The following is a 53,500-nucleotide window of genomic DNA, read 5'->3' on the forward strand; positions in this document are numbered from 1 at the left end:
ACGAGCTGCTATGAATGATCTCTACATGGTTTCTGTGTTGGCTGCGGCTCTCCCAAACTTACACCCTCTGCCATAATCCCCATGTCAATAGAGTTTGAGACGCGCTAACCCTGACTCATAGAGGTAACTTTGTATTCATAAAAAGTACATTTTTGCTCATTAAACAAATTCATAGAACACAAGCTGAAGGAGCGCAAACATGACATCTTTGGATAGCAAAGCGGTTGAAGTCGATAACATCCGCTTTGAAACCTTAGTGCCGGAGCGGGAGTTGATTGTTCCGAAAAAAAGGCAGAGTGGAAACATACCTGTGCAAATTGGTATTCGCATTACTAACAACACCTTAACCCCCCTTCGCTTCAGCTTTTACGCCAGCTTGACCCCAGAAATTATAGGAGCAGATAGGAAGGTTTTGCACGTAGGCTACTACAGTGATTGGTCTACAGAACCATTAGAATCTGATTTTCCGTTAGTCCTGCCTGGAGAGTACGTAACCTTTTTTCCCTATGCCAAACTTCTGTGGCTACGTGACCAGTTTAGACTTCTCATGGGGGCTGGCGATGGGGGCTTTTGGTTTTTTGACGATCTCAAGCTAGGTACATACCAAATTCGGTTCAGGTATCAAGAAGATATTGAGTGGGGGCAGAGGACATTTGATGGAGAAGAACTAATTGAACAGAGGCTATTAGAAAGAGTTTGGTTAGGGCAGGTGGATACATCCTTTGTAGAGTTTTACCTAATTCAGCCATGAACTGACGTTGCAGTTAGTGGATGCAGACAATCAAGCTTCAGCAACAGATTTCACATTGGTCAGAAATGAAACTTTTTACCACTTACCAATTATCCACAAGTTATTGTTTACAAATGAATTAGGGTTGCTATAGATTACAGCTTCTCCCTATTCTAGCCAGTTCGAGGATAGCTATTAATCAACGCTCCATCGGGGGTATAAAGTTGTAGTGGAACCCTGGCATTATCGCTAATTGCTTCGAGGGCATCTCCCAGCGTTCGTAGGTGAGTCGCAATCCCTTGTTGGGCAGTAAAATCTCCCCGTTGTTTGGCTGTGTTTGTAGTTTGAACTACCATCTGCATATAAGCAGGTGTCAACTGAACTCTAATGCCCCTATCAGTTACAGTGTAATCGCAGACTTTGGGCGCTCCGGAGCAGGTTCGATTGAGATCGTTACGGGCTTTTTGTAGGAGGTTCGCGTAGCTTAGTTTAATCTCGGCTTGTCTGAGAGCCTCTTTATAGGAATTTAGTAGAGAATCTGCTTGATTGTATACAAAAGTTCCTCTGGGAATTTTTTGCAGGTTGACAATCGCATTGCGCCAGTTAAGCACCGTCAATGTCCATTGATTAAGCTGCTCAGTATTTTTGGCATTGCGTGCCAGGTTCTGAGCCATTTTGTAATTATTAATAGCCATTTGTTCTCTATTTTTGCGATCGCGTGCATTTGCCAACTTGGGCAAATAAGCTGCTATCATCTGCTGCGCCTCTGCACGCGCCGTTGTACCCACAGGAATCCCCTTGAGGCGATTCATCCCCATATCCCAGCTAGTTTCCACCAACCGCCAATCTGGTAGCGACTGAGCCACCCCTTGACGGGCTTCTGCCACCTTCAGGGCTTCTTTGGCAGCATCGAGGTCTTGGAGAGCCTTTCTTTCGGCATTTAGCCGCCAATTAATCGCCGCTAAATTAACTTGATACTCCTTAATTTTCTGCTGCGCTAGTTGGTAGACAGTGCTATTTCTGGGAACTGGTTCTAAAAGCGCGATCGCTTCTCTCCACATCTGCTGAATTTCTCCCCATTCTGCTACTGAATGCGGAGGATTTTGGCTTCTTTGCGCCGCCGTCGATCCCTTGCTCAAACCTGTTACCAACTGCTCCAACAATTGCGCTTGTTGAGAATCATCTTTCAACTGATTTTGAGCTTCTTGGTAAGAAAACGACCAAAATGGAATTGTCTCCAAAAGGCGGATAGCTTCTTGCTGTTTCTCTCTGGCCTCTAGTATTTCTTGCCCGGATTTGGGTTTCTGAAGGGAAACAGCTGCCTCTTGGGAAAGTTGCTTTGCGTCCGTGAGTGCGACACACGGGCCGACTACACAAGGACGGGTAAGGGCATAAAAAGGCAGAATAAAAGCCAACAAACCTACTCCAGCTCCCGCCACCAATATCGGTAATGGCAACTGCCGCAGTTTAGCTACCAGCGGCAATGCCTTGCCCTTAGAACTTTCTGGCGGCACCGCAGGGGATACAGGCGCATCCTCAGCACCTGATGATTCAGCGATCGCTGGTGGTTCCTCGACATTCGCATCAGTATCCCCCAAACTGCTTTGGGTTGAACTCACCTTTACCCCCGAAGGAACCCCGGCTGTATCAAAAACTACTCCCTCGTCAACGGAATCGGCACTTACAGTTGACAAAACAGGCGACTCTACGGTAAACGAGTGAAACGCATAAGGCTGCTTTTGCCCAGCTATTCTCAGGTAAAGCTGTACCTGGTTGGCAAATTCCGGGCGCAGAGTCTTGAGAGTTTGTTCTATTTCTCTAAAAGTTTGTTGCGCGTCAGGGGCAAAATCGGGTGGATGTTGAGTCAGAATAATCAGCGCTTCCTGTGGGGTGGCACAGCGAACCTGAAAGGGAATATGCTCGTGTTTAGCCGATTGCAGACGATTCTGCAAAATTCGCCCCAGTACCTGTAATTCGCTTTCGCGGGCTATTGTTGGCATACGGCAACCCCTTCCGTTAAACTTTATTCCATTTTGAAGCACCGCAGCTGAAAATCGGACTTAATTTTCTACTTTTCAGTAGAGCGATCGCATCAGTTGTAGCTGCAATAATAAAAAGTTGCTCAAAAAATCATTAATAATTGGTCACAGAAGAGTTGTCAAGTTGAAATGTTGTCAGGTTCTACAACTTTCCCACCTTCCAACCTTCCAAGGGACTATCGACTAGCTATGAAAACCTATACACCGCTATCTGAACAAGTTATCTTGATTACGGGAGCCTCCACGGGAATTGGTGCTGCTCTAGCGAACTATCTAGCCTCCCAGTTTTTGGGAATACGGTTAGTGCTGGCAGCTCGAAATCAGGAGAAACTGGAGGCTGTTGCTACCTACTGTCGCAAAGCTGGTGCAGATGTCCTGGTAGTTCCAACAGATATAGCTGTCTTTGAGCAGGGTAAAGCCTTAGCGAATAAAGCTGTTGAGCATTTTGGGCGAGTTGATGCTTTAGTTAATAATGCTGGTTACGGACAGATGGGGCCAGTAGAATTAATCCCTACTGAGGCGGTACAGCGGCAGTTTCAAGTAAACTTACTAGGCCCCTTGGCTTTGATTCAAGCTTTAGTTCCAGTGATGCGCGACCAAGGAGGAGGAAGAATTATTAATATTAGTTCTCTGGGAGGACGGCTGGCGTTTCCTTTTGGGGGTTTGTATAGCTCCTCGAAATTTGCCTTGGAAGGACTCAGCGACGCTCTCAGGATGGAATTAGATCCATTTAATATCAAAGTCAGCGTTATTGAGCCAGGGCCAGTTACTACAGACTTTTTCGCCGTCGCCGCCGAAAGAGTGGAGCAAGCTGTAAAAAATCCTCAAGATACGCCTTATCGTGCTGCCTTTAATCGATTAGAAGGACTGGAGGAACGAACCAGTTCTCGTGCTTGGACTTCCGAACGAGTGGCACAGGTAATTGTGCGATCGCTCACAGACCGCAACCCCCGTCCGCGCTATATTGCCGCTACAGGTGGGGATATCTTGCTGTTTTTAATGAACAAAGTTTTACCCACCAGAGCTGTTGATGCTTTCTGGAAGCGTTTCTACGGCATTAATGAAGTCGCAAAAGACTGGCAAAACAGGGGTTAGGGACTGGGGACTGGGGACTAGGGACTGGGGACTGGGGACTGGGGACTAGGGACTGGGTAAGATTCCTTCCAATTCCCAATTCCCAATTCCCAATTCCCAATCCCCAATCCCCAATCCCCAATCCCCAATCCCCAATCCCCAACTTATGGATTTATTAGAATACCAAGCTAAAGAATTATTTCGCGAAATGGGCATTCCAGTTTTGCCCTCGCAACGCATCGACCATACGAGAGATTTGAAGAGGTTACAGATTCCCTATCCGGTTGTCCTAAAATCTCAAGTGCGTGCTGGTGGACGGGGTAGAGTTGGAGGTGTGCGATTTGCAGAAAATACCATAGATGCGATCGCAGCTGCTCAAGCAATTTTTAATCTGCCAATTCTGGGCGAGTATCCCCAAGTGTTGCTAGCAGAAGCAAAATATGATGTCACCCGCGAATTCTATCTGGCAGTAACACTAGACTATAACGCTCGTCGCCCAGTGCTGCTGGGTTCCTCTCAGGGAGGAATGAATGTGGAAGCAGTGATGGAGCAAATGCAGCAAGTTATAGTTGAGGAGGAATTTTCCCCTTTTTATGCCCGCCGTCTCGCGGTGAAAATGGGACTCAAAGGTAATCTTATCGGCTCGGTCAGCTGCATTTTAGAAAAAATGTACCAGCTGTTTGTCCAAAAAGACTTGGATGGATTGGAAATCAATCCTCTGGGTGTTAGCGCTACAGGTGAAGTGATGGCGCTGGATGGCAAAATTACTGTTAATGATGCTGCTTTCAACCGTCACCCGGATCTGGCAATGCTGGCAGCAGAAATGCCAGAGTCAGAGATGACTAAAGAAACGCCACTAGAAACTTACAATAATACTTCTCAATCAAGTCTCAACTGGGTAAATCGAGACGGCAACATTGGGATTCTCTGCAATGGTAGCGATTTAGCGATCGCAATGGCCGATTTAGTAACTCGCGCTGGCGGTTCGCCTCGTTTATGCCTGAGTATCAGTGAGGAACCAAGTGGAGATTTAAGTGCAGCATCTCGCGGCGAAAAGCTTGAACAAGAGTTGGAGCGTTTTGTTCAAAATACGAATATCAAAGTTTTACTGGTTAATATTGTCGGTAGTGCCGCAGTTAATGAAGAAGTAGCTTCATCAATTGTCAACTACCTGCAACGAAAAGTTAACGATATTCCAGAAGTTCCCTCGCAGGCTACTCGGCGCTTTCGCCCCCGTGGAAGCGATCGCAGATACGAGCAAAAAAGTCTTCCCCAGTTTATCGTGCGCCTGCTTGGGAGCGAAATTGATTATTCAAGCGAGCATTTCGCCTCAATGCCTGTAAACTGGATCGATAACCTGGAGGATGCGATCGCTCAAGCCGTCTCTCTAGCAAAGTCCACTGCTAAAACATGAATGTAACGCCAGACAATAAAATCCTGGTACAGGGCATTTCGGAAGAACAAGGTTCAATCTACGCCGCTCGGATGAAATCCTATGGTACAAATATAGTCGCCGGAACGAGTGCCGGACACGGTGGGCAGCTGTTGCACGGCATACCAGTTTTTGACCTGGTAGAACAGGCAATCGTGGAAGTCGGTGCGATTGACACTACCATTATTTTTGTACCAGCTTATGAGGTGTTAGATGCAGCACTAGAAGCGATCGCTTCTGGTATCCGACAAATTATTGTCATCACCTCTGGTATCCCTCCCCTGGACATGGTAAAACTGCTGAGAAAGGCAGAAGCTACCCAAACCCTCGTCCTGGGGAGCAGTTCTTCAGGCATCATTGTTCCAGGGAAAATTTTACTAGGCACCCACGAAAGTAAATTTTATACCCCCGGTAACATCGGTATCATTGGTCGCACCGGAACTCTAACCTACGAAGTTGCTTGGGAATTGACACAAGCAAATCTTGGTCAGTCGCTTGCTGTTAGCATTGGCAGCGATCCAATTGTCGGGTCTTCGGTTGTGCAGTGGTTACAAATTTTGGCTGCGGATAAAAACACTAAGGCAATTGTTTTAGTCAATCATATCGGTGTACCCTGTGAAGAAACGGCTGCTAAATACATTGTTGAGGAACTTGACAAACCAGTAATTGCTTACCTTGCAGGCCGTAAATCTCAAAAGAAACTAATAGGTCACGCGAATGCTATTAGTCTTCGGCATCGGGAAATGATGTTCGCCTCTCAGCGAGATGGACTAGCATCTGAACTAACACCCGAAGAGCGCCAAATTGCCGCTTTTAAGCAAGCCAAAATCCCCATAGCAGACCGTCCTTCTCAAATTCCAGACTTGGTGAAAAAGGCACTTAAAAAGTAATGTCGTCAAAACGGCATATTTGCTCTTAAAGGTAGGGGGTTGTGCCAACAATTGCTGATGCTCAAAATGAAGTTCCCTGGCGCACAGATGTAGCCAACTTGCAACTGCACTCCCTCCTACCATTCACCTCTATCAATGCGATCGCGCTAACTGAACAGCATTAGCGTAAATCCAGCCAGTATTGGATCGCATTAGCTAACCAGCTACATTCATCCCTACTCATTCCTTCAGGTAAGAAATATTCTCTACGGTTGGTCTGGATCGTGACTACCCTTTTCTCTTTTCCATTCCGAACCGTTTTCATCGTGTGGAACACATCTTCAATGTCCGCCGTTGAACCGCGTATCCTCGTCCTAGTGAAGCCGAAACGACGTTGGTAGATGGAGAACTGTGACCGATTAAACTGTACAAAGGTTGGCAAGAATTCCCAAGAAACGCTTCCGCTAATGGTGATAACAATTAGGAGAAAAAAGAGAATATATCTAAATTCAATAGGGATTACCGCGGTAGTATATGTCACAATTGGGACAAAGGCAATCAGAGCGATCGCAATCGGAATTAACATTAAAAGATTCCAGAGGCTTGCGCCAGGAATCGTAATCAACAGTTCATCAGCAGTTTGATTCAATTCAATTCGGCTATTGTATGGAGGTGTTAGCGATCGCTCCTTAGATGGTTCAAGTTCGCTGTGTTGGGAAGTAGAAGGCGATCGCGCCGCTGACTTATCATCTGGGGAAATGCGGCTATCAGCACGCAATGCCTCTAACGCCTGTCGAGCAGTCTGAAACCGTTTTGCTACATCAGGTTCAGCAAGCTTGTCAATCCAGTGGACAAAGCGGGGAGTGAGACTCACCCGATCGGCAAACTGAATGCGGAGGTCTTTCTGAGGCAACTCAGATGGAGAAATCCCAGTTAGCAAGTGGATCAGCGTCGCACCCAAAGCATATAAGTCAGAAGCAGCCACCGCCCGTCCACTAAACTGTTCGATTGGCGCATAGCCGTAAGTACCAACGACTGTAAAAGTGGCTCCTTCCCTTGCTGCTCGGTCTTGTACCGCACCAAAATCAACCAGATAGATGCGATCGCCCTCGCCGCAGATCAAGTTACTGGGCTTAATATCGCGGTGCAGGACGGCCGGGCTGAGTTCATGTAGATAAGTCAGCACATGGAGGATATCAGCCGCAATCTGGCGTACTTGTTGTTCCGTATAGCGTTTGCCTTGAGCCAGCAATTGCTTGAGGGAGGAACCGGGAATGTAATCTTGCACTAGCCCAAACCAGAGCAGGCGATCGTCAACTGAGAACGAATCCCGGTATTTGGGAATTTGGGGATGAGCCAGTTGTCGGAGTACCTGCGCTTCCCGCTCAAATAATTTCACGTCGTCCCATTGCACCTCATCGCCAAACGCGAGTAACTTCACTACGACAGGTTCAGCATTTGGTACAGATATATCCTCTGCCAGCCAAGTTTGTCGCCCAGCAGTTTGTCCTAGTTTTTGCTTGAGTTGGTAACGATTATGAATTACTTGTTCTGGTTGAAGCATGAGGGTGTTCGCGCCAGCGTCTCTAAATCAGAATCTTGGGAATGAAAGCTTAATTACAGGGTTTTTCAGCAACATCTCACCCTACAGCCGATTGTATTGCTGGTGCGAGGAGTTTGCAAAGAGCAATCTATAAAGATTGCTATCTTATTCTGGGTGATTCCCCAAAAGGTTGATTGATAAAGCTTCCAAAAGTCTTGTTATGCGGCCAGTAACTATCAATCTGATGGGGCTTGGAGAAACGAACCAAGATCCCCTAGCCTGAATAAATATACAGATTTTATAGAAGGTGCCAGATGCGCGATCGCCAGAAAAATACTATTGACATTGATGAGGGAACCGTTGTTCTGATTGTGTTTGCCTTTATAGTCTTACCGCTTGTGTTAGCTGGTTTCTTCTTCCAATAATTAATTTTTTCACACGCAGCAAAGTCATGACTACCTATTTCCGCCCTAGTGTTGAGGCGATGACTGGCTATGTTCCCGGCGAACAGCCCAAGCCTGGGACAAATATCATCAAACTGAACACCAACGAGAATCCTTATCCGCCTTCACCGGATGCGATCGCAGTTCTGCGGAACTTGGATAGCGAATGGCTGCGACGTTACCCAGATCCTTACGCCAACGAGTTTCGCCTTGCGATCGCACAAGCGTTAGAGGTTCCCTTCGAGTGGATTATTGTTAGCAATGGCAGCGATGAATTGCTGAATGTTGTGGTGCGTGCTTGTGCGGAGTCGGGGCGCAAGGTAGTTTATCCGATGCCGACTTATGTACTGTATCGTACATTGACGGATATGCAGCCTGCGGAGCGTGCCGAAATTCCCTATGGAGAGGATTATAGTTTGCCAATTGAAGAATTGGTGGCGGTAAACGGTGCGGTGACGTTTATTGCAACGCCTAATAGTCCATCAGGACATATTGTTCGCATTGACGAGATTCGACAGTTGGCGGCGAGGTTGTCTGGCGTTTTAGTCGTTGATGAGGCTTACGTTGATTTTGCTTGCGAAACGGCGTTGCCTTTGGTGAAGGAATTTGAGAATGTTATTGTAATCCGCACCTTATCTAAAGGTTATTCTTTGGCAGGGTTGCGGCTGGGTTTTGGGATTGCAAATCCAAAGCTTTTGAGTGGCTTATTTAAGGTTAAAGACAGCTACAACATTGACGCGATCGCTTGTTTGGTTGGTGCGGCGGCGATGCGCGATCAAGCTTATAAAAACGAGTGTGCCGAAAAGGTGAAGCGATCGCGGACAACTTTAGGGGTGGCTCTCAAGCAATTGGGATTCCGGTTGTGGGACTCCCAAGCCAATTTCTTTTTGACACAACCCCCCAAAGGCAATGCAGAGCAAATTTATCTGGAACTAAAGGAACGGGGAATTTTGGTGCGCTACTTCAAGCAGCCTGGTTTAGAGGATAAGCTTCGCATTACTGTCGGTACTGATGAGCAAAATCAAATACTTGTTGAAGCGTTGATTCATTTGGTGTAACCGAGATACCCGACTTCTTCGAGTCGGATATCTTAATGTTAGCGGTTCAATCTTTCTGTGAGCTATGCTGTGCTAATAATTGGAAAATTGGTTGGCGTTGCAAGTGCGATCGCATCAATTTATCTTTCCCGCAGTTAAAATCAAAAACTAGCAAGATTTATTAGCCTTGTTATGTTCGATCAGCAAGAATTTTATGCTTTGGAAGAAGGCGAACCCCCACGCTTGGCAATTTCCTGGGGATTTTTTAGTCGAGAGATTGTAATTCGCTTAGATGGTGAGGAAATTGGCAGCATTCCCAGAGCTAAACTTAACAAAGCACATGAATTTGTTCTAAAGGACGGTTCGCGGTTAAAGATTAAGCAGATTCCAAGTTTCAAAATATTGGGAATGGGGTTTCAGCCATACCTACACCTGAGTTTGGATGGGCGAGATTTGCCGGGGTTGATACCTAACCCCCAACAACGTTTATCGACCGCTAATGGCTGGATTTTGGGGGTGGGGTCGGCAAAGTTGATTTTAGCGATATTTATGCCAGTGAAAGCGATCGCGCTCCCGCAAACGTTGCAATTTCGGGAGTTTGTAGAATGGCAGCAAGGCTTTACCGGGTCTATGATCACGGGCTTAATTTTGCTGGGGCTTTTTGTTGTACCTAAGCATTTCACAAAGCTGGTATTGACTGCTGCACTAATAATTATTCTGGGAAACCTTCTTTTAGAGTTTAGCTGCATATGGGTTTGCACCGCTCGTACTGGCAATATTGCAGCATTGGAAGGGCTTGCTGCTTTATCTATTTATCAAGCTTTAAGAACACAAAGTCGCTCTCATCGTTGAAGCCCACAATAGAATTCTGGTGCTGGTTGTTATCCTAGTTTTAATATTGAGCGCGATCGCTCCTTGCGCCCCACCCCTGATAAACTATAGAGCGGCTTACGCAAATGGACTTTGAATGATTCTCACTAATAAAAGTTAGAAAGAACTAAAAGAGTAAGCATAATTGCAAGTTATCTGTGAGCGATCGCATCCTCAAGCAAACAGAGCGAGCGCATCCGTGCTAAATTTTGGCTGCACGTGGGCATCAGTGCGATCGCTCATACTAAAATTCAGACATACGCATCTGTTGAAGTAGTCCCACGTCTGGAGCAAGAACTCAAGGAAGTTGTCTGTGAGCGATCGCTTATCTGACTGTTACATTCAAGGTCAAATCGCTCATACCCCAAACTTCAAAGAACTGACGAAATAACACTTCACTAGCTGATCCCATATCTCCATCCGGATCAATGATTCCACCCTCAAGCAACCTCCCTCCCTCGGTTTCCAAATTCAATCGCAATTCGCCATCATCAGTCTTGTGAAGAATCAGGCGACCCCTTGCCAAAACTTGCCCCGCACGACTACTAATTACACATCGCATTATTTTAAGTTCCCCCTGCTTTAAACAACAATAATTCATCATGATGCCAGGATATTCGCGGCGATATAGCAACGCCATGTTCCGTTGCTAAGGGAAATGATGTTCCGATCGCAATGATACGATGAAGGCGGCTGCCTACCGCACGTTAGGCGCATACGCTTTGCGGCACTCTACTGAATATGTATCGAACCTTCATCCCCGGCATCGCTCCACCTCCAGTACAATCTGAACCTGCGTGGTGGTTCGCATTTGTCGGCAATAAGCTGTTGGTTCGACTAGAAGGGACACTCAGCACAATTCCCAATCTTATCAGCTTAGGAGAGATTGGCTTGATACCCGTGCGATCGCAATTTCTCGGCACCCTAGACGATAAACCTTGTTACTCGGCGGAACTGCCGAAAGATGCGGTGATAGCCTTCTTTGCTGATTGAAGGGAAGTACCAGATGTAGCGCTTTATCCCAGGTCAGCATGACGATTTCCTCTTACCTTACATTCACCTTACGCTTGAATACCGTTCCACCTGACCTACCAGTTCCTGGGTATTTGTGGATTACTTCAACCTGATACTTGCCAGGGGTAAGCTTGTTAACAGTAGCTACATACCGAAAATTACCCTCTGTAGCGATACATCCACCCTCAAGTGGATGGATGGTAACGCGCACCGTCACTTTTTTGCCCTTCCGTTCCGCCGCACCGCTTAGTTTGTTGCAAGGATAGGGGGTAGATAACCCCTCTGCACGAATCGCCATACTACCCGCGCCACCGGTTGCACTCATCAAAGGACGTTCTAACTGTTGCCCAAGGGGGCCCGGTTGAGCTACGAAACGAAACCAGTCTGCTTGAGAGGATGTGTCAGCTGAGACCACGTTCAAGGGATTGGACGCCAAAACAGAAGCGAATACACTGGCAAGTAGCAAAGTGTTCATTGTCGGTTTCCGATGATAAAAGGAAAGAGATTGGAGCGTGATACTTTAGCTGTGTATGACACTCAGCATGACTTCTCAGTTCCCTTCAACTGCGATCGCTCTATCACGGTGCGATCGCTTTCATGCAACCATACCAAATAGATTTCGAGTAGTTGAGCCGCATGAAATACAACTGGATAAAAATTCTGCGCTGGTTTGCGATTGGAGTTCTGATTACTTTAGCAATCTGGCTGCTCAACAAATTTGGGATTGAGCAAGTTCGAGAACAGGTGGATCGGTTTGGTATTTGGGCACCCGCCATCGTGTTTGGGCTGCGCTTTACCAGTATCATCGTGCCAGTGCTTCCAGGTACGGCTTACGCGATTTTAGCCGGAGGTCTGTTTGGGTTCGCGCAAGGATTGCTAGTGGTTGCGTTGGCAGATTTAGCCTCTTGTACGTTCAATTTCTATATTGCTCGTCGCTATGGACGGAGTTTAGTAGAGCGATTTGTCGGTGAGCAATTTATGGAAAAAGTCGATCGCCTCGCTCAACAACATTTAGAAGGCAACTTTTTCCTAATGACGGGTCTTTTGATGACCGGACTATTTGATTTTGTCGCTTATGCCGCCGGAATGACTACAATGCGTTGGCAAAGCTATTTCTTAGCCCTCATCGTCAGCATTCTGATTGCCAAACCGCTTTGGGTCGCGGCTGGTGCTGGAATCTTTGAAGGTAGTCAGTTACTATTAGGCTTTGCAATCCTCGGAGCATTCGGCATCGGCATTGTGACTGCTGTTGTTCAACGCCAGCGGTCACAATGATCGGCTAGGTGCTGAATGGCGGTGATACGATCAAAGCGATCGCCTGCGGCACATTCTGCGATCGCGCTTGATTAAATATGCATCGAACCTTCATCCCTGGCATTGCTCCACCCGAAGTACAATCTCAACCCGCTTGGTGGTTTGCATTTGCGGGCAATAAGTTGCTAGTTCGCGTTGAAGGAACGGTGAGCTATATTCCTAATCTAATCAGCCTAACCGAGATTGGCTTGGTGCCCGTGCGATCGCAATTTCTTGGTACGTTGGACGATAAACCATGTTACTCGGCGGAACTACCCAAAGATGCGGTGATAGCCGATGGCATGACTTTGCAAGGACTGCGCGAATTGTACGGCACCTTAGACGAAGACTTGTATGCGCTCAGCAGTCGTGCGATTCAGATTATGCAATGGGATCGCACCCATCAGTATTGCGGACAATGTGCGACTCCAACAACCCAATTACCCAACGAACGTGCCAAGCGTTGCCCTAAGTGTGGATTAGTCAATTATCCTCGCCTGTCGCCTGCGGTGATTGTACTCATCTCCCGTCGTGAAGAGATATTGTTAGCTCGCGCTTCTCGGTTTCCCGCAGGAATGTACGGTTTGATTGCTGGATTTGTGGAACCGGGCGAATCACTTGAAGAAACAATCGTGCGCGAAGTCCGAGAGGAAGTTGGCATAGAAGTCAAGGATATTCGCTATTTTGGTTCGCAACCTTGGCCTTTTCCAAACTCGCTGATGATTGGATTTACAGCTATCTATGCGAGTGGCGATATCGTCATCGATCCGCAAGAATTGGAGGATGCTGCTTGGTTTAGTAAAGACAATCTACCGCTGATTCCTCCTAAACTAAGCATCGCTCGAAAACTTCTCGACTGGTTTGTTTCTACTGATTAAGCGATTCGGGTGATATTGCGATCGCAAGCCATACATCTGTAGGGACATGGCAATGCCATGTCCTTACCGAACGTTAGAACCGCAAGATATTCCACCCAACTGAGAACCGCTATAAAAGAAAGCGATCGCTTCTACTGTTCATCCTTCCACATCCAGAGCGTGCGATTTGTGTAGCAGCAGCGCTGGTGCTATTGGATTTGACAAACATCAAGATGTTGAAATAAGTTCAGCAATAATATCTTCCGACATAAATTGCTTGAAATCTAAAATCTCAATCAGCACTAACTTTTCATTATTTGAGTAGTGAAGAATTACTCGTCCTTCATCCTCTGCATAGGCGATCGCATCATCTGATAGCTCAATCAGAAGTGCATCAACATCTTTGCTGTATTTAACTGTTTTCATAACGGCTCCTTCTGCCTGGATAAAGTGTAATCACTAAAATGAATACCAGCAACAGAGCGATCGCTCTCACTGTTCATCCTCCACATCCAGAGTGTGCGATCGCTATTGGCAAACATCAATATGTTGAAATAAGTTCAGCAATAATATCTTCAGGGGCTTACTTCTACTGACTCAAACTCAATTTTGTCATATATATCTGCCAGCGATATTTGAAAAGAAAGGGAGTTTAGAGATACTATTTCATTCGCATCGTCATACTCAGTAAATGTCCAGCGTTTTTGCTCGGTTTTGAAGTATTGCTCAATGTGCATCGTGTATTGGTCAATTAAGATATATTCTTGAAAACTGGGAATGGTACGATAGGCGGTAAATTTTGCGTCTTTGTCATAGCTTCTAGTGGACGCTGACAACACTTCAGCAATCATCAAGGGGTTAGTAATGGTGTCTCGCCGTCCTTCTTGTAATTGCAACTCACCCTGAACTACCATGACATCAGGATATGTATAGATGCGGTTTCTAGGAATCCAGAGCCGTTGGTCGGTGACGAATGCTCGATAAGGTTGACGCTTGAGCGCAAAATTCAACGCCGCATAAAAGTTGCCAGTAATTTGATTATGATTTGGGGTTCCGCCAGTCATCAGGGCAATTTCACCATCGATATATTCATGCCGTTCTTCTGAGTTAACCTCAAACTCAAGATATTCTTCATCTGTGTAAACTTTTTTATCTTCAGCTTGCATAATCATTGTTTCTAAGTTTGAAAATTACACTATTGGGATAAGCCTTTTGGCTAAGTCGGTAAATAAATTATGACAAACTGAATGTTTGCTTATTGTCCCAGTTTCAATCTTGAGCGATCGCTCTAACCGTTTATTCTCCACATTGCTGATAACTTGAGCAATGGCTGTTTCATTCAATTACGTAAATACTTAGCCCTTTTTTGGCATCGCAGTCAAACTTTAAATTTACGTCTTTTTCAGTAGTTATCTCTACTTGTTCCTTAGTGATTTCGTCATCTCTAATACTCTCAATTGTAGCTAATAGACAGTACGAGGAAGAGTCTTTAACTAGAAAAATGGTTTTTCCAACAGACAAAGTTACTGCCTTAATTTTAGCCCTTGCAACTTTCTGGTCATCCAACCAGTGTCTAATTGTTCCTATCTCTCTAGCTTGCCCTATAACAGCCTGTTTGAAAATCACCTGATAGGTTACTAACTCTACTAAGGCTTGGCACAAATTCTCAACAAAGTCACCCATATCCAGCAACTCTTGAGTACCGAGAATTTGATCTACAGCTCCGTGGGCTGCTTCATTACGATAGGCAACCAGTTGATTGAGTTCTCCTTCCGCTGTGTTCTGATCTCCACGAATTTCCTCTAGAAAATTCTTAATACCTCTATGGTTTATTACCCATTTCCAAGCATTCTCAATTCCTGCATCTGCAAATAATTTATCTAGCACGTCTTTCCGCAGATTCTGCTCGTGCAAGAGAAACGCATCAGGTATTAGCTCATATGTTTCGTTACCTGCTACTCCATATAACAAACCTCGAACCACTTTTTCTACAGAAAGGTGCTTAAACCTACTCTTGTTCAAGTCAACCATTAGGCGTCCCACACCCTCTCGATGAGTGTTCTTAATCCTATCAGGCAAGTCTGAATAATCTGAAACCAGGTTGGGTATAAGCCCTAGCCAATCTGTAATTAAATCCTCAACAAATCGCTCATAGATAGCATACAACCGGGTTACTACAGCACAGTGATCATAAACTTGCCATTCGATCTCATTAGGAACTACTTCTCTTAATTCGGTAAATTTTTCGTTGTCATCCAATTCTTGTTTGATTGCACTGTCTTTTCCAAACACGATACCTTTGAGCTTATCGTTAGTCTCGATCATTCTACGAACAGTAGCAATATTTAGATTGACTCTCTTAAGAAGCTTATCAAACATCGCAAGTTACTTTCCAAGAACGTGCGAAAGCATTTTGTCAAATATGTTGATGCGTTCCTGAATTTCAGCCTTAGTTTTTCCGTCCCCTGTCAAAAGACGCGATTCCTCTTTTTCAAAAAGCCTCTTTGTCTCTTCAATTACTTTGGCTTTTTGAACAATCAATATTTCTGCTTCATGCAAATGTCTACTAAAGCCAACCATAACAGCATCGTAATAAGCTTTATAAGACTTCTTTTTCCAGATGCTAGACTTAGGATCAAATGGTTTAAATAAATGCTCTTCGTAAATTTCGTGAGCTAGATTTATAGTTTGCAAAAAAACGTCCTTAAAAAAACTTATATCTTTAGCAGAAAAACTTAAGCTTTTCATCATATAGAGGTCGAGGAATCCCTCCATACCTCTACGGAAATGGTCTACATTACGCAGAGCAAAAAAACGAAGAACTAACTCAACATCTTCCATTTTTTCATAAAGATTATTTTCCAATAGTTCTGGGCTGTTATCATCTGTAGGAATCCCCCAAGCTTCAGCAAATATCGGATAACGTGCTAATTGCAGTAATAGCGAATTAAATTCTCCCTGATACAAACAGTTCCGTACTTCTTGCTTACTTAAATCCACTCCGCCAGTATTGAGGCGCTGGAAGGTCTTCTGCTTTAGAAAAAGAGCCTCTTCAGGAGCGAAGGTTGATTCTCTGATAATTACTATCGATGATAAAGAACGACGGTCGAGACCTGCCCTAATCTTTACAGGAAGCTGTTCGTATTTAAGGTTATTTAGTTCTGGCCAAAGTTCAAGTCCAGTCAGCGCAAATTTATTTCCATAAAAATCCCGGATAGCGGTAATTCTTTGTTGACCATCCATCACTTCATAAGAGTTATATTCTGTTTCATAAAGAATAATAGGAGGAACAGGAATGTTGATAAGAAATGACTCAATCAGGCGTGACTGCATCTTGGGCTTCCAACGCGGCCTTCTTTGAAAAAAAGGCCGCAGCTCCATATAGCCAGGATTTTTTAAAGCTTCGACAAAACTCGGTAGCTTTTCACGGTTGATTTCGGTAAGAATTCTTTTCTCTTTTGAGTCGTACTTCTCGTTAATATCAACCTCAGACATTTTAGAGCGAGATTTTGAAGGAGATTTCTCCCACATCATTTCTTCAACTGGTGCAAGTGGCATTGTCTATATCCTCCATCAGCGTAGCTCTTGTGAATGATTGTAGCGTTCGCAGGCTAAGAACCAAAATATAGGGAGCTACTGGTTTAACAGAATTAAGGTAAATGAGGCTTATCGCTTGAGCATATCAGGTTGGTTTTAGCTGCACATAGACATCAGCGCGATCGCATCCTTGCTAAGTTTTCGCTGCACATAGAAGCGCGATCGCTACCTAGTCATACTTTGAGTTTACGCAGTTGCAGCAGTTTGTTCTTCAGGGAGAAATGCTAGAACAATTCGCTCTCTTGGAATGCCTGCGGCGATTAGGTCTTTGGTGATTCCCTGTTCCATTCCGTCATATTCCACCCAAACCTTACCCTCACTCAGAGTCACATAAATCAAATTTCCCCTAACTCGTCGTCCTCTATCCCAACCCACCTGCATCAGCGCATAACGGTTTTGCGTATCGTCAAATACCGTATCGAGTCGAATATCGCCGTGAGAAGGTTTGAACTGGGCGTATCGTTGAATTACTTGCTTTACAATGTCCCGTTCTTGAGTGGTGGTATCCATTGCTTCACCTCTTGCGCCACTACATCTACAATAAGCAATTTCATCGGTAACTCACGCCTCACCAACTCACCAATCGGTTCGCTGAAAATCCCGTCGAAGGTTGTGCCTGCAATAGCGAGATACAATTGACGATCTGGATCGACCTGTTCAAGTAGAAGTCGATAAAGAACGTATTGACCAATCGCTTGCTCCAAATCAGCAATTGCCGAATTGCCTCGAAATTCCTTGATTTCAACTGCAATTCGACTACTACCGCGTCTGGCACCAATAAATCGCCCTGCAATACCGCTGACGGCATCTAATCTTGCTGCTAAGTCGATAAACAGAAATCGCTCACCATAGGAGATAACGTAGGGATCATCCGTGATTTCCCAACCCTCTTTAATGAGAGCTTGCCTGATGATGTTATGGATCGCATCTCGTTGAGGCATGACTTAATAGGTCATAAGCCGCATGACTAGCCTATGGTACGCTATGCGAACTGACTTGTCAGCGCAACGCGATCACATCCTTGCTAAGTTTTCGCTGCACGTAGAAGCGCGAACTGACAAGTCAGCGCTTCGCTATCGCTCATACTAGAATACAGAATGTCAAGTGAGAGTAGCACACTATGTCATCAGCAGCGATCGCTACAGTAGTAAAGATGATGGAGTTTTTGCCTGTTGATGTACAGGAGCAAGTTGCAGAGCATCTTCGGGAGTATATTGACGACTTGCAAGATGAAATTCGATGGAATGAATCGTTCCAGAGAACACAACAAAACCTTATTGCTGCTGCAAAACGTGCCAAACAAGAGATTGCTGAGGGGCAAGCTACTGTGATGGACTACGACCAACTATAAATCAGCGCAACGCGATCGCATCTTTGCTAAGTTTTCGCTGCACCTAGAAGCGCGATCGCATATTAACCCTAAGATCGCTTGAGAAACGTACTCGCAACTTTCCCCTAGAGTAAACCTATTCAAATAGTAGTGGGGCAGCGATTATAAATAATCGCTGCCCCACACAGAGTATTCACTATTTCTTGCGTTACTTACGCAGGAAGCAATACTGTGTCAATGACGTGGATGACACCATTATCAGCAGCAACATCGGCTGTTGCAACTGTTGCATCATTCACCTTGACGCCACCATTGGAAGCATCAATCTTTACATCTGAACCCTGAACTGTAGTAGCTGACTTCAGCTTAACTACGTCAGCTGCCATCACTTTGCCGGAAACGACATGATAGGTCAGGATTTGCTTAAGCTTCGGAATATCTTGAAGCAAGGAATCTACTGTACCTGCGGGAAGTTTAGCGAAAGCTTCATCAGTAGGCGCAAACACAGTGAAGGGACCAGCGCCTTGTAGTGTATCAACCAAACCAGCAGCTTTGACGGCAGCAACTAGGGTGTTAAATGAACCAGCCTGAACGGCGGTATCAACGATATTAGCCAAGTTTTTTACCTAGTTTTTTGTCTCTTGTTAACAACTATAAAGGGTATTCTAATAAATTGTCTGTACCTTTAGGCATACACCCACTTTGTTGGGCGGGGAGCCGCAGAAATACTGGATATCCTTTATACTAATAAAGCTATAGGTTTAATTTAGGTTAAATAGAGTTTATATAAAAGTTATAGGATAAACTTCGACTTCCATTCAAGAAGATTACTTAGCAATTTTATAACAATGACTACTGGAATAGTCTGCATTACTGCAAATACAGCCGAGGCACCAGTTTCTCATATTTTTAATATAAATTCATGTAGTTTTATCCTAATCTTGTAGATTAACCTGCTTAGCTGAATTTTGCAAATGCGGAGCAGTGGAAACCTGAAGCAGCGATTCAGCGAAAGCAGATTTTCTGTTTTGTATTTTCTGTTCTGTAACGGTAAGTGCGATTGGGCAAAGCCCAGCGCCTGTCTGAAGAGATGCCAAAAGCTGCTCAAGCGATCGCATACTTCCCTCAAATGAAGCCTAGATCGTTGCTTGCACTAAAAGACTCTCAAAGATTTCCGTACACATAGAAAAGCACCGCAAGGTAACTCGCGGTGCTTTTCCTTCACTTGTCCTTATTTATCAGATGCAAGAAGCTCTGATACCGCTGCGTGTGCTAACACAACACCCGGTTCGCGCTGGAAAGCATTGTAGTATTTCCTGGCAAACCCATTCCCTACCTCTGAGGGAGTTAGCAGCGTGCGAGCATAACCAATCAAATTCTGGACATCCTCCAGCGATACGGGTTCATCAGCTTGGAGCATTTCATCAATCTGCACAACCAGCTCAGAAATGCGATGCAGCCAAGCAAATTGTTCATGCTCAATGACGAGTTGAAGCAGTTCCGTGTTCGAGACTCGTCCGCGCACCTGTTCGTAGGTGATGCGTTCTGTGTCAAGCAACATCCGGTGGAGGTGCAGCAATTTGTTCCGCAGATCGCGCAGATATTGATGTTGATGTATTCGTTGTAAAAGTGTGTTAGAAGTCAATGGAACCCATCCTCCCGTTACGATAATCTTCAATCGCTTGAACAATTTCTGCTTCGGTATTCATCACGAATGGCCCGTAGCGGACAACTGGCTCGTTTAGCGGTACGCCAGCAATGAGCAGCACATCCAATGGCGATCGCGCATTTGATGGATTGGCGAGTGCTACTTCCCCACCATCTTGTGCATATAACACCATCTGCCCATCTCCTGCACGTTCCTTGTCTGCACCAAACAAACCTTCTCCATCTAGCACGTATGTAAAGGCATTGTATTCTTTTGGCACCGGCTGAACCACCGTTGCGCCCGGTTGGAGGGTGAAGTGCAGGTACATTATCGGAGTCTGCGTTGCGATCGCGGACTTGACTCCCAGCGCTTCTCCAGCGATCGCTTTTACCGTTACTAAGCCATCATCAGTCTGAGCCGTGGGAATTTGCTCCGCCGAGATTTCCTGATAACGAGGCTTCATCATCTTGTCCCGCCGAGGCAGATTCACCCAAAGTTGCAGTCCGTGAAGCCGTCCGCCAGTCCGAGCAAATTCTCGCTCTGGCATTTCTGAATGCACAACACCCGCTCCTGCTGTCATCCACTGCACATCACCAGCACCCAACTGTCCTGCATGACCCTGTGAATCTTTGTGTTCCAAGCGCCCCTCAAGGACATAGGAAACCGTCTCAAAGCCCCGATGGGGATGATCCGGCGCTCCTTTTCCTTGACCCGGCTTAATATCAACTGGCCCTAATTCATCAAGGAGGAGGAAGGGGTCGAAGTGGGAGAAGGTGCTTTTGGGGAATGGGCGGCGCACAAGCATCCCTTCACCTTCCAGCGTTTCGACACTGTTAATGATGCCTGCAACCGTTCGCATCGTTCGTATTTGAGTCGTCATCAACTGTCTCCTTGATGCCTTAGTTTTCAGTTTAATCAGAACCCTGGCGAAGAATATGCAGATAACCAGCCCTTGCAGAGTATGAAAGTCTATCTAAATTGGGTCATAAACCCCGGACGCCAAGAAGCTGATGCCTTTAGGTTCTTTGTCGGAGCAAAGCTCATTCATTTCGTTTACTTTGATTGCTCCTATATGTGATTACTCATATATTAGCATAAGATCATAAGTGACCAATAGAGCTTCCACTACTTCATTCTTCGGAAAACCGTCTATGTCTCTGGCACACGCAATTCTGGGTTTACTTCAGCAAGAAGAGAGGACGGGTTATGACCTGAAAACAGGCTGCTTCGATGGATGTATTGCTCACTTGTGGCCCGCAGACCAAGCACAAATCTACAGAACCCTCGATAAACTGGTTGAGCAAGGTTGGATTACCTGTACTGTAGAAATTCAGAGCGATCGCCCTAACCGCAAAGTTTACAGTTTGACAGAGGCAGGACTAGCTGAATTAATCCGGTGGCTTCAATGTCCTCAGCCTTTAGCAACGGTAAGAGAACCGTTACTCATTCAAATGTATTTCGCCGCACAGTTATCAAATGATGCGATTATTCATCTGCTAGAACAGCAGCTAGCTGCACGTCGAGAAAAGCTGGCTGAGTGTGAGAATATTGATTTACCAATTCTGGGCGACGAAGCTGCTAGTCGCGAACAGATTATGCAACGCCTGGTACTGGAGTTGGTAATGCGAAGAGAACAAACTTATATTGATTCGCTCAAGAGTGCCATTGATGTCATTCGTCAGCAGTGAGCTTTTTAAAATACACATCTACTTTCTTTTGTCAAGTTAATTTAGATGCGTTTACCCTGGATTACTATATAGCGATCGCTCTTTGCAAATAAAGACGCGATCGCTATCAATCATTGTCAGCCAATAAACAACAGATTATTTAGCAAACAGCGCTTTTGATGCAGATACACCAGCCAGCCGCATCTGGCGCGTCAATTGTAAGCTTAACAATGTCATAGCGCTCCATTGCCCCAAAATTACCATAAAAACAGTAATCACGGAGGCTTCTTTTACAGCCATCAAAGGAAAAGCGGTTAGCAGCCAAACACCAGGATTTTTATAAAATGGCATCGACAGCAAGCCAAAAAAGACTGGAGGGAATGCAATCAAGGATGTTACAGTCATGCTAGCCCAGAGCGATCGCTTATCTGTTTTCATAAACAACAGACTCTGAACTATAACCGCGTAAATCAAAATCCAGTTTAGGCTTAGTATCAAACCTAAAATCGCTTGCATCTTCTCAGAATTTGCAGGCCAAGATAGAATCCAAGCCCCCCAAATTGCTGTTTTAATTCCCAAATTAATCGCCACGGCTACAACAGCAGGGCTTTTTTCACTCCAAATCAAATCTTGAACTAAATCACTCTTCCAGAAACCTCGCCGTGTAGAAACCCTTTCTCGGCGGTAACGCGCCCAAGTCTGTAACGATTGACGGTGAGGTGACAAAGCAGCAATTAACCCTACAAACCAAACCAAGTTTATTATTTCAAAAACCAATGTCAATAGTGACAAAAACCCGTAATCAGATATTTTTGCTGGGTTTAAATGATTGTTTTGCAGACAGAATCCTATAAGTAGAACTTCAAAACAACCCGTTATCCAGTAACTTTGTTTTTTACTGATTAAAGTAGCATTAGCATTAGAAAAACGTCGGTTTAATGCTTGCCAAATCCAGTAAGTCCACAAACCAAAATTCAGCATTATAAAACCTTCGGTCAACACTACACTACCAAGTGGTAAGTGGAACCATTGCAAACTGTAAATGTTGATACTGCTTGAATCGAAATCCTTACTCCTCACCAAATCCATAGCAAAATTTAGTATTTGTAGCAAAGGCCAAGCAAATACAAAAGTCAAAAAAGTGCCTGCCCAAGCTTGAAATCCTCCTAAAAAAGCATAGAGCAGAGCAGCAGTATAAAAGAAACAGCAACCTGCGCCTATAAGGAGATAAAAGCTCAGAATAAAAATAAAAGGAACACCTGCACTAATAGCAGTCCACAAATGCAACGGCACTGCAAAAGCTACACCCAAATAAACTATAATTGGAACTCCTAACATCTTGCCAATCAAAATACTTTGGCTAGATTGAGGACTCAACCGAATAAAATTTAGGGTGCCTCGACGTTCTTCTTTGCTGAGGTCAGTGATTAACATATAGACACCTGCCAGCAAAAGAATAAGCGGCAAAATCCAGTTGAGAGTTGGAAACAAGCTCTCCCAAAAAGAATAATGCGCCTGTTCGTAGAGATAGGTCAGTAGTAAAAACTGTGTTAGCACAGATATGCCAACTGCTATTAGTAAATTACGGTTTTTTAGGTTTCCTTTTAGTTCTCGCAACAGCTGCGGATTCCAGTCGCCTAACCGCTCTATCCAAGGTAGATTCATTGCCTTTTTCCTTTATTATTTAATCTCGTTCCCAGGCTGCGTCCTGGGAACGCATTCGGGAGGCAGAGCCTCCTAGAGCCTTTGATAGTCATTCCCAGGCTTAGCCTGGGAATGAGAAGGATTAGCTAGGTAAAGCAGAACGCCCGGACATCAGAGCTTTCGAGGCAGACTCACCAGCCAACCGCAGTTGTCGGGCTGTCTGAATACTCAATAAGCTGAACGCCAACCATTGTCCCAGCACTGATAAACCAACGGTGGTTATCGCAGCGTCTTTTGCCGCATACCAAGAAAAGGCGGAAAACAGCCACAAACCAGGAATTTCATTAGGTTCGATGGACAGCAAGCCGAAGGTGACAGGCGGCAATATAATCAATGCAGCTACTGTACTGGCAGCCCAAAGCGATCGCTTCGGTGTCTTCATAAACAGCATCAGCTGGGCTACGCCTGCGTAAATCAAGATTACATTCACGCTCAGCACTACAGTCATTAGTGCTGATAGCTTATAGTCGCTATCAGGCCAAACCAATATCCAGGGTACGACTATTAGTGAGGCAATCAGCAAATTCAGCGCCACTGCCACCAGTGAGGGGCTTTTCTCACCCCAAACCAAATCTTGAACGAGTTTCTTACCACGAGAAGATGTCCCCTCGCGACGGTAACGCGCCCAATCTTGCAAGACTTGGCGGTGCGGTGACAAAGCTGCCATTAGACACAAAAACAGCGGCAGATTCAACAGCAGTAAGGCACCAAAATTCTCGAATAGTCTTGCTGGTATAGCCTCTGGATTCTCGAACCATTTTGGTAGCTTCAGAGAAAATCCGATCAGCGCAACTTCACAGCAAGCTGCGATCAAGTAACTTTGACGCTTGCTCAGTAGAGTAGCACCGGAGTTGTGGAAGCAACGTTTCAGCCCTTGCCAAAACCAGAAGGTTCCTAGAGCATAGTTCAGTACGCTAAAGCTGGCCATGTTCCAAATATTGGCACCCAAGGGTAAGCCAAACCATTGCCACGCTTGTCGCTGATCCATTCCCAAGGAATATACTTTCCCTAGAGGACTGGCATCTATTAGATATGGCAGTACAACTGAAGGAGAAAATACGAACACCCAGTCTAGTGCATTATTGCCGTTTACTGAACCGCTGTGAAGGTTCATGGTAGTCATCATGCTCAGAAAAGCTAACACGATGCCGCCGCCAAACCAAGCTTGAAATCCACCTAGTCCACCGCTGACTAAGCCATAGAGTAGCGCCGCACTGTAGAAGCAAGCGGCACTAGCAACGACGACCCCGTAAAAGCCCAAAAGAAGGGCTAAAGGAATTTCTGCCGACAGTCCCGCGAATAAATGCAAAGGAATCGCCAAACCTACCAAAAGATACATGACAATCGGCACACCCAAAAGTTTGCCGCTGAAAAGGCTGGTAGTAGACTGGGGACTCAGACGAATGAAGTTAAGCGTACCCCGATTTTCTTCCCGCGCTAGGTCGCTGATCAGCATATAGGTGCCAACCACTAACACGGTTAAGAAACCAATAACACTCAGCGAGACGAATACATCTAGCCACCACAGTTGCCAGTTAATGTCAATATTGCCAAGGGCATCCCGCAAGCATTTGGTATCGCCAAGTTTTCCTTTGCAATATCTGTTGTAAATGTCGGTGTTACCAGTATCAAGAGGCAACATGGTGCTATAACTCATTAGCAGTAGCAGCTGCCCCAGCAGGGATATACCTACTGCAATCAGTACGTTACGGGGTTTTAAACGCCCTTTGAATTCTCGCAATAACTGGGGGTTTAAGTCTCCCAGCCGATCTGTCCAATTAACTTTCATGAGTAAAAAATTCTCCAGAATCAACGGAATTTTAGAGTTTAAATTTCCAATCAAATCCAAAATCCAAAATCCAAAATCTATGAGGCTTGCTGGTGTCCCAGTTTGAGAAAGATAGTTTCCAGGTCTTCTTGAGTGCAGTGGAATTCGGTCAACTCAATGCCGGATTCTACGAGCGATCGCAATAACTTAGCACACTCTTCCTGACTCCCGGTAAAATAAAGACGTACTCGCTCTTGTCCCGGCACCACCTCCCATTCTTCGACTAAAGGATGGTTTTTCAGTTGGGTAATAAGTGCTTCTAGCTTACCCAATGTTGACAGGAAAATCTGCTGTCGCGACAAACGGCGATAAAGTTCTTTTAGCGGCGCACTTTCCACTAAAAAACCTAGTTCCATGATGCCGACAGAGGTACAAAGTTCCGCTAAGTCGCTAAGGACATGGGAAGAAATCACAATTGTCATCCCAGCTTCCTGCAAGACTTTGATGATTTCCCGGAATTGCATCCTGGCAATTGGGTCTAAGCCGGAAACTGGTTCATCTAACAGTAGCAAAATCGGCTCGTGAATAATTGTCCGGGCAAGACTCAGGCGCTGTTTCATCCCCCGCGAGAGGGTGGAAATAATGCTATTGCGCTTATTGGTGAGTTGCACCAGTTCCAAAACTTCTCGCAGGCGCTGGCTGCGATGTGGCTCTCGCAAGCGATAAAGTCGTCCAAAATAGTCTAAGTAGTCCCAGACTGTCAAATCGTCATACAGGGGAAAGTCGTCGGGAAGATAGCCAAGTCGCCGCTTCAGGGTTGGGTTAGAGTGATCTCTTTGCAAGCGATCGCCATTAATATAAATTTCACCCGTTGTTGGTTCTTCAGCTGCCGCCAACATCCGCAACAGCGTAGTTTTTCCGGCACCATTCGGCCCAATTAGTCCGTAGACTTCCCCGGCTTTTACCTGTAAATCTATATCATTAACTGCAATATGCCGATCGAATTGCTTGGTGAGTCCACAAGTACGTATTGCCAGTTCTTTTGCCATAGCTGCTGGGGGTTGACTTTACAGACCGCTAGATTGACCATAGCGTAGCCTTTACCTACAGCATTTGCCATCAGCGTTTCCGAAATTTAAACAAGGTTTGTGGCGATGAGCGATCGCGTCTAGCACCTGCCACAATGCCACAATAATAGACAAAGCAGCATCAGGCGCACAGAAAAAGACGTGCCAACATCCTCGTTTTTACATTAAGTCATCGAAGATTTAGGCAACAAACATCTAAGTAGATTAAAAACTCCATCGGTACAGTTGCTGTGTATTATATTTACTCTGCAACCACTTTCAGCAGATTAAACATTTACCCATAACGAGCTATGGCACAGAACTACCGCATTACTCTTTTACCTGGCGATGGCATTGGCCCTGAAATTATGGCAGTGGCGGTAGATGTTTTAAAAGTCGTAGGGAAGCAACTCGATTTAAGCTTTGAATTTACAGAAGCACTCCTCGGCGGTGCAGCGATTGATGCTACCTCCTCACCACTACCCGACGAAACTCTCTCAACTTGCCGTAATAGCGATGCTGTTTTACTGGCGGCAATTGGCGGTTACAAGTGGGATAATTTACCTCGTCATCAACGCCCAGAAACCGGATTGTTGGGACTTCGGGCGGGATTGGGTTTATTTGCTAATTTGCGTCCCGCGAAAATATTACCTCAGCTAGTTGATGCCTCGTCGTTGAAGCGGGAAGTTGTCGAGGGTGTCGATATGATGGTGGTACGCGAACTTACTGGGGGAATTTATTTTGGGCAACCAAAAGGAATTTTTGAGACTGAAACTGGGGAAAAACGCGGTGTCAATACGATGGCTTACACTGAGGCGGAAATTGACAGAATTGGGCGAGTAGCTTTTGAAACAGCGCAAAAACGCGGCGGTAAGCTATGCTCTGTGGATAAGGCGAATGTGCTAGAGGTGTCGCAACTTTGGCGCGATCGCATTACTCTCCTCTCTAAAGAATATCCCGATGTGGATCTTTCTCACCTCTATGTCGATGCCGCCGCTATGGAACTTGTCCGCAGACCTAAACAATTCGACACAATTGTTACAGGCAACCTTTTTGGTGATATTCTTTCTGATGCTGCCGCTATGCTTACAGGCAGTATTGGTATGTTACCTTCTGCCAGTTTAGGTGCGTCTGGCCCCGGTCTCTTTGAACCCGTTCACGGTTCTGCCCCCGATATCGCTAGGCAAGATAAGGCAAATCCTCTAGCCCAGGTTCTCAGTGCCGCAATGATGCTACGCTACGGCTTAAATCAGCCTACTGCCGCAGATAAAATTGAGCAAGCGGTATTGCAAGTTCTCGATAAAGGCGATCGCACAGGCGATATCATGTCCGAAGGAATGAATCTTTTAGGGTGTCGCGCAATGGGTGATAGTTTGATTCAAGCACTGGAGGAGTCCTAATTAAACTCTTCCCAAAACTTAAAATTGCCATGCTTGATTGATGCCATTGCACGCTCTTGATTAACAGCTAACACGAAACAATAGGGGTTAAAAGTGGTTTACGCTTCACAGCAACGAACAGAAACTTGGACTGAAAGGATAGAGATTCCCGTGTTGCTAGATCCCAGTATCATCAGAGCAGCCAGACAAATCTATCGCACTTACTCAGAAGTTCATCCAGACCGCGTACAGCGTCCTTTGGGCGTGGCAATTGACCGATACACTTGTCGCGGAAAGTTGATTTTTTACAATAAACCAATTCTCCTGCCACAAGAATGTTTTGTACCTCTTAGTCAGATTGAATCTGAAATTTATTGATATTGCCACGAAAATTTGAAAAAGGCAAAAAAACTTTTTTTTGTATCCAGTTTTGGTCTACTGCTTGACCTATTGATGTATACTTAAATAATGGAAATCTGTGCAATTTTTAAATTTTAGGTTAGATTTCCATTGTAAAGGAAATCATTTAAAAGTAATCAACTATATTATAAGAATATCAGAAAAAATATCATTTTTTTGAAAATATTTAAACTAATTTCACGAAGAAGCTGATAATTGGGGATTAGGGATTAAGAAATTGCTTTCCTATCTTCCCCAATCCCCAATCCCCAGCCCCCAATCCCCAATTATGGATACCCTATTGGCGTTGCCTGCTGTTTTCATTGTCTTTGCCTTGGGTGCCGCAATAGGCAGCTTTCTGAATGTAGTTGTTTATCGGCTACCAGCGGGTTTGTCGATTCTTTGGCCTCCTTCCCGCTGTCCCCATTGCTTGCATCGGCTGGGTAAGCGCGAGAATGTACCAATTTTCGGGTGGCTGTTGTTGCAGGGGCGATGTCGCCACTGTAGAAGTAAGATTTCCCTGCGTTATCCAATGGTTGAGGCGGCAACTGGGGCGCTATTTTTGCTGGTATTCTTGGTTTTTGGAATGTCCTGGCAAACGCTAGGGTATTGGGCTTTTTTCAGCTGGCTTTTGGCACTATCTTTGATAGATTTAGACACAATGACGTTGCCAAATCCACTCACTCAGTCAGGATTAATTTTGGGATTAGTGTTTCAAGCGATCGCAGGTTTTCTCCCAGAGGCAAGTTGGGTAGGATTGGTAAATTATTTGTCATCGAGTATTTTTGGTGCGGTTGTCGGAATATGGTTATTTGACATCATTACCATTGTCGGAGCATTGGTTTTTGGGCAAGCGGCGATGGGTGGCGGAGATGCTAAACTGGCGGCAATGATGGGAGCCTGGTTGGGTTGGAAGTATTTGCTTCTGGCTGGGTTTTTAGCGTGTGTGGTGGGTGCATTTGGTGGCGGTGGGGCTTTAGCACTCGGTTTACTAAAGCGCCGTCAAGCGATACCTTTTGGCCCATTTCTGGCACTGGGAGCGGTTTTAACAGCTTTTTGGGGGAAAGAAATTTTATCCACTTACCTGCGACTATTTTTTCCCCTCAGCTGAAGTGCCATTGCGATGATAGATGACTTTCAAGAACCAAACGCTAAACTTGACACCGCCGCCACCAACTCTGCTGGTTCGACGGGCTTAGCTACGTGCATCTGGAACCCGGCAGAGATAGCCCGTTCTTGGTCTTCCTCTCTAGCGTAAGCTGTCAGTGCTACAGCTTTTATGCTTCCGCCACGTTCTAAAGAAAGCGATCGCACTTTGCGGATCAAACTATAGCCGTCTTCTTCTGGCATTCCGATGTCGCTTAATAACACATCTGGATGATACAATTCCAATGCTTTTAGCGCTTCTGCTGCTGATGCAGCTACCATCGTTTCGGCACCATATTCTTCCAGCGCAAAAGTCAAAAATTCGCGGGTGTCGGCTTCATCATCCACAACAAGTATCCGCACGCCCTGAAGAGGTAAAGATGAGGAATCAGGGATGGGGGATGAATTTAATTCATCCTTACTTATGCTTTCATCTTTAATAAGCGGTAATTGCACGACAAACGTTGCCCCAAGCCCAACTCCAAGACTTTCGGCGCTAACAGTTCCGCCATGTAATTCTATCAGCTGACGCACGATCGCCAATCCCAATCCCAAGCCACCAAACGATCTGGTAATTTTGCTATCAGCTTGGCGGAAGTAATCAAAGACATGAGGCAGAAAATCAGCATCTATTCCAGCACCTGTATCTTTGACTTGAATTTGCGCGTTTGAACCTATAGCCTCAAGTTTAATTTCTACAATTCCCCCAGAAGATGTAAACTTGATGGCATTGGAGAGCAGATTCCAGATAACTTGTTGTAATCGGTTGCGATCGCCTGCAATTAGAAATTTGCGATTTGGGTGGGATTTGGGATTTTTGTTTACCTGCAATTGTGAATCTAAAATCGAAAATTTAACATTAATCGACTTAGCTTCAGCAGCTAAACGCATAGTTTCAATTGCTGCCTCAATCGGTGATACTAGATCCACCTGTGAGACATTCAAACTCAGCTTACCCTGAATAATCCGGGAAATATCTAGCAAATCATCAATTAGTTGAGTTTGCAACTTGGCATTGCGCTCAATTGTATCCAAAGCCCGAAATGTAGTTTTCTGGTCAAAAGAGCGCGATCGCAACATTTGCGCCCAACCAAGTATGGCATTCAGAGGCGATCGCAATTCATGAGACAGCACAGCCAGAAATTCATCCTTAACTCGGTTGGCTGCTTCCGCCTGAGTACGTGCATTCTGTTGGGCTTCGTACAACCGCGCATTCTCAATCGCCACCGATGCCATCTGCGCCAGCTGCACAACAATCGCTTCGTCTTCTTCGGTAAACTCGCCCTCGTACTTATCCGACAACTGGAGCAAACCAATATTACGTCCATCCCGTCCCGTCAAGGGTGCCGCCAACCAACCCCGCATCGGTGGATGCTTGTCAGCCGCATCTCCAAACCCTCGCCATCGGGGATGAGCTTCCAGTTGAGCCTGAGTCATCCGCATCGGGCGATTCATGTGGCAGACACAGGCGTAAATCCCAGAACCATCAGTCTTTTCATCATAATCTCGCCATGCAGCATACTTATCTGAAAGCGAAACCGAATTAATCGCCTGAGTCCAGTTTTGATCAATCGTCACACTCGTGACTGACTGGTGTGCATCGATGACAGAACGTGCCTGCTCTGTAATTACTTGTAACACCTCTTCTATTGACAAAGCCGAGTTAATAGCTAACGTTGCTTCAGCCAGTTTTTGTAAGCGGGTTGTGTGTTGCTGCTCTTGGAAGAGCAAGTGTTCGCGCTGTTTCTCCCCAGCTTTGCGATCGCTAATGTCCCGAAAATAAATGCCGAGTCCGTCTTTGGTAGGATAAGCATCAATTTCCAACCACATATTCAACGGCTCGTACAACTCTTCAAAATGAACAGCTACCTGCTCGCTAACTGCTCGACGATATTCCTTCTCAAGGCGAGTCCCTACTGACCAGGGCCAAACCTCCCAGTAGATTTTGCCAATGAAGTCCTCCGGCTGTTTACCGTTAAGCTTCGCCGTCTGTTGGTTCACATAGGTAATCCGCCATTCCCTATCTAAGCCGATAAACGCCTCACTCACGCTTTCCAGAATGCTTGCTATCTGCTCCTGCGCTGTGTGCGCTTCGTCGTCACGCGCCTTTGCTAGTTCCTCATTGGCTGCTCTTAGCTGTCTGTTTACATCCTGTAACTCTTGCGCTCTCAAGAAAATCTCAGCTTCCATCTGCTGGGTTCGTGCTTGCAGTTCTTCGGTGAGCTTGTCCTGCTCAATTCCCAACTGCTTGAGGCGGACAAATTCTGTCACATCTTCGGCACGATGGATGATATAGGCAATCTCTTCGTTTTCCCCAAAGATTGGCGAATTAATCGGACTCCAATATTTCTCCTCAAATCCACCTCCCTCTGATTCCGGGCGGCGAATGTCGTACTTCTGCACCCCCATCGTATCCGCCATCCGATTTTGTAGTACGCTCTCCAAGGAAGCTTTCAGATTCCGAACCCCCGTAGCACTGGGATCGTCTGGATTGTCGGGGAAAACATCAAATATTCTGCGTCCCAGAATTTCCTCCCGTTTTGTCATCGTGGCACGCAAGTAAGCATCGCTAACCGCCACGATAGTAAAATCTGGCATCAATACCAGATACAAGCCTGGTACTGACTCAAACAAAGTCCGAAAGTCAGGCATTAGTAAAGGTATTGACGGGTTTGTCATAAATATGTACTTTATAAACCAGTTTTCCTGGCTATATACCTTCAGGGTTTGGCCTATATTGTATATTTTCTACGCCTGTGCATCCTCCCCAGTCCCTTCACTTACAGCTTTCTGGTGGGGGCGAAGTAGTTTCCACCAAAACTTCTTTGTAACCTGCTACATTCAAAAGCTGGGAAACAACTAGCTCTGCTCTGTCGTTTGCCTGCTTTAACAACCCCTGATTACAAGCAGCGGTGATAATTTTCAACAGCGTTTCTTGCTGGGCTAGGGTCTGCAACTGCGGTGCTACGTCTGGCCCCAAGCCTAAAAACCCCCGGTCGTAGTCATATACTTTAGAGCGATTTACGTCAATTTTGCTGTCGAGGATGCGGGGCGGCGGGAGGCGCAGCAGAATAGTATCGTTGACAATTTGCACGTTGTCAGCTTTTAGGTCGCTCAAGTCTACCCCAGCTTTCACCTCACCATAAGCAATGTAGAGCAGTCTGGTTGTGCCAATAACATATTCACCTAATTTTCTATCTTGGCTGGTGGGGACGACTGCTTCCATTGTAAAAACGGCGGTGGTTAGTTCGCTGGCATTCCTCACTTGACGGACAACTACTGAGCGTACATCAACCTGGGGTGTGGCAGGTGGAGGGTTAAACATAGAATTGAGTTCGCCTACAAAGCGAGTACCCGTGCGCCAAATACCAATCAGTACGAACAGCGTCGCCAGCAAAATGCCCCCTGTGGTCATCAGTAGGAGGTTTCTCTTTAGATGCTCGTAGTTTTTGCCACCCCGCCGATTAGATCGCTCATCATTCATGCCGTTGCTCCTTATAACAAACGCCCGAACAGTTGTAGTTTCAATTCTGCCAAGCGATCGCTTCCGCTCAGATTATGCTGAATATGTCCCTGTCTCCTCTCCATAAAAGTTACACAATCAGCCTTTATCTCCCGGAAGCGATCGCATAGCCTTTATTCCGCAAAACGCGAGTAAAATACCATAAATAGCCAACTCAATATCCCAGGAGTATTAATCTGTGCAGCTAGATTTGCAAGGTTTGGAAATTACTAAGGGAGAACTGAAACATTTGACTGGAGTTGATACAGATGAGGTCTTCAGACCCTCACTTTTCCAAAAACCTGAAAATCTGTTTAATTTTTTATTTAATGAGCTACTAATCGGACTAGCGCTTACTCCTATTATTTGTGGCTTTCTTTATACCTTTATTATTTTACCTACTCTTGGTTACTCAATTATTGCTGTAATTATTTTATTGATGGCGACGCCAATTTTAGTATCTATCTGTCGATGGATTTGGCTAAGAAAAAGAAGCCCGAAATTACTGATAAATCTGCTTGATGAAGTTGATAAATACAATTCTGTTATTAAAGCCATACATATTCACGATCAACTGGAAAATGCTGGCAGTATGTCAGAAAGTCTCAGCGAACGAGAAAACGTAATTGCCGGACTGCAACTGACAAGAGAAGATTTAGTTAAGGCTTTGAGAACCGAAAGGATTTTGCGAGAGAACAAAGACTTGATTGCTAAAAATCGCGAACTGTTTAACAATAATTTAGCAGCAGTGAGAGCGTTGCAAGTCAGCCAAGAGGCAAGTGAATATGGACAATTATTGAATGAAGCTTTGCAGATTGGTCTCAGCGTACAAGAAGAGATGAGAAAATTACAGGGGCAACGTTCAAACTGAAGATGACAACCAACCCAAAAATTATTGTCCTAGATGATGACCCCACTGGTTCTCAGACTGTCCACAGCTGCCTGCTGCTGACGCGCTGGGACGTGGAAACCTTGCGATTGGGGTTAGCTGATGCGTCGCCGATTTTCTTTGTGCTGACAAATACTAGGGCGCTGACACCACAAGAAGCAACGGCTGTTACTAGAGAAGTTTGCCATAACTTGAAAGAAGCGATCGCTTCGCTTCAGTCCGAGGACTCCGCCCTCTGTGACATCCAAGATTTTCTAATTGTCAGCCGTTCCGACTCCACCCTGCGCGGACATTACCCAGTCGAAACGGATATCATTGCTGAACAAATTGGCCCCTTTGATGCTCATTTTTTGGTTCCAGCTTTCTTCGAGGGGGGACGAATTACCCGCGATAGCGTACATTATCTGATTATCGACGGCGTACCCACACCAGTTCATGAAACAGAGTTTGCCCGCGATTCTGTCTTTGGCTACCATCACTCCTACCTGCCCGATTATGTCCAAGAAAAGACGAAAGGTAGGATTCCAGCTAACACCGTCGAAAGATTTTTATTATCAGATATTCGCGCCGGAAGTTGGGAACGATTGATGAACTTGACGGGTAATCAGTGTGGTGTTGTGGATGGGGAAACCCAAGACGATTTGAACAAGTTTGCCCAGGATATTCTCAAAGCAGCAAGTCAAGGGAAACGTTTCTTATTTCGCAGTGCTGCCAGTATTTTAACCGCCTTAGCTGCCTTACCTCCTCAAGCCGTCGCCGCCGAGGATATGGCGCAATACGTGCGGGGTGGCAAACCGGGCGCGGTAATAGTCGGTTCCCACGTCAAAAAGACGACACAACAGCTAGAAAAGCTATTGCAAGAACCGGGTATATTGGGCATTGAGGTTGAGGTGGCGCGTTTAGTTGATGATTCTACCAATCAGTCGGCAACACTGCTCAATGAAACTCTTACCAAAGTTGAAGCGGCGCATAATTCAGGTAAAACGCCAGTAGTTTACACTAGCCGCCAAGAACTTAGCTTCAAGGATGTAGAGACAAGGTTGCAGTTTGGGGCAGATGTTTCCGCCTTGTTGATGGATATTGTGCGCGGTTTACCGACAGATATCGGCTTTCTGATTAGCAAGGGTGGGATTACTTCCAATGATGTCTTGAGTACGGGTTTGGCGCTGACTTCAGCGCGGTTACTCGGTCAAATTTTGGCTGGATGTTCAATGGTGCGAACTCCAGAGAGTCATCCTCAGTTTCCTAATTTGCCAGTGGTGCTGTTTCCTGGCAATGTAGGAGATGCCGATGCGTTAGCCACGGTTTATCGACGTTTGACTAAAAATCTTTAGAAAATCGTCAGCCCAGATTGATGCTTCCGGCGTTTCTAGGATAAGCGACAGCAGTATTTCTACAGCAGAAGCCGCTTGCCTCTATTATGGATAATTAGTCAATTCCGCCCAGGTCAGACTTTTCGCCCATGACTTCTGATTCCTCCGTTCCTATAGCTGTTTCAGTTGTTCCCGATAATCCAAGGGAGGTGAACTGCCACGAGCAAGTTCGCATCAAAAATGAGGATGAGGGGATAATGTTAATTTTGCCCCCAGAAGCGGAGACACCTGCTACTAGCAGCTGGTCTGATCTTTGGCAACAGCTGAAGCAGCGCCTGAATGGAGGCGATCGCTTCTGGCAACCAAATACAGCGGTGCATTTGGTGGCGAAAGATCGTTTGTTGGATGCACGCCAGCTGCAAGCGATCGCTGATGCTCTTTCTGAAGACCAGCTAAAACTTAAGCGCGTTTATACTTCACGCCGTCAAACCGCTGTTGCTGCTGCTACTGCTGGCTACTCGGTGGAACAGTCCCCCCCTGTTTCTTCCCTGAATGAAAAGCCTTCGAGTCCAGCACCTTTATTAACAGAACCTTTGTATCTGCAAACTACCGTGCGTTCTGGCATGGAAATTCGTCATCCCGGCACCGTCGTTATCCTGGGAGAAGTAAATCCGGGCGGTAGCGTTATAGCGGCAGGGGATATTTTAGTATGGGGACGCTTGCGGGGAATTGCTCATGCTGGTGCTGAGGGAAATTCTCAATGTCTGATTATGGCGCTACAGATGGAACCTACTCAGCTGCGAATAGGCGATTATTTAGCGAGATCGCCGGAAACGCCACCTGCTCAATTTTACCCGGAGGTTGCTTATGTAACGCCGGAAGGAATTCGCATCGCTAAAGCTGCTGATTTTGCCAAAACCCAATTTTCATCACTGGGGGCTAGGGGATAAACAGGCAAAACTTAAAAGGCAAAAAAATAATGGCTAGTTCCCAGTCTCTGAGAGGGAACTAGCTACATTCTCTCCCTCTCCCGCTCTCCCACTCTCACCAATGTTTTGCGCTAGTTTTCGGTTAAGGAGTTATTATTTTTGAGTGATAACTATATATTCACAACTACAAAACTCAAAAGCTAAGCCATTAACATAATTTAAAAGGCAAAAACAAAGCCGCAATAAACCGCGCCTAGAACAAAATCAGAAGTCAAAAAACAAATCTTTCAACATGAGTCGCATTATTGTAATTTCCTCCGGCAAAGGAGGGGTAGGAAAAACCACTGTAACGGCAAATTTGGGCATGGCTCTAGCTCGATTGGGGCGGCAAGTTGCCTTGGTGGATGCGGATTTCGGTCTGAGAAATTTGGATCTGTTGCTGGGGTTGGAAAATCGCATTGTCTACACTGCTGTTGAAGTTCTGGCTGGTGAGTGTCGGCTGGATCAAGCTTTGGTGAAAGATAAGCGCCAACCGGGACTGGTGCTGCTACCAGCTGCCCAAAATCGAACTAAGGATTCAGTTACTCCAGACCAGATGAAGAAGTTGGTCAATGAGTTAGCTGCAAAGTACGATTATGTTTTGATTGACTCTCCGGCGGGTATTGAGATGGGCTTCCAGAATGCGATCGCAGCCGCCCAAGAAGCCTTGATCGTCACTACCCCGGAAATTGCCGCCGTGCGCGACGCTGACCGCGTTGTTGGCTTACTGGAAGCACACACTATCAAAAGCACCCGCCTGATTGTCAACCGCATTCGACCCGCGATGGTGCAAGCCAATGACATGATGTCAGTGGAAGACGTGCAAGAAATTCTCTCCATTCCCCTAATTGGCGTTGTTCCTGACGACGAGCGGGTAATTGTCTCCACCAACCGAGGCGAACCCTTGGTATTGGCTGAAAATCTCTCCCGACCGGGAATGGCGTTTTACAATATTGCACGCCGCCTAGAAGGTGAGCCAATCGAGTTTATTGATTTGGATGCTGCTAAGGAAAACGTCTTTTCTCGCATCCGAAAATTATTGTGGTCTAAGATTATCTAACCTTCACTTCTGCCAGTTCGATGATCAATGAACTTTTAGAACGACTTTTTCCTCGCATGGGTGCTGACAACAGCCGTGCGGAAGTCAAGCGCCGTCTGCAATTGGTGATCGCTCACGACCGCGCTGACTTAACGCCAGAGATGGTTGAGTCAATGCGGAAAGAAATTATGGAGGTTGTGTCTCGCTACGTTGAAATTGAGACAGACGGATTGGAATTTTCTTTAGAAAGTAATCAACGGGCGACGGCGTTAATTGCTAATTTACCCATCCGGCGCGTTAAGCCTGACACTGAGTAGCGATCATTCATCTGCCATTTTTAGGAAGTAGTGGCGTTGTTGCGATCGCGCGGTTTATTTTGTAGATACTCCTAAGGTATCCATACATCCCGCACCTCACGTCAGCCTTTACTGAAACTTCACATCATCTCAGTACAATCACTTAGGGGTAGGATGCTTACAAATCATGTAAGCTCAGCTATCTGGCTGATTTATTGTACGTTTTAATCTAAATTTTACCTAGCTAAATATATTTTTTCTATAAAGATTGCACAGAAATACTGGTTTTTTCCAGATAAGGTATGCAACACTTTTCTAAGTTGCGATCTCTATCGGAGAGCAAGATTAGAAATAAAAAAAGCTGCACTGTAGCAGCCCTATTTCATTTGTATGTAAGACAGGCAAAAGAGCCTTTTGCCGGGGAGACGCCTGCGCTACAAACAAAAGATAGGATAAGGTTGCAGCTTAGATAGAGACTGCATTTCTGGCGTTGAGTACATCGCTCACGCAAGTAAATAAAGTTGGAAGTCCGAAGATTTTCAACATTTATAAAAAGTAAGAAGTTAAAAGTAAAAAGGCAAACTTTTTTGCCTTTTCATTAAGCTTCTAAGCTCTAGCTTTTGCCTGCAAAAAGTTATATAAACCCTCAAATAAATATAACGAAATTTATAAATTTTCCGGAACTTCACTATTTATTATTACGTCTAGAAAAGTGTGTTTATTCTTTTCGAGGCTTTGGCTGGCTAAAAAATTTATTAGAATATTGCTAATAATAAGCCTTGGTTCAGCCTGTTGTATTAAGCTTTTTTAGAAAAAAAAGGAGGTAGATTTTAATTTATAAAATCAGACGCATCTTAACCATTTCAAAAATCTACCATTGAGGAGCAACCGGGTTTATGAATATCTCTTTCAGGAATCTAGCAACTGCTATTGTTGGCGCAAGTTTTATTGTCATAGGAACCACAGCCACACCCTCCCAGGCAACAACTCTCACTGGCTTTAAAACTACCGGAAATATGATGAGTGGGATGCAAGTTAAGGTTGGCTTCCTTGATGGAAGCTACGAAATTGCAAACTGGGGTGCCACAGGCTCTAATTCAGGAGGAGCGTTTGGTACTGGCTGGTCACTCACCCAACGTGGCGATACCTACGGTTATAGTTCCCAAAATAGCGCCTACGGCTGGACATTTTCTTACTCTGGTGGCAATTCGCTTAACTCTCTACTGATTGATGCTATTTCCGGAAATGCTGTTTTCGATCGGATCAGAAGTAGAGATAGCGAATATACGCCGAACTCAGCAGATGGTTGGAACTTCGAGGTAGTATCTGGAAAAAGGCCGGATAACCACGCCTACTCTGTACCGATTGACATTTCGCGGGGAGACTTGTTTGGACGTCTCGCAATGGTATGGAACAGCGGATTTAACGGGACAATGACATTTATTGCCGATACTGATAGCGGCACCACAAACGATCCGGTTAAGCCGCTAGAGCCAGCACCACCTATCACGCCACCACCGCCGCCACCTGTCATACCACCGCCACCACCACCGCCACCTGTCATACCGCCACCACCGCCACCACCACCAAACGTCGCACCGATAGTGAGTTTGGACAATTACACGATCAATGAGGGTCAATCGGTATCGCCAATCGTATATGGCAGTGATGCGAATAACGATCCGCTTACTTTCTGGCTGAACGGCAATGTTATTGGGAGTGCGGTAAATACTGCCGGAGGCAGTTCTGTGACTGTGCCTTTAGGGACTTATGTTGATGAGGGAACCCATGCTTTAACGGCGCAAGTACAGGACGATAAAGGTGAAACAAGTGTTGTCACGAGGACATTAACTGTTTTAAATGTCGCTCCTACCATCAATAGACTCACCCGAAATATCACGATCAAAGAAGGCGATCGCTTCAATTTTGCTGCTAGAGCCACCGATCCGGGTATCAATGATATTCTCACCTACAATTGGGACCTGGATAATAACGGTCAGTATGATAATCGGACTGGCATTAGGGGGAGACATTCCTTTGCGGATGAGGGTTCCAATGCCATCAAGCTGCAAGTTTCCGATGGCGATGGTGGGTATGATTACGGTTCTTTTAACGTGACGGTGGAGAACGTTGCTCCCACAATTACCCGCCTCACCCAAAATTTAACGGTTAAACAAGGCGAATCCTTCGATTTTGCCGCTACTGCTACCGATCCGGGAATCTACGATATTCTCAGATATCGCTGGGATTTGGATGGTGACGGTAGGTATGATGACCACAGGTCTCAAACCGGAAAATATTCCTTTACAGATGTAGGTGTCAATTCCGTGGGGTTGCGAGTCGCCGATGGCGATCGCGGTTTTGATTTCGGTTCTTTTAACGTCACAGTGGAGAACGTTGCGCCGACGATTACCAGCATCACTAAGGCTATTAGTGTTTTAGAAGGTGAGTTGTTTGATTTTGGTGCTACCGCAACTGATCCGGGTATCAACGATCTTCTCAGCTTTGCTTGGGACTTGGATGATGATGGGGAGTATGATGATTTCTTTGGCACCGATGGGCAGTGGTCTTTTAACAATGACGGTGTTTATAACGTTAAGTTAAAAGTCTCTGATGGTAATAACGGTTTTACTTACAGTTCTTTTGACGTGGCAGTTGAACACGTTCCGGAACCTTCTTCGGCGTTCGGTTTACTCGCGTTTGGTGCTGTGGGTGCTGGTATAGCCTATAAGCGTAAACACCAGCGAAAAATTTAGCGTAACCGTTACTTAGGGGTGCAACGCCTGCGTGTATATATACCCGCAGGCGTTGCCTTAATGTTTTACAAACTAAGTCTACCCGTGCAGCTTTGGCTTTGTAAGCCAGAGCTGCACGGGTATTTTTCCAAAAGTGGGAAAGTTAAGTGCGATCGCTTTCATCCTTCCTGCAACCCTACAGAAACCTTAAGCCGGAAAAAGTGTGTTTTAAAATACACTTTTTTAAAACATGGTTAAAGTTATGGTATTGAATGCGCCCCCAGGAAAAGGGTGAATTTTTCTTTCACAAAAATAGAAATCTTACTTCCTATGCCTGCTTCTCTTCCCAGTTTATAATTGCTTTATTTCTTATTTTACCAGAGCTTGAGTATTTCAAACAAAAGCAACAATTAATACAAATACAACACTAACTCCGTCTTATATCGCCGCCATAAAAAGTATTTTAATCTCAGCAGGCTTGAGCCAAAATAAAATGCTCTAGGGATATTTCAACAGCACATATTGTCGAAAAAATAGCTCAAAAGTATACCCGGATACCTATAGAAATAACATCTTCTTACAATCACGCTTTACTAAAATTTTATATATTTAATGTAATCAAGCCCTTCTTAGGAATCGTGCAAGCTATATGCAATAAGTGATATAGCTACTTAATTGTCTATCGGTATCTGAAAATACCGTAGTTAAATATGTTTTTTTAATAAAGATTACGTATAACTACTAGCCATCGCCATTAAATATATGCCAAACTTTGCCTAGCTATGTTCTAAGCAAGCTTAGCAAATAAGAATTTCAGTCTACATATGAAATAAGCAGCTTTTAGAGAAACAAATGTTGCAATCAGACGTCAGGAAAGTTACTGAATCAACATTAAATTTGAGGGACATATAATTTTTGTCAGTAAGATTCCTGACGGCTTCTATTAACGACTGAGGCAATATCTTTTCATCATCTGTGCAGGTACTTGCTTAAAGCAATTAATAGGAAATGATCTTAAGTCATTTTTGCTGGTGATTGATTCTTACTAATGAAGCAAATTTCTGGTGACTCTACTATCGCAACTAGCAACCCAGTAAGAGTACACAAACGCTAAATCTTTCAGAATCGCTAGATCAACAGTGCAAATAAACGCACTTATCAAGACGTTTCCTGTGAATATGCACACTTGTAGAAAAATGAGTCCTATGAAAACCTCAGCTTTTATGAAAAAGCTATCTATGATTACTGCTGGCGTAGCATTTATAACCCTTGGATCTTTAGCTAATGCGCCCCCTGTTAAGGCGGCAATTATTGCAGTAGACGATTCTGGATCATGGGCAACAGGAACAGACACCTTAGCCAATCTAGGTTTCAATATGGTGACGGTTCCAGATAGCCCCTTCGGGGAGTTATCGTCGGTTTCGACTCTTTCTTCACCGTTTGGCAACTTAACTTTCAGCCCTACGGTAGAAAAACGATATATTGGTTCGAGCTGGACAACTTGGAGTCATGGCTACATGGGCGAGGTGTACTATAGCGGCTCTAATGTTGTGACCACAAAGATTAAATTGCCCTTCGGTATTTCTGCGTTTGATTTGTATGTAGAGCCAAATATGTTTAGTACATACAAAATTACAGTAACGGTTATTGATAGTAGTCTGGCAACTCTGACGCAAGAAATAGATGGTTTTGGAGGTAGCAAGTATTTCGGATTCTACGCCACTAATGGAGGTGTGCTTTCCTCCGTCACAATCACTGACCGGACAGGCGGTGCTGCTAATGGTTTTGCTATGGCTGAGTTCCGTTTGGCCGCCCGTGAAATCCCTGAAACCTCTTCTGTGTTGGGTACATTAGCATTTTGTGCTTTAGGTATCCGGTCGCGGCTGTTGGGCAAACAGTGACAATAAAGCTAAGGAAAATAGTCTCAATTCTATGTAAAACAAATAGGGGTAACGCTTCATCTCAGGCAAGGCGAAGCACCTACAGCATGACATAGAACATAAGTTTTGTTTATCAGTTACAATTCATATCAGGGTTGATGGGGAGCCTACGCCTGGCACAGTCAGAAGGGTCACGCCTTGCCTTATTGCGGGAAAAGGGTAAGATGATTGACCTGGGGACTCTGGGCGGCGACTATATTTGCCAGTAATATCAACGAAAACATTGCTGTTTGGTGGTGCTTTAGGTGCAACTTTAGTGCTAAAGCGGAAACGCCAACTCCAAAGCTGATCGTTAACAGCTTAAACTGACTTTAACAATTAAGGCGATCGCATCTGTGCTTTCCTTGTGGTTGGCACGGCAGTTTATTGTCTAATCAGCTTAGTTCAGGCGTTCCGGTTGAGTAAGGGGAAATCATAAATAGCGATCGCATCCTCATAGGGATCATCTCTAGCTGTGCGATCGCTGTGGCATGGTAATCTGGAAAATGGCATTGCTAAATGTTAAGACCGTTTTCCTGTATCTATATAGATAGCTTCACAACATAGGCACAAGCATGGTAGCCACCACAGACAAGACAAACGTAGGGCGTATTACCCAGATCATCGGTCCCGTTATCGACGCGGAATTTGCGACTGGCAAAATGCCGCAAATTTACAATGCTTTGAAGGTTGAAGGCAAAAACGAAGCCGGACAAGACGTGTCCGTAACCTGCGAAGTGCAGCAGCTTTTGGGCGACAACCAAGTGCGTGCCGTTGCTATGAGTTCCACCGATGGACTTGTGCGCGGTATGGACGTGGTAGACACTGGCGCTCCTATCAGCGTTCCCGTTGGCCCCGCCACTTTGGGTCGGATTTTCAACGTGTTGGGCGAACCTGTAGACAACAAAGGGCCAGTTAATGCACAGGAAACCTTCCCCATCCACCGTGCAGCACCCAAGCTGACTGACCTGGAAACCAAACCATCAGTGTTTGAAACCGGGATTAAAGTTATCGACCTGCTGACACCCTATCGACGCGGCGGCAAAATCGGTTTGTTCGGCGGTGCTGGTGTCGGCAAAACCGTAATTATGATGGAGCTGATCAACAACATTGCTACCAACCACGGTGGTGTGTCTGTGTTCGGCGGTGTGGGCGAACGCACCCGCGAGGGAAATGACCTTTACAATGAAATGATCGAGTCTGGGGTTATTAATAAAGATAATCTCAATGAATCGAAAATCGCTCTTGTATACGGTCAGATGAACGAGCCACCTGGCGCGAGAATGCGTGTAGGCTTGGCAGCACTGTCAATGGCTGAGTATTTCCGCGATGTCAGTAAGCAAGACGTGTTGCTGTTTATTGATAACATCTTCCGGTTTGTGCAAGCAGGTTCGGAAGTGTCGGCGCTACTAGGACGGATGCCTTCTGCTGTGGGATATCAGCCGACTCTGGCAACCGACATGGGAGATTTGCAAGAGCGAATCACCTCAACCACTGAAGGTTCGATTACCTCTGTTCAAGCGGTGTACGTGCCAGCGGACGACTTGACCGACCCCGCGCCAGCAACCACCTTTGCTCACTTGGACGGAACAACTGTGTTGTCTCGCGGCTTGGCTGCTAAAGGAATTTATCCGGCTGTAGATCCGCTGGGTTCTACTTCCACCATGTTGCAGCCTGCTATTGTTGGTGAAGATCACTACGGGATTGCTCGTGAAGTGCAAGCAACTCTCCAGCGCTATAAGGAACTGCAAGACATCATCGCCATTCTGGGTTTAGATGAATTGTCTGAAGATGACCGCTTGACTGTGGCTCGTGCGCGGAAAATTGAGCGTTTCTTGTCTCAGCCGTTCTTCGTGGCAGAAGTCTTTACCGGATCTCCTGGTAAGTATGTGAAGCTGACAGAAACAATCGACGGCTTTAAGAAAATTCTCTCTGGAGAGCTGGATTCTTTGCCAGAGCAGGCTTTCTACATGGTCGGCACGATTGACGAAGCGATGGCTAAAGCCGAAAAAATCAAAGGCTAATTGAAGGATTGCTCATCGCTAATGGAATGATGGCTAGTTTTGAAAATTAGGCATTAGCGATGAGCTAACTTACAACTGACAACTGACAAGTAACAAACTATGGCTTTAACTATTCGTGTAGTTTCTCCCGACAAAACTGTTTGGGATTCCAGTGCTGAAGAGGTGATTCTGCCTAGCACAACTGGTCAACTAGGTATCCTCACTGGTCACGCGCCTTTACTGACGGCGTTGGATATCGGTGTGATGCGCGTTCGTCCAGGGAAAGATTGGGTAGCGATCGCTCTGATGGGTGGCTTCGCAGAAGTGGATAATGATGAAGTCACTATTCTGGTTAATGGTGCCGAACGGGGCGATAAAATCGACCGGGAACAAGCCCGTGCTGCTTACTCCGAAGCCGAAGCCAGAATTAATAAAGCTGAGAGTGGCGGCTCCCGTCAGGAGCAAATTCAGGCAACTCAAGCCCTTAAACGCGCCCGCGCTCGGTTTCAAGCTGCTGGTGGCATGGTTTAAGTTAAAAGTCTTCGCCAAACCTTTCTATTTCTAAAACTCCTTCTGTCCATGCACAGCAGGAGTTTTTTGTTTCCATATTTCCGACAAAATGGTGCAGGTAATGCGTCACCAAACTGGAACTATATTATCTGCGATCGCGCTCCTTCATCCCTCCAACTGGTAGTTAGCGGGTGGTGCGGTGCGAAATACGGTAGAAGCGATCGCTATTTAGCCATCACTGTCAGCTAGTCATTAATGATGATTATGGGTGAATGGCGAGTTACGGTTGAAGAAGCTACCTGAGTAATCACCGGAGGAACAGCAATGAGCGTTACCATTCCCATTCGTGCCATTGAACTCACTCCCGGTAGCACGATTAGCATTCATAACTTGTCTTGGCAAGACTTTGAACAGATTCTTACGGAACTGGGAGAAAAGCGCAGCACCCGCATTGCATACTACCGAGGAACTCTCGAAATCATGTCTCCTTTGGCACTGGACGAACGCACCCATCGTATTATTGCTTACATCCTCACAACAATCTTGGAGGCTCAAGGGCGGGACTGGGAAGATTTTGGCTCAACTACTCTAAAGCAACCACAAATTGCCGGAGTGGAACCTGATACCTGCTTTTACATCCAGAATGCCAGTCGTGTCCGGGGTTGCACCAATATGGATTTAGCGGTTTACCCACCCCCGGATCTTGCCATTGAGTCTGATGTTACTTCAAAGGCTACCTTGAACGCCTATGAAGCGCTGCGCATTCCGGAAGTGTGGATCTATCGGAATCGCCAACTCAAGATTTACATTCTACAAAATGGTGGCTACGCCGAATCATCCGTCAGTGCTATCTTTCCCGATTTGCCCATTAGCGAAATGATTCCCCAACTGGTACAAAAAGCCATTGATGAGGGAACCAGTCGGATGCTGCGCGAACTGAAAATACAACTGAGTCAATAACTGGAAAGATTAGAACAAAACTAGACAAGCAAAACATGAATGGTGCAACTCGCCTCCAGAAGATTTTGGTTGATTCGCCGGTTGGTGTTGTGTTACCGGCAATCTCCCTTATCAATCTCCCTGACAGGTGGTTAGCAGGTGGTGCGGTACGAAATACGGTTTGGCGATCGCTATTTGGCAATGAGTGCCAGTTAGTCATCAAACGGTTCGGATTACGGCTTGTTATACTACATTTATAGTACAATTTTATCTTTAGGCGATTAGCATGAGGCAAATGTATGAATGAGTACACTTTTTTTGCCAAACTAAGACCCGATCACGATTTCTATAGCTCTGGTTATAAATTTTATCTTCCGCTGCCTCCATTCACTTCAGGTATGAATGAGTACATTTTTTTTGCCAAACTAAGACCCGCTCATGATTTCTATAGCTCTGGCTATAAATTTTATCTTCCGCTAGTTACATTCAATCCAAGGATAATTTTTCATAACTCATTTATCAGCTTTAAAGTTGCTCTTTCTCAGTACAAGTCTGATTTAATAATTAAAGTTACAGACGTAAACGAAAACTTGACTAATGAATATGGCTTTTTACAAACACTAAGGAATGTTGTTAAGCAGGCTGTCGCTGTTATCGTAAATACCTTAAACTACATTTACAAGAGCGGTTTTGACATAGAAATTGTTCGTGTACAACTTCCTGATGGACAGTATATAGAAATTAGTAGTTTTTTAGAAACCGCTGAACAAAGCCAAAGTAAACGCCCATTCGCAGAGCTTGGCACAGAAAAACAGGTTGAAATAATTCTCAATCTATTATTCAATCCTTTATCTACTGACGAATCAGCTAGCGAACAAGCTTTTAATTCAATTCCTGACGCTGCAACAGTAGCCAAACATCATTTTGCCGGAGCTTTAACTGATTTTAGAGAAGCCATTATAAGGGAGGGCTATACTCCTTTATACTGTTATCGAGCGCTCGAAAATATCAGGCGAGCTATAGTAGCAAAAACAGGAAGTAGTAATAAAGACATAGATAAAGAATGGAAAATTCTAAGAAAAAAACTTGTTATAGATGAGTGTTCATTAATTGTGGTAACTAGATTAGCTGAACAAAACCGTCATGCAGGGGTCTGTCCTATTTCTGGGCAAAGCTATAATACGTTAATCGAGTTTATAGCTCAAGTTTTTGACAGATATGTTTTGTATCTAGATAGCGGCTCTAAAGATTTAGAGGAATCTAAATTTAAATCTTTGATACTGGAAACCCCTGTATCCGATTTTTTTGAATTGCAGAAAGTAAAGGAAGAAATTAAAAAATACTCGGAACGATATCCTGATGAATCTCAACTGTTTGAGTCTGTAGAACCACGAAATGATATTCAAAAGTTTATCGATTGTATTAACTTAATGCTAGACTTTAAACGCCGAGAGAATGAAAAACGCCAGCATGAACAAAGCTCAAGAGAGCAAGAATCAAAGCAGAAGGTAAAAGTGCTTGAAAAAGAGCTGAAGCAGGTTTGTAACAAGCGAGATGGAGCTATTGCTTTACTTAAGAAGCTCAAACAGGAGCCAAGCAGTGCTACCCAAGTAGAAGAAATTGAGAGAGTCATCGCACTGTTAGCAGAAGAGTAGGGAGTAGCGCGGTTGTTGCTCACCCATTTGTCCTCAAAGCTAGAAGCCGTGTAGAAGTAAATCTTTTGCACCCGAAAATTGGATTGCACCTTTCAGGGTAATTTGAGAATAAGTTTTCCTGAACTGAAAATTCCAGTATTGGAATTTCTCCAAAATGAGGCAGAGTGGACAACCTCCTACTTAGACCAGGAAATAAGGGTAGGACGAGGTGGAACAGGCAATCTGTTTGTATTTCGTCGCGAGTGAGTTGGGCGTTTTGAGCGATCGCGTTCTATCAACTCTGCAATTATGAAGAATGCGATCGCTCTTGAGTAATATGCAATAGTTCAAGTCATCTGAATCCCAATATCGAACGTACCCGCGTAGCCTTGTGCATCTTGGGTTAGCTGAAGCATTAGTTCTTCACCACCATCTTGAAAGATTCCATCTCCATCGTTCCTCTGGGTGGGTTGTCCCTTAGTTGCATAGGGAGACTGTGCATAAATTCGAGCCGTGAGAGCATCGTCGAAGTAAAGCTGCGAGGTAAACTCAGAATCCCTCCCGGACGCAGAATCGGTGCGAATCTTGAAGTGAATGTGAACCGTTCTGCCTGGATACCAACCAGGGTAGATCGTTACGAACTCGACGGTTCCATTTGCATCCGTCACCTGATAGCCGCGCAGGAACTTCTGCCCTTGCGTATCCCCGTTGAAGTCTCGAACATCCGAATATACGCCCAGCGCGTCGCAATGCCAAACGTCTACAGTCGCACCCCTCAAAGGTGTACAGGCGCTACCATCAATCCCAGAGACACGAAACACCAAACGCAACGGTACTCCCTGCTTTACCGCACCGTTCGATGGATCTGAGCGGATATCAGAACGGTTAAGCTTCTCATCGACAAAATATGGCCCTTCCGTCTGCTGGGGTTTCACCACGCAGGTCGGAGTTTGCGCGAACGACGAAGTCGTCGCGCTTCGCTTCGCTATCCGATTCAGTGTCTGAGTTGATGTACCTGTCGGCTTTGCTGAGGTAGAATGTCCGCGCCAGCATCCAATAAGCGATACGGCGGCAGTTCCCCCGATGAAGCCAAGCACCTCTCGCCGCTTCAGCATGGAGGCTACGGGAATTCTTTTTGCACGGTCTTTTTTCATTTCATCTGCTCCCAATAGAATTATCGCAATTTACCTGGGCGGTTGAAGCCACGTCTACACACAAAACCTTTGATTTGTCTTAATCAACTGGGCGGTTGAAACCGCGTCTACACACACAAAACCCGCCTGCGCGGGTTTCAAAACCCTTTAAATTTAGAGACGCGAAATTTCATTCACGTTTCTATAGTCCGCGCAGGCGGACTTGGTTTGTTTAGCTGCGATTTCTAATCGCCAGGGCTTATTGTGACTGGCGCAAGATATCAACATGAGATATCACCCCAGGAATCGCGATCGCTGCTAACAGTCGGCGGGTATTTATCACAAGCTTTCTCCTTCGGTTGAATCTAGAAACGTGTCTATAGTTGAATGGCACTGACTTAAGCCCTGAACTAAAGTTTGGGCTAAAAGCTAAAACCCGTTAAAACGGGTTGAAAGGCTGATTAAGTAAGCTTTAGCTTACTTAAGCTTTGAGCCTGAAATTTATTTCAAGGCTCTTATGCCAGTGCCATTCGTATATAGATTCAATTAAGCTCAACCAAAATTACAGCTTGCCCTTCATCTAAATTACAGTTTTGTAATCTGAGCTAGTGAACGCGAGATACCCGACTTCTCTAAAAAGCCGGGTATCTGAACCGCAGGCGATCGCGTGAACTCCAGAAAAGTAACCTCAAACACACAACAGCCATACTTCCTTGGAAAGACGCGATCGCACAGATGTCTTCCTAGGATTAGTAAGAGTTGCGATCGCATTCGCGCAGACTGTCTGCTAGCGAGAAAGAAGCACAATCCATAGCTTTTCTAGCGTGGAGAAGTCCTACAGGAGTTTAAATGGTTATGAACAGTTCGTCGAACCGACCTCTGGCTGTCGTGACAGGTGCCTCCAAGGGCATCGGTTACGAGCTTGCCAAACAGTTCGCCCAAAATGGCTTTGATCTCCTTGTGACAGCCACCGGATCGAGTATCGATGAAGCCGCTCAAACCTTTGAAGGACTGGGTGCCAAGGTCGAGACGGTGCAGGCTGATCTTGCTACTTATGACGGTGTTGAGACACTCTATAACCAAATTAAGGCGACTGGCAGATCGGTAGATGCGATCGCGATAAATGCAGGGGTTGGTGTCGGCGGTGATTTCGCCCGCGAGACGGATCTAAAGGACGAGCTGAATCTCATCAACCTGAACGTCGTTTCATCTGTGCATCTCGCCAAACGGGTAGTGAAAGATATGGTCGAGCGCGGCAAGGGTCGAATCCTCTTCAGTTCGTCAATTGCTGCCATCATGCCAGGGCCATTTGAAGCAGTCTACGCGGCTTCCAAAGCATTTGTACACTCCTTCTCGGAAGCGTTACGCAACGAGTTAAAGGATACAGGCGTCACCGTTACCTCACTCATGCCTGGGCCAACCGATACCAACTTCTTCCATCGTGCGGGAATGGACGACACCACGGTGGGTACAAAACAGAATGATGACCCGGCTGAAGTCGCCAAACAGGGTTTCGATGCCCTAATGGCAGGCAAGGATCACATCATCGCTGGTTCACTCCTGACGAAGATTCAGGGCAATGTAAGCAAGGTTTTGCCTGATACGCTCAAGGCTGAACTGCATCGTCAGATGACTGAGTCTGAGTCGGCTAACAAGTAACGCACGCAGTGCCTTCCTGATCATCTGTTGTATGTAAAGGCGTTTTGGCAGGCATTCTCATACCGACCTGAGCAAATGCAAGCGTCGAATGAGGTGCAGACATCAATACCCGTAGGCAAAAAGTAGTTTAAAGCAAAACACTCATGCACATTCATCATCTCAATTGTGGCTGTATGTGTCCGGTCGGTGGGGCGCTCTTCGATGGCTTCAGTCGCGGTTTGACGGCTCGCCTCGTCTGTCACTGTCTGCTTGTCGAGACCAACCAGGGACTCGTTCTGATCGATACTGGCTTTGGTCTACGCGATGTCAACTCGCCTTACGCGCGACTCAGCCCGTTTTTTATTCATTTCAATGGTATCCAGTTCGATCGCAAGTACACAGCGATCGCTCAGGTCGAGCAACTAGGATTTTCCGCACGCGACGTGCGCCATATTGTGCTTACCCACCTCGATTTCGATCATGCTGGCGGGCTGGAGGATTTCCCTGAAGCAATCGTACACGTAATGCAGACTGAAATTGACGCAGCGCAGGATCGGCACGGCTTCATTACCAGCCAGCGCTATCGTCCAGAGCAGTGGGACGAGGTGAAACGCTGGAAGTTCTATTCGCCGGGTGGCGAACCCTGGTTCGGCTTCCAGGCTGTGCGCGATCTCGACGGACTACCGCCAGAGATTCTCTTAATTCCGCTTGCTGGTCACACGCGGGGTCATGCTGGCGTTGCTATCCAGACACCAGAGGGTTGGCTCTTGAATGCAGGCGATGCCTACTTTTACCGACACGAAATGGACTCCTCTGATCCACGCTGCACGCCGGGACTGCGTTTCTACCAATGGATGATGGAGGTGGATCGCGAGGCGAGGCTCCACAATCAAGATCGGCTGCGTGCATTATCGCGCGATCGCAGTAACGACGTGCGCCTCTTCTGTAGTCACGATGCTATGGAGTTCAAAGCGTTCGCCGACCAGTCCAGCGACTCCCAGAACTTGAAAATTCATCATTCATGAAGTCTGCGTCAGTCAGATTGATTGAAGAAGCAGAACTAGAGCGATCGCGCAAAACAACAGGAGGCTATGCTCAGTTAGCCCCCAATTTGATGTTTGAGGTCAAGTCCAAAACACGAGTTATGCCATGAGTGCAAGGCATAACAACGCGATCTGCGCTTCGCTATCGCCAAACTCTGCAATCGTGACTAGGAAAAGCCGATCTTCATTACTACCATTGAACGATCGTGCTGTATCAACTCATGAATCCTCGTCCTTCCTTAGTGGAATTTTGGGATAGGCGAGTTGGATTTGTGTCATAGCAACGCAGACAGACTTGTAGGGAATTCCTACTACACGATCCTACAAAGTACCCGACTCTAGTTGCTCCAAGTATATGAAATCAGGAGCCTTTACTCCGGCTTCAGCTCTGATTCTAATGAGTTTAGGAGATTCAAAAAAACGCTTGGCATCGTCTATCGATGTCCACGATGAGAAATGCACCACTTTGTTGGGATCGCTTTCATACTTTAAGACCTGATACGACCTTTCTCCAGCTTCCCTTCTTATGTCGGATGCATTGTCAAAAACCTTCTTCCACAACTCGTAGTCTTCAACTTCATGGATAATTAACACGTATTGCATAATTTATCTAGCTAGTAGTGTTTCTTTATTAACCTAACCGATGCTTGGGACATTGGTGTTGGTAGTAGTGAATCGCGAGGCGACGCTCCACAATCAAGATCGGCTGCGGGCGTTATCGCGCGATCGCAATAATGACGTGCGCCTCTTCTGTAGCCACGATGCTATGGAGTTTAAAGCGTTCGCCGACCAGTCCAGCGACTCCCAGAACTTGAAAATTCATCATTCATGAAGTTCTGGGTCAGTCAGATTGATTGAAGAAGCAAAAGTAGAGCGATCGCGCCCAACAACAGAAAACTATGCCCAGTTAGTCCCTGATTTGATGTTTAAGGTCAAGTCCAGAACTGACTCCTTTCTAGAGGGTTCTGTCTCATGAGAATTGATAAACTATTGAGTACGGAACCCGGAGGTCAAAGACTTATGCTTAAAGACTCTCTAATTATTAGCGCATCCCCTGAGATTATGGGCAGTACCCCAGTTTTTGCTGGTACTAGAGTTCCTGTGCAGACGCTTTTAGACTATCTCAAAGCAGGAGAATCCATTGACGATTTTTTAGATGGGTTTCCAACTGTGACCAGAGAGCAGGTCATCGCCTTACTGGAAGAGGCGGAAAAACAGCTTTTTGGCATAGTAGCGTAGCATGAAGCTCCTGTTTGATGAGTGTATTGATCGCAAATTTTCTAGAGAATTTGTTGACTACGAGGTGAAAACAGTTCCACAAATGGGATGGGCGGGAGTAAAGAATGGTGAACTTCTTGCCCTTGCAGAAGCAGAGTTTGATGTTTTCATCACAGTCGATCGCAACTTGTCGTTTCAACAGAATCTGCCACAGTTCAATATCGCGGTAATTGTTTTGCAAGCACCATCCAATCGTTTGGCAGATTTGAAGCCTTTAGCACCAGAGGTTTTAGCTATTTTATGTAATGCCTGCTTTTGCAATTCCTGCAATATCATTAGCATCCTCTCCCTTTAAGCTCTCTCTACTAATTATATTTGTGACGGCGACTTTGAGATGTGAATGAGCTTTAGGCTGTGTCCCTACCGCAGAGCGATCGCGCCGAACGACAGAAAGCTGCATTGGAATTGTTAGACCGCCGCGTACAATAACTAAACACTCATTCAGCCCAGCTATTACCTAAACACTGTCTCTAAATGCGTTCTCAGACTTTCGATGTTGTTCCACTGAGACATCAGGCCTGGACTGGTTAACAATTTTGCTTTGGTATCGTACCACCCCCACTCTGCTTTCATGACATCTTTATCGAGGGGAATACGATGAGGATCGCTGAAGTCAGGAACAACCCAACGTACCTTAACCCATCTGAAAATGCCCCATTCACGCAGTTTCCATTGAGATTCATCTTCACTTCCTTCATTGACCAGTTCAACTACGTGCGTTAGACACCGCTCATTCGCAACTGGCTTTTGGGAAAGAATGATGAGCGCTCCTTTTGGTAGCTTCAAAGCATGAGACTCTATACCCGTACTCTCTTTGAAGTTCAATTGGAAATAAGATCCAAGGGGGTAGTCTTCATACGCCCACTTGTCGGGTTCATTAAGATTATTGACATTTTTGATGTATTCCAGCCGAGTGTAATTCATTGTCTTTTCCAGCTTCTGGGAAGGCACAAGGTTCTTTAGTTGCAGGACTTACGCAACTGTCACAAGCAATGGCGCTTGCACTCTCGCCAAGTACCCAAAAACTAAACAATAAACATGGGAATGTCCGGACGTTTTAGTTGTTGAACTAAGTAATTTGACAACAATCCATGCTTAAGAAGGTAAATTGTTTGTCCACTTTGATAAGCTAAATTTTTAAGCCTAAGCCAGACTAAAATAGCACAGGCAACGTGGTTTCTTTGAATCCGTCCCTTGCGACATTGGCATGATTCAATACCTGTCAATTGCTTTAATTCTCTATGAAACTCCTCAACCTTCCAACGCACCTTACACACTTTTTGTACAACGTCCGTCGAGTCTTGAGATAAATCGTTTGTAGCGATAAAATCCGTTCTATCGGTAGAGACAGTCACCCGGAATAGTTTCACTTTTTTTGTCCCTGGAAACTTTTTTATTTTAACTATTTTACCTGATTCTAACTCCTCTTTATCCCAAGATAATAATTCAATTTTCTGATAATCTTTTTCCTTGCCTGTATCATCAACAAGTCGATTACGTTTGAGAGGGCAATAATAATATTTACCTAAGTCATCAATATATAACATCAATTTATTTGTGGCATACCAACTATCCATTAAGACGGCTCTCAGGGTTAGCGCGTCTCAAACCCTATTGACAAGCGGACTTACCTGAGCGGCAAAGTTGGGTTGAAAGTAGCACTATTCGGGCTAGGGTAAGATTTAATCCATCAAGAGGCAAGGTTCGAGTAATGCCATCAGGATTTGAGAACAAGAAAAGCAAAACCAAAGCATC

General features: G+C 45.4%; 62 protein-coding genes and 2 pseudogenes. 38 read left to right on the forward strand and 26 right to left on the reverse strand.

Going from position 1 to position 53,500, the window contains the following annotated elements:
• Window positions 1-199 precede the first annotated feature (199 nt).
• Window positions 200-751, forward strand: coding sequence for a hypothetical protein (locus H6F74_RS24545; RefSeq protein ID WP_190444761.1), 552 nt, complete (start codon window positions 200-202; stop codon window positions 749-751).
• Between the two features lie 152 nt (window positions 752-903).
• On the opposite strand, the gene H6F74_RS24550 is transcribed toward H6F74_RS24545, so the two are convergent.
• Window positions 904-2,730: a hypothetical protein gene (locus tag H6F74_RS24550; protein ID WP_190444762.1), complete on the reverse strand. Its 1,827-nt coding sequence runs from the start codon at window positions 2,728-2,730 to the stop codon at window positions 904-906.
• Between the two features lie 228 nt (window positions 2,731-2,958).
• On the opposite strand from H6F74_RS24550, the gene H6F74_RS24555 reads away from it, so the two are divergent.
• Window positions 2,959-3,864, forward strand: coding sequence for an SDR family oxidoreductase (locus H6F74_RS24555; RefSeq protein WP_190444763.1), 906 nt, complete (start codon window positions 2,959-2,961; stop codon window positions 3,862-3,864).
• On the opposite strand, the gene H6F74_RS24560 is transcribed toward H6F74_RS24555, so the two are convergent.
• Window positions 3,827-4,006 carry a hypothetical protein gene (locus tag H6F74_RS24560; protein WP_190444764.1) on the reverse strand — a complete coding sequence of 60 codons (180 nt, stop codon included), beginning with the start codon at window positions 4,004-4,006 and terminating at the stop codon, window positions 3,827-3,829. The genes H6F74_RS24555 and H6F74_RS24560 overlap by 38 nt on opposite strands.
• A 3-nt stretch (window positions 4,007-4,009) precedes the next feature.
• Between H6F74_RS24560 and H6F74_RS24565 the strand changes: the two genes are divergently transcribed.
• The 3 genes from H6F74_RS24565 to H6F74_RS30705 are packed head-to-tail and all read left to right on the forward strand — an operon-like array spanning window position 4,010 to window position 6,329.
• Complete coding sequence (locus H6F74_RS24565; RefSeq protein WP_190444765.1) at window positions 4,010-5,257, forward strand: ATP-grasp domain-containing protein; 1,248 nt, start codon at window positions 4,010-4,012, stop codon at window positions 5,255-5,257.
• A complete protein-coding gene (locus H6F74_RS24570; protein WP_190444766.1) occupies window positions 5,254-6,165 on the forward strand; it encodes a CoA-binding protein in 912 nt (303 codons plus the stop codon). Before H6F74_RS24565 ends, H6F74_RS24570 begins: the two co-directional genes overlap by 4 nt.
• A gap of 41 nt (window positions 6,166-6,206) precedes the next feature.
• The gene (locus H6F74_RS30705; RefSeq protein WP_277875860.1) at window positions 6,207-6,329 is read left to right on the forward strand and encodes a hypothetical protein; all 123 of its coding nucleotides are present in this window, start codon (window positions 6,207-6,209) and stop codon (window positions 6,327-6,329) included.
• Here H6F74_RS30705 and H6F74_RS24575 read toward each other — a convergent pair.
• Complete coding sequence (locus H6F74_RS24575) at window positions 6,326-7,708, reverse strand: serine/threonine-protein kinase (protein WP_190444767.1); 1,383 nt, start codon at window positions 7,706-7,708, stop codon at window positions 6,326-6,328. The two genes, H6F74_RS30705 and H6F74_RS24575, sit on opposite strands and share 4 nt — an antisense overlap.
• Window positions 7,709-8,138: 430 nt before the next feature.
• Here H6F74_RS24575 and hisC point away from each other — a divergent pair, with 430 nt between their 5' ends.
• The gene (hisC, locus tag H6F74_RS24580) at window positions 8,139-9,188 is read left to right on the forward strand and encodes a histidinol-phosphate transaminase (RefSeq protein ID WP_190444768.1); all 1,050 of its coding nucleotides are present in this window, start codon (window positions 8,139-8,141) and stop codon (window positions 9,186-9,188) included.
• Between the two features lie 171 nt (window positions 9,189-9,359).
• A complete protein-coding gene (locus H6F74_RS24585; protein WP_190444769.1) occupies window positions 9,360-10,019 on the forward strand; it encodes a hypothetical protein in 660 nt (219 codons plus the stop codon).
• A 343-nt stretch (window positions 10,020-10,362) separates the two neighbouring features.
• Here the strand turns inward: H6F74_RS24585 and H6F74_RS24590 are convergent, their stop codons facing one another.
• A complete protein-coding gene (locus H6F74_RS24590) occupies window positions 10,363-10,677 on the reverse strand; it encodes a hypothetical protein (protein WP_242022422.1) in 315 nt (104 codons plus the stop codon).
• A gap of 101 nt (window positions 10,678-10,778) precedes the next feature.
• On the opposite strand from H6F74_RS24590, the gene H6F74_RS24595 reads away from it, so the two are divergent.
• Window positions 10,779-11,030, forward strand: a complete 252-nt coding sequence (locus H6F74_RS24595) for a hypothetical protein (protein ID WP_190444770.1) — start codon at window positions 10,779-10,781, stop codon at window positions 11,028-11,030.
• Between the two features lie 52 nt (window positions 11,031-11,082).
• On the opposite strand, the gene H6F74_RS24600 is transcribed toward H6F74_RS24595, so the two are convergent.
• Window positions 11,083-11,526, reverse strand: a complete 444-nt coding sequence (locus H6F74_RS24600) for a hypothetical protein (protein ID WP_190444771.1) — start codon at window positions 11,524-11,526, stop codon at window positions 11,083-11,085.
• A gap of 12 nt (window positions 11,527-11,538) precedes the next feature.
• On the opposite strand from H6F74_RS24600, the gene H6F74_RS30710 reads away from it, so the two are divergent.
• From H6F74_RS30710 to nudC, 3 genes are all read left to right on the forward strand, one after another.
• Complete coding sequence (locus tag H6F74_RS30710; RefSeq protein WP_277875861.1) at window positions 11,539-11,667, forward strand: hypothetical protein; 129 nt, start codon at window positions 11,539-11,541, stop codon at window positions 11,665-11,667.
• 20 nt (window positions 11,668-11,687) lie between these two features.
• On the forward strand, window positions 11,688-12,326 hold the full coding sequence (locus tag H6F74_RS24605; protein WP_190444772.1) for a VTT domain-containing protein: 639 nt from the start codon (window positions 11,688-11,690) through the stop codon (window positions 12,324-12,326).
• Between the two features lie 77 nt (window positions 12,327-12,403).
• The gene (nudC, locus tag H6F74_RS24610; RefSeq protein WP_190444773.1) at window positions 12,404-13,222 is read left to right on the forward strand and encodes an NAD(+) diphosphatase; all 819 of its coding nucleotides are present in this window, start codon (window positions 12,404-12,406) and stop codon (window positions 13,220-13,222) included.
• Window positions 13,223-13,429: 207 nt separating this feature from the next.
• Here nudC and H6F74_RS24615 read toward each other — a convergent pair whose 3' ends face one another.
• The gene (locus tag H6F74_RS24615) at window positions 13,430-13,627 is read right to left on the reverse strand and encodes a DUF2283 domain-containing protein (protein ID WP_190444774.1); all 198 of its coding nucleotides are present in this window, start codon (window positions 13,625-13,627) and stop codon (window positions 13,430-13,432) included.
• 38 nt (window positions 13,628-13,665) lie between these two features.
• Between H6F74_RS24615 and H6F74_RS30715 the strand changes: the two genes are divergently transcribed.
• Window positions 13,666-13,797 (forward strand): hypothetical protein, encoded by a 132-nt coding sequence (locus tag H6F74_RS30715; protein WP_277875862.1) that lies wholly within the window; start codon window positions 13,666-13,668, stop codon window positions 13,795-13,797.
• Here the strand turns inward: H6F74_RS30715 and H6F74_RS24620 are convergent.
• The 6 genes from H6F74_RS24620 to H6F74_RS24640 all read right to left on the reverse strand — a co-directional run bounded on the left by H6F74_RS24620 (window position 13,777) and on the right by H6F74_RS24640 (window position 17,739).
• Window positions 13,777-14,373, reverse strand: coding sequence for a Uma2 family endonuclease (locus tag H6F74_RS24620; protein ID WP_190444775.1), 597 nt, complete (start codon window positions 14,371-14,373; stop codon window positions 13,777-13,779). The genes H6F74_RS30715 and H6F74_RS24620 overlap by 21 nt on opposite strands.
• Before the next feature lie 18 nt (window positions 14,374-14,391).
• On the reverse strand, window positions 14,392-14,544 hold the full coding sequence (locus H6F74_RS29710) for a hypothetical protein (RefSeq protein ID WP_206756349.1): 153 nt from the start codon (window positions 14,542-14,544) through the stop codon (window positions 14,392-14,394).
• Window positions 14,537-15,580: an MAE_28990/MAE_18760 family HEPN-like nuclease gene (locus tag H6F74_RS24625; protein WP_190444776.1), complete on the reverse strand. Its 1,044-nt coding sequence runs from the start codon at window positions 15,578-15,580 to the stop codon at window positions 14,537-14,539. The genes H6F74_RS29710 and H6F74_RS24625 overlap by 8 nt, the downstream gene beginning before the upstream one ends.
• A 6-nt stretch (window positions 15,581-15,586) precedes the next feature.
• Window positions 15,587-16,759: a DUF262 domain-containing protein gene (locus H6F74_RS24630; protein ID WP_190444777.1), complete on the reverse strand. Its 1,173-nt coding sequence runs from the start codon at window positions 16,757-16,759 to the stop codon at window positions 15,587-15,589.
• Between the two features lie 225 nt (window positions 16,760-16,984).
• Window positions 16,985-17,308, reverse strand: coding sequence for a XisI protein (locus H6F74_RS24635; protein WP_190444778.1), 324 nt, complete (start codon window positions 17,306-17,308; stop codon window positions 16,985-16,987).
• Window positions 17,275-17,739 (reverse strand): XisH family protein, encoded by a 465-nt coding sequence (locus tag H6F74_RS24640; protein ID WP_190444779.1) that lies wholly within the window; start codon window positions 17,737-17,739, stop codon window positions 17,275-17,277. The genes H6F74_RS24635 and H6F74_RS24640 overlap by 34 nt, the downstream gene beginning before the upstream one ends.
• Window positions 17,740-17,761: 22 nt before the next feature.
• Between H6F74_RS24640 and H6F74_RS30720 the strand changes: the two genes are divergently transcribed.
• Together H6F74_RS30720 and H6F74_RS24645 are read left to right on the forward strand one after the other, a co-directional pair.
• Window positions 17,762-17,887, forward strand: coding sequence for a hypothetical protein (locus tag H6F74_RS30720; protein WP_277875863.1), 126 nt, complete (start codon window positions 17,762-17,764; stop codon window positions 17,885-17,887).
• Between the two features lie 31 nt (window positions 17,888-17,918).
• Window positions 17,919-18,149, forward strand: coding sequence for a hypothetical protein (locus tag H6F74_RS24645; RefSeq protein ID WP_190444780.1), 231 nt, complete (start codon window positions 17,919-17,921; stop codon window positions 18,147-18,149).
• Window positions 18,150-18,340: 191 nt separating this feature from the next.
• Here the strand turns inward: H6F74_RS24645 and H6F74_RS24650 are convergent, their stop codons facing one another.
• The 3 genes from H6F74_RS24650 to H6F74_RS24660 form a co-directional block, all read right to left on the reverse strand.
• Window positions 18,341-18,745 carry a fasciclin domain-containing protein gene (locus H6F74_RS24650; RefSeq protein ID WP_190444781.1) on the reverse strand — a complete coding sequence of 135 codons (405 nt, stop codon included), beginning with the start codon at window positions 18,743-18,745 and terminating at the stop codon, window positions 18,341-18,343.
• A gap of 614 nt (window positions 18,746-19,359) precedes the next feature.
• Window positions 19,360-19,773, reverse strand: a complete 414-nt coding sequence (locus tag H6F74_RS24655) for a hypothetical protein (protein WP_199301606.1) — start codon at window positions 19,771-19,773, stop codon at window positions 19,360-19,362.
• On the reverse strand, window positions 19,763-20,656 hold the full coding sequence (locus H6F74_RS24660; RefSeq protein WP_190444782.1) for a pirin family protein: 894 nt from the start codon (window positions 20,654-20,656) through the stop codon (window positions 19,763-19,765). The genes H6F74_RS24655 and H6F74_RS24660 overlap by 11 nt, the downstream gene beginning before the upstream one ends.
• A gap of 271 nt (window positions 20,657-20,927) precedes the next feature.
• Between H6F74_RS24660 and H6F74_RS24665 the strand changes: the two genes are divergently transcribed.
• Window positions 20,928-21,464: a PadR family transcriptional regulator gene (locus tag H6F74_RS24665; protein ID WP_190444783.1), complete on the forward strand. Its 537-nt coding sequence runs from the start codon at window positions 20,928-20,930 to the stop codon at window positions 21,462-21,464.
• Between the two features lie 135 nt (window positions 21,465-21,599).
• On the opposite strand, the gene H6F74_RS24670 is transcribed toward H6F74_RS24665, so the two are convergent.
• From H6F74_RS24670 to H6F74_RS24680, 3 genes are all read right to left on the reverse strand, one after another.
• Window positions 21,600-23,108, reverse strand: coding sequence for a hypothetical protein (locus H6F74_RS24670; protein WP_190444784.1), 1,509 nt, complete (start codon window positions 23,106-23,108; stop codon window positions 21,600-21,602).
• Window positions 23,109-23,229: 121 nt separating this feature from the next.
• Window positions 23,230-24,936 (reverse strand): ABC transporter permease, encoded by a 1,707-nt coding sequence (locus tag H6F74_RS24675; protein WP_190444785.1) that lies wholly within the window; start codon window positions 24,934-24,936, stop codon window positions 23,230-23,232.
• 77 nt (window positions 24,937-25,013) lie between these two features.
• The gene (locus H6F74_RS24680; protein ID WP_190444786.1) at window positions 25,014-25,964 is read right to left on the reverse strand and encodes an ABC transporter ATP-binding protein; all 951 of its coding nucleotides are present in this window, start codon (window positions 25,962-25,964) and stop codon (window positions 25,014-25,016) included.
• A gap of 329 nt (window positions 25,965-26,293) precedes the next feature.
• Here H6F74_RS24680 and leuB point away from each other — a divergent pair, with 329 nt between their 5' ends.
• From leuB to H6F74_RS24695, 3 genes are all read left to right on the forward strand, one after another.
• Window positions 26,294-27,382, forward strand: coding sequence for a 3-isopropylmalate dehydrogenase (leuB, locus tag H6F74_RS24685; protein ID WP_190444787.1), 1,089 nt, complete (start codon window positions 26,294-26,296; stop codon window positions 27,380-27,382).
• Between the two features lie 93 nt (window positions 27,383-27,475).
• Window positions 27,476-27,739: a hypothetical protein gene (locus H6F74_RS24690; protein ID WP_190444788.1), complete on the forward strand. Its 264-nt coding sequence runs from the start codon at window positions 27,476-27,478 to the stop codon at window positions 27,737-27,739.
• 310 nt (window positions 27,740-28,049) lie between these two features.
• Window positions 28,050-28,871, forward strand: a complete 822-nt coding sequence (locus H6F74_RS24695) for an A24 family peptidase (RefSeq protein ID WP_190444812.1) — start codon at window positions 28,050-28,052, stop codon at window positions 28,869-28,871.
• Between the two features lie 26 nt (window positions 28,872-28,897).
• Here H6F74_RS24695 and H6F74_RS24700 read toward each other — a convergent pair whose 3' ends face one another.
• Both H6F74_RS24700 and H6F74_RS24705 read right to left on the reverse strand, forming a co-directional pair.
• Window positions 28,898-31,585 carry an ATP-binding protein gene (locus H6F74_RS24700; RefSeq protein ID WP_190444789.1) on the reverse strand — a complete coding sequence of 896 codons (2,688 nt, stop codon included), beginning with the start codon at window positions 31,583-31,585 and terminating at the stop codon, window positions 28,898-28,900.
• Between the two features lie 97 nt (window positions 31,586-31,682).
• A complete protein-coding gene (locus H6F74_RS24705) occupies window positions 31,683-32,390 on the reverse strand; it encodes a DUF4230 domain-containing protein (protein ID WP_190444790.1) in 708 nt (235 codons plus the stop codon).
• Between the two features lie 217 nt (window positions 32,391-32,607).
• Between H6F74_RS24705 and H6F74_RS24710 the strand changes: the two genes are divergently transcribed.
• From H6F74_RS24710 to H6F74_RS31200, 14 genes and pseudogenes are all read left to right on the forward strand, one after another.
• A complete protein-coding gene (locus H6F74_RS24710; protein WP_190444791.1) occupies window positions 32,608-33,279 on the forward strand; it encodes a hypothetical protein in 672 nt (223 codons plus the stop codon).
• A 2-nt stretch (window positions 33,280-33,281) separates the two neighbouring features.
• Window positions 33,282-34,631: a four-carbon acid sugar kinase family protein gene (locus tag H6F74_RS24715; protein ID WP_190444792.1), complete on the forward strand. Its 1,350-nt coding sequence runs from the start codon at window positions 33,282-33,284 to the stop codon at window positions 34,629-34,631.
• Between the two features lie 128 nt (window positions 34,632-34,759).
• The gene (gene minC / locus H6F74_RS24720) at window positions 34,760-35,560 is read left to right on the forward strand and encodes a septum site-determining protein MinC (RefSeq protein ID WP_190444793.1); all 801 of its coding nucleotides are present in this window, start codon (window positions 34,760-34,762) and stop codon (window positions 35,558-35,560) included.
• Between the two features lie 271 nt (window positions 35,561-35,831).
• Window positions 35,832-36,638, forward strand: coding sequence for a septum site-determining protein MinD (gene minD, locus H6F74_RS24725; RefSeq protein WP_190444794.1), 807 nt, complete (start codon window positions 35,832-35,834; stop codon window positions 36,636-36,638).
• A gap of 20 nt (window positions 36,639-36,658) precedes the next feature.
• Window positions 36,659-36,934, forward strand: a complete 276-nt coding sequence (gene minE, locus H6F74_RS24730) for a cell division topological specificity factor MinE (RefSeq protein ID WP_190444795.1) — start codon at window positions 36,659-36,661, stop codon at window positions 36,932-36,934.
• A gap of 875 nt (window positions 36,935-37,809) precedes the next feature.
• On the forward strand, window positions 37,810-39,669 hold the full coding sequence (locus tag H6F74_RS24735; RefSeq protein ID WP_190444796.1) for a PKD domain-containing protein: 1,860 nt from the start codon (window positions 37,810-37,812) through the stop codon (window positions 39,667-39,669).
• Window positions 39,670-40,871: 1,202 nt separating this feature from the next.
• Window positions 40,872-41,549 (forward strand): hypothetical protein, encoded by a 678-nt coding sequence (locus H6F74_RS24740; protein WP_206756350.1) that lies wholly within the window; start codon window positions 40,872-40,874, stop codon window positions 41,547-41,549.
• A gap of 593 nt (window positions 41,550-42,142) precedes the next feature.
• Complete coding sequence (atpD, locus tag H6F74_RS24745) at window positions 42,143-43,591, forward strand: F0F1 ATP synthase subunit beta (RefSeq protein WP_190444797.1); 1,449 nt, start codon at window positions 42,143-42,145, stop codon at window positions 43,589-43,591.
• A 99-nt stretch (window positions 43,592-43,690) separates the two neighbouring features.
• Window positions 43,691-44,101, forward strand: coding sequence for an ATP synthase F1 subunit epsilon (atpC, locus tag H6F74_RS24750; RefSeq protein ID WP_190422420.1), 411 nt, complete (start codon window positions 43,691-43,693; stop codon window positions 44,099-44,101).
• Window positions 44,102-44,167: 66 nt separating this feature from the next.
• Window positions 44,168-44,329 carry a hypothetical protein gene (locus tag H6F74_RS24755; RefSeq protein ID WP_190444798.1) on the forward strand — a complete coding sequence of 54 codons (162 nt, stop codon included), beginning with the start codon at window positions 44,168-44,170 and terminating at the stop codon, window positions 44,327-44,329.
• Between the two features lie 75 nt (window positions 44,330-44,404).
• Entirely contained in the window at window positions 44,405-45,040 is a 636-nt protein-coding gene (locus tag H6F74_RS24760; RefSeq protein ID WP_190444799.1) for a Uma2 family endonuclease, read from the forward strand.
• 35 nt (window positions 45,041-45,075) lie between these two features.
• Window positions 45,076-45,240: pseudogene (locus H6F74_RS24765) on the forward strand (nucleotidyltransferase family protein); the annotation flags it as partial.
• Between the two features lie 78 nt (window positions 45,241-45,318).
• The gene (locus H6F74_RS24770) at window positions 45,319-46,674 is read left to right on the forward strand and encodes a hypothetical protein (protein ID WP_190444801.1); all 1,356 of its coding nucleotides are present in this window, start codon (window positions 45,319-45,321) and stop codon (window positions 46,672-46,674) included.
• A 138-nt stretch (window positions 46,675-46,812) separates the two neighbouring features.
• On the forward strand, window positions 46,813-46,920 hold the full coding sequence (locus tag H6F74_RS31200) for a PAP/fibrillin family protein (protein WP_347269552.1): 108 nt from the start codon (window positions 46,813-46,815) through the stop codon (window positions 46,918-46,920).
• An 80-nt stretch (window positions 46,921-47,000) separates the two neighbouring features.
• On the opposite strand, the gene H6F74_RS24780 is transcribed toward H6F74_RS31200, so the two are convergent.
• Window positions 47,001-47,807: an intradiol ring-cleavage dioxygenase gene (locus H6F74_RS24780; protein ID WP_190444802.1), complete on the reverse strand. Its 807-nt coding sequence runs from the start codon at window positions 47,805-47,807 to the stop codon at window positions 47,001-47,003.
• 564 nt (window positions 47,808-48,371) lie between these two features.
• Window positions 48,372-48,557: a hypothetical protein gene (locus H6F74_RS24785; protein ID WP_190444803.1), complete on the reverse strand. Its 186-nt coding sequence runs from the start codon at window positions 48,555-48,557 to the stop codon at window positions 48,372-48,374.
• Window positions 48,558-48,641: 84 nt separating this feature from the next.
• Between H6F74_RS24785 and H6F74_RS24790 the strand changes: the two genes are divergently transcribed.
• Complete coding sequence (locus H6F74_RS24790) at window positions 48,642-49,445, forward strand: SDR family NAD(P)-dependent oxidoreductase (RefSeq protein ID WP_190412917.1); 804 nt, start codon at window positions 48,642-48,644, stop codon at window positions 49,443-49,445.
• A 20-nt stretch (window positions 49,446-49,465) separates the two neighbouring features.
• On the opposite strand, the gene H6F74_RS24795 is transcribed toward H6F74_RS24790, so the two are convergent.
• Window positions 49,466-49,687, reverse strand: coding sequence for a hypothetical protein (locus H6F74_RS24795; protein ID WP_190444815.1), 222 nt, complete (start codon window positions 49,685-49,687; stop codon window positions 49,466-49,468).
• On the opposite strand from H6F74_RS24795, the gene H6F74_RS24800 reads away from it, so the two are divergent.
• Together H6F74_RS24800 and H6F74_RS30725 are read left to right on the forward strand one after the other, a co-directional pair.
• The gene (locus tag H6F74_RS24800) at window positions 49,589-50,449 is read left to right on the forward strand and encodes an MBL fold metallo-hydrolase (RefSeq protein ID WP_190444804.1); all 861 of its coding nucleotides are present in this window, start codon (window positions 49,589-49,591) and stop codon (window positions 50,447-50,449) included. The two genes, H6F74_RS24795 and H6F74_RS24800, sit on opposite strands and share 99 nt — an antisense overlap.
• Window positions 50,446-50,577, forward strand: a complete 132-nt coding sequence (locus H6F74_RS30725; RefSeq protein ID WP_277875864.1) for a hypothetical protein — start codon at window positions 50,446-50,448, stop codon at window positions 50,575-50,577. The genes H6F74_RS24800 and H6F74_RS30725 overlap by 4 nt, the downstream gene beginning before the upstream one ends.
• Window positions 50,578-50,788: 211 nt before the next feature.
• Here the strand turns inward: H6F74_RS30725 and H6F74_RS24805 are convergent, their stop codons facing one another.
• Window positions 50,789-51,070 carry an antibiotic biosynthesis monooxygenase gene (locus H6F74_RS24805; protein WP_190444805.1) on the reverse strand — a complete coding sequence of 94 codons (282 nt, stop codon included), beginning with the start codon at window positions 51,068-51,070 and terminating at the stop codon, window positions 50,789-50,791.
• A gap of 40 nt (window positions 51,071-51,110) precedes the next feature.
• Here H6F74_RS24805 and H6F74_RS24810 point away from each other — a divergent pair, with 40 nt between their 5' ends.
• The 3 genes from H6F74_RS24810 (at window position 51,111) to H6F74_RS24820 (ending at window position 52,040) form a co-directional block, all read left to right on the forward strand.
• Window positions 51,111-51,299, forward strand: coding sequence for a hypothetical protein (locus H6F74_RS24810; RefSeq protein ID WP_190444806.1), 189 nt, complete (start codon window positions 51,111-51,113; stop codon window positions 51,297-51,299).
• A 188-nt stretch (window positions 51,300-51,487) separates the two neighbouring features.
• On the forward strand, window positions 51,488-51,706 hold the full coding sequence (locus H6F74_RS24815) for a DUF433 domain-containing protein (protein ID WP_190444807.1): 219 nt from the start codon (window positions 51,488-51,490) through the stop codon (window positions 51,704-51,706).
• Window position 51,707: 1 nt separating this feature from the next.
• Window positions 51,708-52,040, forward strand: coding sequence for a DUF5615 family PIN-like protein (locus H6F74_RS24820; protein WP_190444808.1), 333 nt, complete (start codon window positions 51,708-51,710; stop codon window positions 52,038-52,040).
• Window positions 52,041-52,198: 158 nt separating this feature from the next.
• Here H6F74_RS24820 and H6F74_RS24825 read toward each other — a convergent pair whose 3' ends face one another.
• Together H6F74_RS24825 and H6F74_RS24830 are read right to left on the reverse strand one after the other, a co-directional pair.
• Window positions 52,199-52,669 carry a hypothetical protein gene (locus tag H6F74_RS24825; protein WP_190444809.1) on the reverse strand — a complete coding sequence of 157 codons (471 nt, stop codon included), beginning with the start codon at window positions 52,667-52,669 and terminating at the stop codon, window positions 52,199-52,201.
• Window positions 52,670-52,770: 101 nt separating this feature from the next.
• Window positions 52,771-53,328 (reverse strand): annotated as a pseudogene (locus tag H6F74_RS24830) (transposase); the annotation flags it as partial.
• Window positions 53,329-53,500: the final 172 nt, after the last annotated feature.

The sequence above is a fragment of the Trichocoleus sp. FACHB-90 genome (assembly GCF_014695505.1).
In the GTDB taxonomy this organism is placed as follows: Bacteria; Cyanobacteriota; Cyanobacteriia; order Cyanobacteriales; family FACHB-T130; genus Funiculus; species Funiculus sociatus.

Coding starts and splice junctions, on each gene's coding strand:
- H6F74_RS24545 (WP_190444761.1), top strand. CDS start 200: ATGACATCTTTGGATAGCAAAGCGGTTGAAGTCGATAACATCCGCTTT.
- H6F74_RS24550 (WP_190444762.1), bottom strand. CDS start 2,730: ATGCCAACAATAGCCCGCGAAAGCGAATTACAGGTACTGGGGCGAATT.
- H6F74_RS24555 (WP_190444763.1), top strand. CDS start 2,959: ATGAAAACCTATACACCGCTATCTGAACAAGTTATCTTGATTACGGGA.
- H6F74_RS24565 (WP_190444765.1), top strand. CDS start 4,010: ATGGATTTATTAGAATACCAAGCTAAAGAATTATTTCGCGAAATGGGC.
- H6F74_RS24570 (WP_190444766.1), top strand. CDS start 5,254: ATGAATGTAACGCCAGACAATAAAATCCTGGTACAGGGCATTTCGGAA.
- H6F74_RS24575 (WP_190444767.1), bottom strand. CDS start 7,708: ATGCTTCAACCAGAACAAGTAATTCATAATCGTTACCAACTCAAGCAA.
- hisC (WP_190444768.1), top strand. CDS start 8,139: ATGACTACCTATTTCCGCCCTAGTGTTGAGGCGATGACTGGCTATGTT.
- H6F74_RS24585 (WP_190444769.1), top strand. CDS start 9,360: ATGTTCGATCAGCAAGAATTTTATGCTTTGGAAGAAGGCGAACCCCCA.
- H6F74_RS24590 (WP_242022422.1), bottom strand. CDS start 10,677: ATGGCGTTGCTATATCGCCGCGAATATCCTGGCATCATGATGAATTAT.
- H6F74_RS24595 (WP_190444770.1), top strand. CDS start 10,779: ATGTATCGAACCTTCATCCCCGGCATCGCTCCACCTCCAGTACAATCT.
- H6F74_RS24600 (WP_190444771.1), bottom strand. CDS start 11,526: ATGAACACTTTGCTACTTGCCAGTGTATTCGCTTCTGTTTTGGCGTCC.
- H6F74_RS30710 (WP_277875861.1), top strand. CDS start 11,539: ATGATAAAAGGAAAGAGATTGGAGCGTGATACTTTAGCTGTGTATGAC.
- H6F74_RS24605 (WP_190444772.1), top strand. CDS start 11,688: ATGAAATACAACTGGATAAAAATTCTGCGCTGGTTTGCGATTGGAGTT.
- nudC (WP_190444773.1), top strand. CDS start 12,404: ATGCATCGAACCTTCATCCCTGGCATTGCTCCACCCGAAGTACAATCT.
- H6F74_RS24615 (WP_190444774.1), bottom strand. CDS start 13,627: ATGAAAACAGTTAAATACAGCAAAGATGTTGATGCACTTCTGATTGAG.
- H6F74_RS30715 (WP_277875862.1), top strand. CDS start 13,666: ATGAATACCAGCAACAGAGCGATCGCTCTCACTGTTCATCCTCCACAT.
- H6F74_RS24620 (WP_190444775.1), bottom strand. CDS start 14,373: ATGATTATGCAAGCTGAAGATAAAAAAGTTTACACAGATGAAGAATAT.
- H6F74_RS24625 (WP_190444776.1), bottom strand. CDS start 15,580: ATGTTTGATAAGCTTCTTAAGAGAGTCAATCTAAATATTGCTACTGTT.
- H6F74_RS24630 (WP_190444777.1), bottom strand. CDS start 16,759: ATGCCACTTGCACCAGTTGAAGAAATGATGTGGGAGAAATCTCCTTCA.
- H6F74_RS24635 (WP_190444778.1), bottom strand. CDS start 17,308: ATGGATACCACCACTCAAGAACGGGACATTGTAAAGCAAGTAATTCAA.
- H6F74_RS24640 (WP_190444779.1), bottom strand. CDS start 17,739: ATGCCTCAACGAGATGCGATCCATAACATCATCAGGCAAGCTCTCATT.
- H6F74_RS30720 (WP_277875863.1), top strand. CDS start 17,762: ATGACTAGCCTATGGTACGCTATGCGAACTGACTTGTCAGCGCAACGC.
- H6F74_RS24645 (WP_190444780.1), top strand. CDS start 17,919: ATGTCATCAGCAGCGATCGCTACAGTAGTAAAGATGATGGAGTTTTTG.
- H6F74_RS24660 (WP_190444782.1), bottom strand. CDS start 20,656: ATGACGACTCAAATACGAACGATGCGAACGGTTGCAGGCATCATTAAC.
- H6F74_RS24665 (WP_190444783.1), top strand. CDS start 20,928: ATGTCTCTGGCACACGCAATTCTGGGTTTACTTCAGCAAGAAGAGAGG.
- H6F74_RS24670 (WP_190444784.1), bottom strand. CDS start 23,108: ATGAATCTACCTTGGATAGAGCGGTTAGGCGACTGGAATCCGCAGCTG.
- H6F74_RS24675 (WP_190444785.1), bottom strand. CDS start 24,936: ATGAAAGTTAATTGGACAGATCGGCTGGGAGACTTAAACCCCCAGTTA.
- H6F74_RS24680 (WP_190444786.1), bottom strand. CDS start 25,964: ATGGCAAAAGAACTGGCAATACGTACTTGTGGACTCACCAAGCAATTC.
- leuB (WP_190444787.1), top strand. CDS start 26,294: ATGGCACAGAACTACCGCATTACTCTTTTACCTGGCGATGGCATTGGC.
- H6F74_RS24695 (WP_190444812.1), top strand. CDS start 28,050: ATGGATACCCTATTGGCGTTGCCTGCTGTTTTCATTGTCTTTGCCTTG.
- H6F74_RS24700 (WP_190444789.1), bottom strand. CDS start 31,585: ATGACAAACCCGTCAATACCTTTACTAATGCCTGACTTTCGGACTTTG.
- H6F74_RS24705 (WP_190444790.1), bottom strand. CDS start 32,390: ATGAATGATGAGCGATCTAATCGGCGGGGTGGCAAAAACTACGAGCAT.
- H6F74_RS24715 (WP_190444792.1), top strand. CDS start 33,282: ATGACAACCAACCCAAAAATTATTGTCCTAGATGATGACCCCACTGGT.
- minC (WP_190444793.1), top strand. CDS start 34,760: ATGACTTCTGATTCCTCCGTTCCTATAGCTGTTTCAGTTGTTCCCGAT.
- minD (WP_190444794.1), top strand. CDS start 35,832: ATGAGTCGCATTATTGTAATTTCCTCCGGCAAAGGAGGGGTAGGAAAA.
- minE (WP_190444795.1), top strand. CDS start 36,659: ATGATCAATGAACTTTTAGAACGACTTTTTCCTCGCATGGGTGCTGAC.
- H6F74_RS24735 (WP_190444796.1), top strand. CDS start 37,810: ATGAATATCTCTTTCAGGAATCTAGCAACTGCTATTGTTGGCGCAAGT.
- H6F74_RS24740 (WP_206756350.1), top strand. CDS start 40,872: ATGAAAAAGCTATCTATGATTACTGCTGGCGTAGCATTTATAACCCTT.
- atpD (WP_190444797.1), top strand. CDS start 42,143: ATGGTAGCCACCACAGACAAGACAAACGTAGGGCGTATTACCCAGATC.
- atpC (WP_190422420.1), top strand. CDS start 43,691: ATGGCTTTAACTATTCGTGTAGTTTCTCCCGACAAAACTGTTTGGGAT.
- H6F74_RS24760 (WP_190444799.1), top strand. CDS start 44,405: ATGAGCGTTACCATTCCCATTCGTGCCATTGAACTCACTCCCGGTAGC.
- H6F74_RS24770 (WP_190444801.1), top strand. CDS start 45,319: ATGAATGAGTACACTTTTTTTGCCAAACTAAGACCCGATCACGATTTC.
- H6F74_RS24780 (WP_190444802.1), bottom strand. CDS start 47,807: ATGAAAAAAGACCGTGCAAAAAGAATTCCCGTAGCCTCCATGCTGAAG.
- H6F74_RS24785 (WP_190444803.1), bottom strand. CDS start 48,557: ATGCGATCGCAACTCTTACTAATCCTAGGAAGACATCTGTGCGATCGC.
- H6F74_RS24790 (WP_190412917.1), top strand. CDS start 48,642: ATGAACAGTTCGTCGAACCGACCTCTGGCTGTCGTGACAGGTGCCTCC.
- H6F74_RS24800 (WP_190444804.1), top strand. CDS start 49,589: ATGCACATTCATCATCTCAATTGTGGCTGTATGTGTCCGGTCGGTGGG.
- H6F74_RS30725 (WP_277875864.1), top strand. CDS start 50,446: ATGAAGTCTGCGTCAGTCAGATTGATTGAAGAAGCAGAACTAGAGCGA.
- H6F74_RS24805 (WP_190444805.1), bottom strand. CDS start 51,070: ATGCAATACGTGTTAATTATCCATGAAGTTGAAGACTACGAGTTGTGG.
- H6F74_RS24810 (WP_190444806.1), top strand. CDS start 51,111: ATGCTTGGGACATTGGTGTTGGTAGTAGTGAATCGCGAGGCGACGCTC.
- H6F74_RS24815 (WP_190444807.1), top strand. CDS start 51,488: ATGCTTAAAGACTCTCTAATTATTAGCGCATCCCCTGAGATTATGGGC.
- H6F74_RS24820 (WP_190444808.1), top strand. CDS start 51,708: ATGAAGCTCCTGTTTGATGAGTGTATTGATCGCAAATTTTCTAGAGAA.
- H6F74_RS24825 (WP_190444809.1), bottom strand. CDS start 52,669: ATGAATTACACTCGGCTGGAATACATCAAAAATGTCAATAATCTTAAT.